The following is a 42,267-nucleotide window of genomic DNA, read 5'->3' as shown; positions in this document are numbered from 1 at the left end:
ACATTGTATATATATAATTTTATATAACATTTTAAATTGTATTACGTTTAAAATATTATTTTTATATAATTAAATTGTTAATTTTATTGTCTTTACACTAAATAAATTCTGTAAAGGAAAAAATGAAGTCTAAAAATAGAAATCATATAAATAATTCCTTTTTATATATGGTTTTTGGCGTAGTTATAGTTTTTATATTAATTACAAGCACACCACTTAAATCTTTAACTTATTATTTTACTTTACCATTTTACGAAACCGGTGGTATGGAACTTCAAATTACCATATGGAATGCTATTAATATCGTTTTATCTTTAATAGTAGGAATCATCGCTGGAAAAATTATAGGAAATAATATTAATAACAAAAAAATCCAAAAACAAAAAGCTTTTATGGAAATGGCACAACAATATAGCACTAAATCCAATACTTCAAATGTAAATTAAAAATATTCAAATAAATCTACAACAAATAAAACCTTTAGTATCAATACTCTTACAGGTAGAAATTTATCAATGGGTTTAAATAAAATTGTTATACCTGCAAACAGTAAAACCATAAAAAATTCAATGAATCATTTTTACCAAATTATTGATTCCATAGGAACAGAATATCAAATTACAGATGCCCATGTAAAAAATGTATTCTCAGAATTTCCTGAACTCATTATGGATGTAAAAATAACATTCATAAAAGGCGCAAGCAATTTGGGAAATTCAAATAATACATTTACAAGTAAAATGCATCAAAAATATAAAGATAATTTAAGCGAAGAAGAAATCAATATGATTAACCAAAACAAAGAATATCTTAAGGATAAGAGAAATCGTGAAATGCTTCAAATGGAAGCTATTGTATTATATGCAGAAGTTGAAAAAGGATATGAAGGATAAAAAAGACCATATATAAATGGTCTTTTTTTATAATTAACATCAAATTATTTTATTAAATAATTTCTTCTTTCTTTTTATTTTTTAAATATTGTTTTACAAGATATCTCTTAACCAAGAACTGCGTCATTACACTACGAGAAATTATTCCAACAATTTTATTATCCTTGATTACCGGTATTTTCTTTATACCTGTTTCACTAAGTAATTTTAAAGCTTCTTCCATTGATGCATTAATATCAATAGTAATAGGCTTATTTGTACCTATCTCAAGTACGTTTAAGTCCATAATAGAATTAAGTTTTTATTCAAATTCATTATCTGTATTCCAGAAATAATCCATAAACATTACAGAACTATCTATAGCCGTAGGATGATGCTCATCTACTTTCATATATCTCATAATATCTCCATCTGTAATATAACCCACTGGTTTCCCTGTTTCAGATATAATAGGAGCTCCACTAATATTTTTTTTCCGTAAAGAATGTTATGGCATCTCTAACCGTCTTATTTTCGTTAATAGTATATATTTCATGTTCCATATATTCTGCTAAGAAACCTTTGTGTTCTTTTTTTGAACATTCTTTGTTTTTTAATTTTTCATAGTATTTATCTACATATAACATATAAATAATGAAACCAACAACATAAGCTACTACGGTTAATGCAAAACCATTAGATAATCCTATACTTTCCTGCATAAACCCCATTAATAAAGAACCTATACCAATACCAATATCATATGATAATAGATATGTTATATTTGCTACTCCCCTCTTTGGTGCAGGTGTTGTACCTGTAACAAAAGACTGGAATAAAGGTTGTAGTATACCATAACCAAGACCAAAGAAAAATCCCGCTAAAAGTAAATGTATACCTGTATTTAAAAATTTATAACTAACCATTGTTAATATTAAAATTACTAAACTAATATACACTAATACTTTATGTTTTCCTGCATCAATCATTTTTTGTGTAGATAATTTTGATAAGAGCATTCCTACAACAAGGAAAATATAAAAATAAGGAAGAAATCCTGTTAAATTCTTTTCACCTGCTAAAATTGATGAATATGCTATAACTGCTCCGTATGGAACCATAAGAAACATCATATTGAACATAAATGTGAAAGCAGGTTTATAAATTGTATCTTTTAGCGCAAATTTCTTTCTTTCTACTTTAGGATATTTTATCTTACAGCATAACAAACATATTAATGCTACAACTGTTATTGCAAAAACCGTTAGAAAAGATGCTTTACTGCTTAAATAGTTCTGAACCTGAATACCTACAAAAGGTCCAACAGCCATACCAATTGATATCGTAAATGCAAATCTACTTATACCTTCCGTAATCTTTGAAGGAGGTAAAACATCACTTGCAAGAGTCATTGTTGCTGAACCACAAACAGAATAAACAGCCCCCATATATAAACGTATTACAATTAATGCGCCAAACATTGGAAATAAAATAAAACTTGGGAAAGATAGGCAAAATAGAGCCAAAAACAAAACATATACAAGATAACGGTTAAAATTATCAAGTAAATATCCGGCTATTGGACGAAATAAAATTGTCGCAACTGACATAGCAGTTAGTACTATACCAACTTTTGAACCGGTTATCCCTATTTGCTGACAGTATACCGGAATAATAGGTATGGAGGCATAAAATGCCGCTAAAACCAAAAGATTAGTAATAAATAAAAGAATAAAATTTTTATTCCATATTTTTGTAACTTTTTCCATATAATGCACTCCTTTTTTGTCAAAATATAATATAGTGGCAATTGCCACTATATTATAAAATATCACATAAAATATTCATGGTCAATAGTTTAGTGGCAATTGCCACTAAAAAATATTTGCAAATATTAAATTAACCAACTATAATATTTAATAAGTAAAAGGAGGATTTTTATGTTTGATATTATGGATAACCCTTTTAAATTTATATCTATTCTATATAGAAAATCTCATATGTTTCTTAACAAGAATTGCGCAAAATATGATTTAACAGCACCTCAAGCTGTTATTATATTAATCATTTGTGACTTTGAAAAAATAACTCAAGATGAAATAACAAAAAAAATAGGACTTGATAAGAGTGTAGTTGCTAAAACTTTAAATAAAATGGAAGAAAGAGCTTTTGTTAAAAGGACTACAAACATAAAAGATAAAAGAACATACGATATTAAACCAACAAATAAAGCTTTAGAAGTATACCCATTTGTAAAAGAACAGGTTAAAATATGTTTTGATAAAATGACAGATAAAATGACAAAAGAAGAAAAAAAAGAATTTAAAAGACTTTTACTTCTCGCTGCAAATTCAACAATATCCATGGACGAATAAAAACACTCTATATAAGAGTGTTTTTTAATTCATATTACTTATTATTTGTTTAAGAGTATCTTTAACATTATATAAATCTATAAATTCAACATTTATTCTTGCACCATCATTTGAATAAAATCGTATTTTTTTATTTTTATCTATATTTGGTGTAAGAGGATATAACAATGTTACATTCCTAGAATCATATTTTTTATTATAAGCATACATTTGATATATATCAGATTGAGATATACCATAATTATTATTTTTTTCTGATAAAAGTTTCCACTTTGTATCCATAACATAAATATAATTATTAATTTTATCTTTTAAAACAATATCAGGCTTAATTAAGAATTTCTTTTGAGGCTCTTCAAATAAATGATATCTGCCATCTTGAAAAGAGATAGAGTATTTATTATTACTAATTACTAATTTTAATTATTTTGCAATATATTTTTCAAATAATTTTTCCATTGGAAACAATAAAGCAAAAGATATTTTAGAACCTGAGAAAGAAGTAAAACTTTTACCAAACAGGAAAATTTCACTCCACATTATAGCTCTTTCATAATATTTTTTATTTCTGTCTATAACTAAATTATCAAAATCATCTTTTGAATATACTTTAAGTGCACTAACATTCTCAAAATTATTTAAAAGAATTTTTATATCTTTTTTGTTTTTTGATGAAGATGTAACTTTGTATAAGTATAATAATATTTCTTTTATAATTCTGTTTTCAATACAATTTGTATTATAATCATCATAACAAATAAAAAATCTTTCTTTATGTATTAAATTATATTTAATTTGTTTTGAGAAATCTATCTTTCCCTTTAATAATGGTTTATTTTCTGACACTCTTTGGTAATCACTTTTTATTCCTCTTTTTACAATATAAAAAACTTCATCAATAAACATTCTTATAAATATCTCAAATATATTCATTTTTGAAATATCCATATTTGCCATTTGGAAGTTTTTATATGGAAATTCTTTAAATGATTTCAGCATATCTATAAACAGCTTTTTTGTCTTTTGCTCATTTTCTTCTTCTTTTGAATAAACTTTTGGAAGTATCTCTATAATAGTTCCATCATTCATTGTAATCATGCCAACATAATTTTGGGCTGTAATGATTTTTCCTATTCCCCTTTGAACCGATAACTTCATAATATCAAGAGCAGAAGTTTCTTTAAAAGAATTTGAAAGTATAAAATTCTCCAATTCATCAAACGTATCATTAGGTAGAGAAATATATCCTTCAATCTGACTACCTTTTGTAAATGAACCATATTCTTTTATTTGATATATTTTTTTCATATAATATTACTTCTTTCAACTTATATCATCTTATATGCATTAATATTTTCAAATGCATCTTCATTGATTTCATATATATAAGGTATATCTATATCAATATCTACATTACTGCCAAACAACATATTATAATCACAATCTTTTTTTACAATAAATTTATCTTCATGGTTTTTATTGTTATCTCCAAGAATTAATCCAATCTTTTCGTAATCTTCATAAAAATACTCTTGTAACAACGGAATAATATTCTTTTTAAATATCATTGATAAAGTATTCAAATCAGGATTATTTATAAGTGGAATAAAATACGAATGACCAATCATATGTTCTCTGTCATATAATGCCGCTATTCTCATATTGATTTTTTTAAGCATATCTTTAATAGAAACACCTTCTACATATACATCATTTAAAATTTCTTCATTTGGTAAAACTTCAACAAAATCAAAACGACGTCTAAGAGCTGTATCAATAAGGGCAATAGAACGGTCGGCAGTATTCATTGTTCCAAGTATGTAAATATTATCCATAACTCCAAAAAGCTTCTTTGAATAAGGTAATCTTAATTTTAATTCTTCTTTTGCACCTATTCTTTTACTTTCTTCTATAAGAGTAATAAGTTCCCCAAATATGCTTGAAATATTTCCTCTATTTATTTCATCAATTATAAAAACAAAGTTACTTTTTCTTAGAATGTAATAACACACCTGAATATTTGGAAATAATATTTATTACATCTGACAATGAAATGTTTAATCTGTATACAGAAGATAATGTTAATGAACAGCCATTATTTATATCAACAATATTTTCTTTTATTCCTTTTACTATCCATTTTACTTTTCTTAAACGCTTATATTTTTCATACTCATCATGCCATTCATATTCACCGCTTACAATACCAATAGCATCAATCGTAGTAGAACTATAGCAAGATAAAACAATATCTCCTACTTTCATTTTGGGAATAAACGCATTTAAAATATTTTTACCCCCAAATTCAAATTTTGTTTCATCTTCTATATTTTCACCATAAGAATCATATCCAATTCTTATATGACCATTTTCCATACATTCGCTTCTTGTTCTGTTTTCACCTGTACCCTCTAAGGAAACTTTCCATATCTCAGGTGAATTATTTAATTCTAAATTAATATTTGAATTACTTAAAGAAAATGTTTCTGCTTTATCACAAAAAGCCTTAAAAACACCCGGTTCAATTTTATAATTTACATCACTGTTTTCATCTTCACTATTATCAATAATCGGTTTTATCCCCTCTATAAATTCTTCATATCCATAAGATTGATGAAATGTTGTAAATTCAATTAATCCATCTGATTTATACTGATTATATCTTTTTAATACCTCTTCATATTTTTCACTTTTTATATCAGCTAATTTTTTATTTTCTATTCTTGCAACTGCATATAATACCGTATTATATGTTTTTCCTGTACCAGGAGGGCCATATAAGATAGTATTTTTTCTTATATCTGTTACTTGTATATTATTTTCTTCTTTCATTCTACCTTTAGGTAAATTTTCATTTTCACAAAATGGTGAAATATCTGATAAATCTATTTCATTTAATGCTTCTCTTAATTCCTTCCTTATGGAGTAAACAAAACTTTCTGTATTATGTTCATTTGTTTTTTTACCTACAAAAGGAATTACATATATTCTTTCTTTACCATTCTCTATATAATTTTCTAAATTAAAGTATTTTTTTGCATTTTTACCAAGCCCTAATGTAGCTTTTACATAATAATCCAAATTTCCTCCATATTTTTCTATTAATACATCACAAGAAGACTCTCCACCTAATTCCATTATTGCTTTTAACATTTTTATTGATGTTAAATTTGATGGTTTTTCAATGTTTATAATAAATTTTTTCCATTGTTCTTTTGTAATATTGGGATTATATTCTTCAATATTTTGTGTAGAATTAATTTCGTTTTCTATATTATTTTTATTATTATTATAGTAATTCCATGCAGAAGAAGACAATTCAACAAAATTTGTAAATGGATATTTTCCACTTCTTAAATTAACAGAAATATTATCAATCAAATATAGATAATCTTGTCCTTTTGGAATATTTTCTAATCTTCTAGTTAAATAATTTATTCTACTGTTAATTAAATTATTTTTAATTATAAAATCTCTATTCGTTGCATCTAAATTTACATATGCGTTAGGGCGAATCCAGAATAATCCCATTGTAATATTCCAATTTACTCCATATTGTTTTATTACATTATTATAAGCAATAATAAAATCATTTCTTGTTTTATCATTTTTATTATATGCGTAATTGATTCCTGCTTCAAAAATATTCCAAAGCCCGTCTATATCGCCTTCTCCTCTTTTTTCCATAAATCCCAAAAAGATGATTTTAAGTTATTTAAAATAGGAATACCATCAAAACCTAAAGGAATATTACTTTTTAATCCAAATTCTTTTGATATACCCTCTAAAATTAGTTTCCTGTTACTAGCTTTTATTCCCTTATTAAAAATACCAAAAACTGAAAAAGGATCGATATCTATAATGTCTTTATCTTTTTCAAATGTTGGAAATTTAATATATTTATCATTTTCTCTATATATTCTTTTTAACTTATCTATAAGAACATTTCTATTATTTTTATAATTTAACAAAACTGAAGCAAATTCCATATAAAAAATTATCCATGGTAAACCGATTTTATTATCCATATCGTTTCTCCTTATGATAGTTTACCACCTGTTATAAAAAATTTTATCACAACAAAATATCAAACTCAATTATATATACTTACAAATAAAAACAAAAAAATAAAAAACTTCCTAAAATATTAAATTTTAAGAAGTTTTTTTATTATACTTCGACTAATACTTTGCTCCCGCCTGCTTTTTCTTTCTTAACTATAATCTGCTTGTCTATTTTTTCTCTAAGTTCGCTTACATGGGATATTATACCTACAAGCCTGTTACCTTCACATAGGGCTGAAAGTGTTCTTATAGCCTGAGATAAAGATTCTTCATCAAGAGAACCAAACCCCTCATCAACAAACATTGTATCCAGCTTAATTCCTCCTGCTGAAGCTTGAATTTCATCACACAGTCCAAGTGCAAGACATAGTGATGCCTTAAAAGATTCTCCTCCTGATAATGATTTAACATCTCTTTTTGAGCCGTTATAATGATCTATTACATCAAGTTCCAATCCACTTTGCTTTCTTTTATTATCGGCAGAAGTTTTTCTTATTAATTCATACTGTCCGGAAGTCATACTGATTAATCTACTATTTGCTCTGTTTATTATTCTGTCAAAATATGCCATTTGTATATAGGTTTCAAGCATTATCTTTTCTTTACCTGTTAAAGTTCCATTTGCAGTGCTGCTTAATGCATTTAGCCATTTATATTTTTCTTCTACCATTTCTTGTTCTTTAAGCTTTGATTGTATTTTTTCTAAATATGAAGAATTAATTTCTTTTGTTAGGTTAATATTTTTTTGCTTATTTTGTAAATTTTGTTTTTCTGTTTTTAAATATGTTTGTTTTTCTTCTTCTTTTGTTATATCAATATCTTCACTATTTTTTAAAATTTCTTTATTAGTAGCTATTTTTACATTTATCTCATCAATACTTTTTTTACAATCTTCAAAAGCTTCATTTGTTTTTTTATAATTTTCTTCAATAGATTTCTTTGTTTGTTCTAAACTTTTCTTTGTTTTTAAAGCAGCATTTTTATTCTCATATTTAAGATTACCCTTTAAAGTATCTATTCTTTGAGATATTGTTTTTAACATAGTTTCATCGGTAAGTTTTGAATTTATAATATTTTGAATTTCATCTTTTAACTTAGTTAAGGTATCTTTGTTTTTTTGAAGTGAATGATTAAGTTCTTCTTTTGTTGTTTTTTTATCTTCTATATCACTTATTTTATCTAATACTTCATTTAAAAGATTATCTACATCATCTTTCTTTTCTTCTAAAGACTTACCATTTAAAATGTCATTTGAAAGTTTATTTAATCTTTCTTCAATTCCTTTTAAGGAACCTTTTACCTCTCCTGCTTTTTCACTGACTTTTCTTTCTTCTTCTTGTGCTTTTTCAGATTCACTTTTTAGAGCTTCAAGCTCTTCTTTTGTAGGAGCATTAAACTCTTGTTTTGCAGGATTTGGATGAGAAGTTGAACCACATACAGGACAAGGCTCATTATCTATTAAGTTCTTAGCTAAAATACCTGCTTGCTCATCAAGGTAAGCTCTGTTTCCCTTATCGTACTTTTCCTTTGAAGCTTGTGCCTTTTCTGATTTTATTTTGTAATCATTAATCAAGTTTTCATATGCTTCTTTAGTTTTATCAAAAATTTCTTTATAACTTATAATAGTATCAATATCTTTTTTTTCTTTCTCTAAATTTGACTTCTCCTCAATATAATTACTTTTATTTTTTATTATTTCGTCTATACTTCTTATTTCTTCTTCTATATTCTTTATTTCTTCTTCCAACTTTTCTTTATTTAAAGATTTTTTCTTAAATGATTTATCATTATTTTCTATTTTATTCCTTATATTTTCTTCTTCATTTATATTTTTTTCAAGCTCATCATAATCATCAAGCTTGATTTCAATTTGTGTAATTTCGTTTAGAATATCATCTCTCTTATCGTATTCTTTCTTTGCATCTTCTACTTTTAAACTTAATTTATTTTTTTCTTCTTCTTTTTCAAATAGTTCATCTTCTAAATCTTTTATGCTTTCTTTAGCATTTATAAGTGTTTTTGCTTTTGTAAGAATTTTTGTAATTTCTTCTATTTCATCATCTAACTTATTTATTTCAATTTGACATTGTTTTTCTTCTTCAATACTGTCATTTATGCTATTTTCTATTAACAGAATAACATCTATAAAAGGAGTTTCTTCATTTTTTATCTTTTCTATTATTAAATAAAGATTCTCATCCTCTTCACATTTTATTCCATCAATATACTGCATAAGAGTACTTTTCAAGCTGTTATATTTTTTATTTATTTCTAAAAAATCCTCTTTTATTTTTTCTTGAAGTAAATTATATTTTTGTGTCTTAAATAATTTTTGAAAAATCTGTTTTCTTTCATCGGTAGAAGAATTTAATAATTTTAAGAAATCACCTTGTGCTATCATAACAATTTGAGTAAATTGATGATAATCAACACCTAAAATATCTATAACAGCATCATTTACTTCTTTTGGTTTATCTATTGTTTTACCGTTTGGCAAATAAAGTTCTACACTTGCCTTTTGAGTTGTAAATCCATCTCCTCTGCTTTTAGGTCTAACATATTCTGGATTTCTTTTTATATAATATTCTTTACCGGAGTATGTAAAATTTAGTTCAACACTTGTTGGAGTGCTTTCAAGTGCATATTTTGAACGAAACATGCTTGCATCCCTGTTTTCTCCACTGGCTCTTCCATATAATGCATATGTTATTGCATCAAAAATAGTTGTTTTGCCTGCACCGGTATCACCAGTTATTAAATATAGTCCGTTTTCCCCAAGTTTATCAAAATCAATTTCAACTTTATTTGAATATGGACCAAAAGCTGACATTATAAGTTTTGTTGGTCTCATTAATTATTCCCCCATATTTCTTCAATCGTATTTTTAATATAATTATTTTGTTCTTCATTCATGCTTTGATTATTCTGCTGTTTATAAAAATCTGAGAATAATTCAAAAGGAGAAAAACTTTCTATATTTTCAATTTCTTTAATCTGATTTGAAGTTCTCGTTCTAATGTTATCATAGTCAACTTTCATAATATTATGATAAACTGCTTTAAGCTTTGTTATAACATCAGGTATATCCTCTTCATCTGTAAGAATAATATGTATATAATCTTCCCTATAAGATATATCTTTATAAAAATCAAGTCGCATAATATCATTATATTTTCCCTTTATTTCTACCATATCTCTTAAAGGTTTAAAAGGAACTGTTTTAATATTTATATTATTCTTTTCCTTAATATCTATAATAGTTGCACTTTTTTTATCCTTAGCTTCCGAAAATGAATATTTAAGTGGTGTTCCAGAATATCTAACTCTTTCTGCTTTACAATTTTGAGGACGATGTATATGCCCTAAAGCTGTATAATCAAACTTATCAAAATTCGATACATCTATATTATCGCTCCCACCTACGGATATCTCTTCTGAATCTGTTCTTTCTGCTCCCGTTACAAATTGATGTGTAATCATTATATTTCTTTCGTTTGTATCTATTTTAAGATTATCTATTACTGTTTTTACAGCATCATTATATGTATTTATTACCTTATCTTCATAAACCTTACGAACATTTAACGGTTTTATAAAAGGTAACAACCATATATTTATTTTCCCGTATTCATCATTTAATTCTATTTCATTAATTTCTCCGTTATATACAGGGGAAAAAAATATTTTACTTTTACGCATAAATGAATTACCAAAGGCAATACGCTCCGGAGAATCGTGATTCCCGCTTATTATAAATACATAAAGATTTCTATTTTCAAGTTCTTCAAGAAAATCATTAAATAACTCAACCGCATCTACAGGAGGTACACTCTTATCATAAACATCTCCTGCAATTATTACACTTTCAATATTTTCATTATCTATAATTTCTAATATGTTATTTATAATATATTTTTGATCTTCAATCATTGAATACCCATTTACTTTTTTCCCTAAATGAAGATCCGATAAATGCATAAATTTCATTTCTTACTCCCAAATAAAAATTATTTTAAACCTTAATCATTTTTATACTATAAATTTTATAATAACATAAAAATAAATTGTTACTAAATAAAAATATCAAGTAACAACTTAAAATTATTTTATGTTTTTATTAAAAAATTATAGGCACTCCTTTTGTAAGCAAAACATCATTAACCAACAAAAAAGCTTTTACTTTATATTACACATTTTTCCAATTTATACAATATAAATACAGTTCTGCAATGTCTTTGTTAAATTTTATATCTTAAAAAAATTTTAATTCATTTAATTACTATATATTTGTAATTTCTATCTTATCCTATACTTTAAATATATTATAAAATAAAAAATAGTTCTTATCTTCTTTTTACATGAAATATTAAAAAAGGATATCTTTAAGATATCCTTTTTTAATTATCATATAAATACTATTTACCTGATGGATTTAAGAAAGGTGCAAGAGCAGCTGCAACTCCTGAAATTGGCATAGTTTGAAGAGTAACTTTTCCAGGGCCTGTAACTACAGTATTAAAAAGTCCTTCACCACCAAACAATGCATTTTTAACTCCTTTAACAGTTTGAACATCAATTGTGCAAGTTGCATCTACCATAGCAAGATTACCACTATCAACAATTATCTTTTGTCCTGGGTTTAAATCATATTCTACAACTGAACCATCAAATTCAACAAACGCTGTTCCATTGCCAGATAATCTTTGCATAATAAATCCTTCACCACTAAAAATCCCACTCATTGCTTTTTGTTGAAAATGAACTGATAATTCAACACCAGACTCAGCTGCTAAAAACCCCTTTTTTTGAACAATAACAGGATGGCTAGGATCAATTTCTACTGCTCTTATTGAACCTGGAAAGCTTGAAGCAAATGCAATCATACCTGCACCAGCCTTTGCTGTATATTTATTTTGAAATATATTTTCTCCTGAAAACATTCTTCCGAAAGCCTTTCCAATTCCCCCGGAACGTGTTTCCATTAACATATTTTCAGACATCCAAACCATTGAACCACTTTCTGTAATCATTGATTCTTCTGCATCCAAATGACAAATTACAACCGGCATAGGTTCGCCTTTTATTTCGTATTTCATATCTAATCTCCTTATAAACATTTTTCTAAAGCAATAATAATTTTATTACTTATTTTTTACTTTTATTCCTTCTAAAATTGCTTTAAAATCCGCATCATTTAAGTCTATTTTCATATCACCATTTTCCATTGTAACAGACACTTGTATCTGTTCATTACCAAATTCTGTAAATAGTACTGCAATAGGATATCCCATACTTATTGCGGTATATCCTTTCCATGTATATTGATCTGTTTTTATATCTTTAATATCTTTACTATTCTCATACAATTCTTTAGGTGGCATATTTAATGTTCCATCTTTTCCGGAATAGGTAATATGTACCATTGGTTTACTGAAAAGTTCAAATTCATCTTCTACACCTTTACCAATACTTACAACATTAGGATTATACCCTTCTTCATAATCACCAAACACATCTGCACCATGAAATGCTTTCCATCCTTCAGGAACAAAAACTTCAATATTTCCACCATCAAATACTTCTCCTTTTACAGGGGCTCCACAGCTTGAAAATGCAAATATCATAAAAAACAAAGAAACGAAAATAACAACTAATTTTAATTTATTTTTCATATTTTACTCCTTTGCTTATTGAAAAAATATTATAATCTACATAATCTAAACTATTTTATTATATTATTGTAAGTATATAATCTTTTATTAATCACCCATCAATGCACCAGATGCACTCATACTAGAAGGTGTCATTTTACCGTCTCCTTCTTTATCTTTAAACAGTACACGAAGATAAGATTTTTCATCCGGACCTGGGAAATCAACTACTAAATAACCTTCTCCCCAATCTTTTGTAGATTCTTCATTTTCTACATATCTTACCCCTAAGAAACGTTCCATTTCTTCCGGAGTTAAATCAGACCAATTACTTTCTTTCAGTTTAATATACTGCTCTTTTGTAACCGTTGCATTTGGATCAATATCATCATTTTTTCTATTATCTCCATTTCCTCCACATGCTACTAATGTAAAACATAATGCTATTGCCATAACAAACATTAATACGTTCTTTTTCATTTTTTCTCCTTTCTCAAATTTTTTATTTTTCTAAGTGTACATTAAAGTCATAAAGTGAACATCTAAAAAATTTATAATTAACAAATATAGTTCATTCTTAAAATAATTCTATACAACATTGAATGCTTAATCGTCAGTATATAATCTAAAATAAAATCATATACAACATTCTATTCTCTTATTATTTTCTTGTTTACCAAATCGTATATCTTGCAAAAAACATTATCCTATTCTTATTTTGACAAGCCATAAATCGTCTAGATGACGATTTATAGCTTGTGAAAAGTTTATATTATTTTATTGTTTTTCTATGGTTAGAGTTGCACCATCATAATCTGCAGTTCCAGTGTTACCTTCAACTTTAAAATCCATTTCACCTTCTATACTAAAGCCATCTTCAGTTTCAGTCCAATTACCTGAACCTTTATCACCTGCAAAGTCTACACTACAAGTACCATCATCTTTTAATTCTATTATTATTTCAGCGCCAAACAATTCTTCTATTGACATTTCCACACCACCATATCCTACTTTAACACCTTTCCATGTTCCAACATATGGACTTTCAGAATTTTTTCCACAAGCAACTAAACTAAAGCATACTAACAAAATCATTGCAACGATCATAAATTTTTTCTTCATAATAATTTCCTCCTCAAATTATTCATACAAATTTATCTTGTTAAATCGATTACCATCAAATCTGTGAATATATTTTTAAAAATTTTAAAATATTCTAAATTGTTTAGATTGCTTATAATTTATAAGTCACAAAGTTACCCTTAAAAACTAATTACCTTATTTTAATTTTTTTATTAAAATTATTGAAATAATTTTAATAAAATACTTTGAATTACCTTCTGTTGATTATAACGTATCTAACATATCAACAAGATACTCTCCCGTTACGGAACTATAAAAGAATGTATCTATACCACCATCTTTATTTAGTTCTTTCACTCTTTTGGCGGTTTCCGGATCCGCGTTTTCATCACAAATAAATGCAATCCTACACAATGGCAAATATTTTCTAATTTGAGATGCAGCCTTCTTACGTTGAAAAAAAGTATAAGGAGAAATTTGGGCCACTTCCATGAGAAGAACATCTGCATTTACTGACTTGCAAGTTTTTAGAGGTTCATCATTGTTATCTTCTAAGATACGTATAGGTTTCAATTCACTTCGTTCTTGCATGTATTTGATGATTGCTCCTGACAGTAGGCGATTCTGTGTGCTTATTACTACGGTCCGCAAAATATCACCTCCCTGATTTCTTTGTTCATCGATTCAAGATTTATTTGTTTTTCTTGAGTATATTTTAACATCTCTATATTTGTAACACATCACCCAAAAGAGTACTTCTTCTAATTTATATATAAAAAAAGATATCTTTCGATTTATTAATCAAATAGACATCTTTTTTATTTTATTAAAACCCACGGATTACAAGTCCACTTTCTCTTGCCATTACAGCTAGCTGCGTTCTTGACGTAAATCCAGTTTTTTGAAACATATTTTTTATATGTTTTTTTACAGTATGTACTGAAAGATGAAGCCTTTGTGCAATGATTTCATCTGTATCACCACTTGTAAGCTCTCTCAAAACTTCAAGTTCTCTAGGAGTAAATTCTACACTATTTGCCATTCCTAGCTTTAATGTAGGTGTTGTATCAGGATAAATAGACTCTCCATTCATCGTTCTATCCATAATCTCAAGTAATATTTCTTCAGAAGGCTCCTTGTACCAAAAACTATCTATATTACCTTGTCTTGCCCTGTCAATAAAATTACATTCCGGCTGACTAGTTACTATAATAATCTTAATACGTGGATACTTTTTCTTTATCATTGTCGCAGCATCGATACCACTGGAATGAAGTGCCGTACATACATCCATTAAAATTAAATCAATATTATTAGTCATACAATAAAATTCTGCCATCGATGCACTTTCAATAGAGGCTTTAAGATGATAACGCTCACTGTTTTTTAGTATAATTTCAAAAAGTTTCCTTGCCATAGGATCGTCTTCAACAATAAGTACATTTTTTTTCATATTATATTTTCCTTTCCTACATTTGGAATAGTAACCTCCAAAGAAAAATCCGGATTGGCACTAACTGTCATAGTACCTCCTTCACTTTCAATGCGTTTTCGTAACCCTGTAAGACCTCCTCCTTCCTTTAAAGGAATATTAGGAAGCCTCCCATCATTGGTAAAAACAGCACAATATACAAGTCCAGTTTGAGAAAATTGTATTTTAAGCTCCTTAGCACCTGCATGACGAACTGCGTTAGTCAAAGCCTCTGCCCCCGCATTTATTATAAGTTCAACTATTCTCTCTTCTTTTGGTATTTCTCCTTGTAGAATTACTTTTACGCCTGCTGACTCTGCTGCATCAATAAGATGTTTAAAAACTTTCTTCGGTTCATCGTACTCTAACTCACGACGAAGTAAAGAGATAGTTTTTTTCCATTTCTGTAAAATAAGAGATATATCTTGTTCGGTACTTTCTTGTGCTTCGTTTGCTAAATAATAACGTGTCATCATAAGATTTTGTCCAATAGAATCATGAATTTGCATTTTCATTGCAAGTCTTTGCTGTGTTCTAGTAAGATTTTCAACATTTCTTCTATATGACTTAAGTCTTACATTCATATCACGTAGCATTGTATTATTCTTTTTTAATTTATTTGCCAAATTATAAAGTTCTGTTACATCCATTGCCGTTACTTGTACAATTTCCTCATCATTCAAATATAAAATTTGCCTATCAAATATCCATGCACTTTCATCAGGAAGTATAACCGCAGGAATACTCAAAAGTTCCCCTCTACGCGCTCCTGATTTAAGATCTCCTTTAGATATGCACTGCCAAAATCGTTCTCCGTTTTGTAAAGACTCTCCACATAATATATGACTAAGTTTTTCCATTTGCAAATTCACTAAAATCAATAATCCTGATTTTTTAAAAAAGCAAAGCCCTGTACTAATTAAATCTGCACCTTCCTTAACAGATTCTTTCGTAATAGATGATTTTTTATATTTCCAATATATACCCATAATCCAATATGAATATACTACAGTCATAATAATATATAAATATATTACCAAAACAGGAATATTCATTATATTCCGTGTAATTACCAACATTGATTCTCCAAGAAACTTTGAATAAGTACCTGAAGATAAAAAACTTAGCAACAAAAGAGATATAACTGTAATTAAAAATAATACTTTACAATGAAATAATTTTAACTTATAAAAGTATTCCATACAACAAACATAAAGCTGAAAGCATAAAACAACAAATAAAATAACTAAAAGTATAGAATGTTGACTATAGGGAAGAGAAAATATTGTTCTCATTTTATTGTACCTCTTTCGGTAAAAGGAATGTAATATATATATCATTTTCTTGTCTTGAAATGAATGCAGTAGCATTATGTTTTAGTAGAAACGCCTTATCTAATTTAATAGATTCACTTTCACATGATATAGCAATGGTCATTTTAACAGACTCTGATTTCACTTCAAGATTAACCAATATTGCATTTATTGTCGTTAATGTAGATTCTATTATCATTTCAAAAAAAGCATATGTTGCAAGAGCAGAATCCTTAGATAAAAAACCTTCACATTTACATAAACAAGAAGCTGATACTCCAGAAACTCGAAGATTTTCAATTGATTCACGGATACAATATTCTAATTCTTGTGAAAGCAGAAAATTCGATTCTTCGCTAAGAAGAATTAAATTACCGTATCTTTTTATATAAGAGCTAATAATGCATATTCTTTCTAAATTTTCTCTTATTTTCTCATTATTATTTGATAAATATAGTAATGATTCTAAATACTTTAGTTGAGGTTTTACTTCTTCTGTTATTTTATCGTAAATTCGTTTTTGTTCATCTGCTATAGCCTGTTTTTTTTTCAATTCTAATTCAGCTTCCAATAATTTATTATTTTCAGAAAGACGCAAACTAATTCGTTCCAATTTTTTTAATAGATTCTTAACCATAGATATATCTTCAACCCACAGAATATATCCACCGCTAATATGAGCTCCAGATAACCTTTCATTTTCAATTTCTACAAAACCATTCTCAGTACGACGCATAATTTCTTTTGCAAAAATCCTTGAATTATTTGATGCAAAACAGATATTATAATTTTCATCTACAATCTGAGCTCCTATCGTTGATACATTAAACAGATCATTATATCTTATATTAGATGGAATCAATCGGCACTGTATACAAGCCTCACATACCCCTATCACTACAAGCGATAAAAATGCTGTTATATCTCCTGCAATTAAGAAAAGAATAGGATTTCCTATAATATATAATACAACATATAAAAATCCAACTGCTACAGGTATCATAGGCGCCCAAATTCTCTTCCTTTTATGCGGTACACGACTATGAGCAAAAAGAAGAATAAGAAAACTAATTGTTTCAATAAGTATCCAGCCTATACAAACATAATAAAGTGGTTTATATATATAAAATAGATCTTCTCCAACTATCCCAAATGGAAATGCAAATATCAGTTGATGAAAATTATTCGTTAAAATTAACAAAACAAAAATAACTCCAGGAATCATAAGAGCTTTTAGTGGTTTTGATAAAGTATGATTTTCACCTTTCCCAAGAAAAGAAGAAATGTAAATTCCAATCAAAGGAATAAATAACATTGGTATATAATAACCATACCAACAGTAAGTCTGCAGCAAAGGAAAAGTTCTTAAAAAATGGAATTTACATGTTCTTATAATAAACCAATATAATAATAAAAATACTACTGCCAACATATATTTACGAACAGAACGATTAATCACACGGTTTTGTACAGAAATTCCCCATGTAGCGATAATACCAATATAAATCAATGAACGAAGCAATGAAGATAGATAATTAAATCCATCAATTACAATATCAAATCTGGAGATTAAACGACAAATTACTGCAATTAACACAAGAGTAAAAACAACCAATAAAATTTTATATTCTCTTCTAAATTTATTTATGTTCTTTGTCATGTATAATCTCCTCCTTGATTAAGATAACAACAACTTTTATAAATAATGAATTTATTTTAAAGATTCAGATAAAATTAAATAAAATTTAGTTTCTATTTTATACTTTCATTTATATAATATATAAATTTTTCTTTATTTATCTAACCAACTCAACCACCGTCTCAACATGGGACGATGTTCAAGAGAAAACATACTCACCCCCTATTGTACAAGGGAATGGTGGAACGCACCTTTTCCCTTAAAATCTAGTGGTTCGAGCCTGTGAGAACCTTGAATTATCCTATAATTTGTATAGGCAAACAGGGTAAAGCTCTGTTCCTTAAGCTTCATTTTTCATGTCACCCCTACAAACTGGAAGTTGTAAGTTTCTTTACTATCATATCTTTAAAACTTGTTTTGCTTTCGCATTAACAAATTGGATAATTGGGCCTGAAATGATAACTGTAATAAGCGTGCATACACCAAACTTTCCGCCAAACAAAACACCTGTAACAACAACCAAAATATCCAATGCCATTCGGACAAATTTAATCTGCCAGTGATTTTTTTCTGCTAAAGCAAAAGTGACTGCCTCATAGGAGCCTCTACCAAGGGATGCCGATGCATATAGTCCTGTTCCGACAGCAAACAAAACCACTCCTAACAACATAATTAAAAAATTGATCCACTTATATGTACTGTAAATATGGCAGTTAGCAAACAAATCTACACAGGTACTGTATACAATCTGGTACAACACAGTTCCTATATGAATCTGACTTTTATCGTAAATGAGCGCAAACAAAATCATTCCCAATGCTACAACAAAAGATGCTGTGCCAATGCTTATGTGAAATGTTCTTGCAATCCCCTGCCACAGCACCGCAAGCGTAGCTCCGCCAAATCCAGCATACAGCGCAAGTGTAATTCCATAAGCCGCAATTATAGAACCTATTACAAGGATTGCCAATTTCTTTAGTGTTTTTTTATTGTTATTTTTCATTGACTTTTAATTCAAGCACATCCGGACGAGCATAATGCCCGATTGCATCATGCTCCATTTTGCAGGCGGCAGGCAAATTCATATCAAGTTCTGCGTAAATTATAGTTTCTTTATCCCAGACAGGTTTTGTCAAATAATGCCCACATGGATCAATAATGCAGCTTCCTCCTCTGCACACAAGTCCTGGAAGTTCAGATACGATATTATACTCCTGCAGATCAGAAGGGTATGAACTGCGTCTGATAATCATATCAGCGTTGATAAAGAAACATTTTCCTTCGATTGCAATATGCTGAATGGTGGCTTGCCACTCCGGATTGTCATTGGTATTAGGTGAAATATAAATAGTGATTCCTTTTTGATAAAGTGCCACACGGGCAAGTGGCATATAGCTTTCCCAACAGATCATGCTACCAATCGGTCCCCATGGTGTTTCAGTAACAGGAAAATACTCTTTATTCGCATCTCCCCATACAACACGCTCAGAGCCTGTCGGCTTCAATTTTCTGTGCACCTTATATGACCCATCCGGTTCAAAAATAACATTACTGTTATAAAGTGTTCCACTAACGGCATCTCTCTCAGAAAAGCCAAGGCTGATGTATGCTCCTGTTTCCCTGGCTACTTCTGCAAGCTGCTGGAATTCCGTCTCTCCAGCAACAACAGAAGCATCATAATATCGTTTCCAATCTTTTCGTCCATACTCACTTCGTTTTCCTACACTAAACCCAAAATTCATTCCAACAGGATATCCCGGAATAAAAAGTTCTGGAAAAACAATTAAGTCCGGCTTTTTAGTTGCGGCCTCATTAATATATCGAAGTGCCTTTTTCAGCGATGCACTTTTATCAAACATTACCGGTTCTGCCTGCACCAATGCGATTTTACAAATATTATCAATATCTTTCATGCTAATAATTCACTCCTCGTATGATTTTCTTTGGGTTTAAAGCATCTGAAATCTATATCACTGTATATCCGGCATTTAATAATACAGCTAATGATTTTTCAAAATCCGCATCTTTCACTAAAATATAATCTGTGTTGAATGTAGATACCGCAAAAATTCCAATTTTATTATCTGCAAGTATTCCAGACAACTTTGAAAGAATGCCAATAAGTGAAAAATCCAAAATTCCTTGAATACGGAAACCACGCCACCCATCTTCACGTTCTATTGTGTTTTCAGGAACGTCATTTGTTTCACACACAAGAGAAATTTCTTCATCTGTTTTACCAATGAAGTAGAATTCCTTGCTTAAATCTATATCATCAATGTTTTTGACTTTACATACCGTTAGCAACCGCTCTAATTTATTTAATACCAGCAAATTGCTCTCCTCCACAAATTCCGATTTGTCAATTTCATTAAATATGAATTTTATCTTTCTCCAGTGGATACAGATATGTAATCGGATTGTGTGCCGACTGATTTAACTTCGGTCGGGCAATCTACTTTACATATCTTTTCTCTACAATATTAGTTTTTATTTATGTGCTTTAGTCAACAGAACAACACTCTCGACATGGGACGATTGAGTAGAATTGATGTCAAATTTTTATGCCTGTCCATGGGAACATATCTACTGCAAAAATGGTGACATCTTTTTCAGTGTCTAAACCTTGTACGTTCGTGGGAACAATTCGACAATTGAAATGCATCTTCTAGTTAATTATACTATTTAAGCCATATTATCGAAATATCCCTAATTCTCGCTGCAACTTGTAATAATTATTTTTCATACTATTTTCTTTGGAAATATATTCGAAACTAGATTCAGCCGGATAGTATTCTTCTGAAAACTTTCGCGCAAATTCCAAAACATGACCGCGTTCACACACATAATCTAGCCAATTGATGCCTGCCGACAGAGTGATATTTGACAAATACTCTGCACTCCGTTTGTCTTGTTCACTTGCCAAAAAGCAAGTGTAGTGTTGTGGATCGCTATTAGGATGATTATGGAATCGCATTATTGTTTGATATCCGTTTACTGTGCAAAAAGTTACTAATTCAGATATATCCACATTAAAAGAAACACTTTGGTTATCATCCCCTTTATTTGCATAAAAACACTTTACTTTATTATTTTTCAAGCATCCCAAAACAACCCACTCGTGTTTTTTTCCTTTAAGTAAATTCGCCACATAACTTGGAAACATTTCACAATCAATGTCAGAAGTATAGAATTTTCCTGATGGTCTTAATTTTGACTTAAAATCTTTATCTGGATATGAGTTTGTTTCTCGCAATGTAAAGTGAATTTTTATATATTTATTGCGGCGCTTTTCCATTAGTTTTTTTACTTCTGTTTCTGATAGTGGTCTTCTATGCGAAATCCAAAAGACTAATTCCGTAAATAACCATAATGTTATACAAGATAGAAATATTATTAGAATCATCATATACACTTCTTACAGGTCAATTCACCCTAGACATCAATACCACCGTCTCGACTGTGTTTTCGAAATTCGGAATAAACATATCGGCTTCGTTCCCTTGATAATATACCGGAAAACGAAATTGTATGCTCTTTAATATCTGACCGTTTTCCAACGGTTCGGGATATATCTCGATTTTCTTTATAAAGCTGTGAAGAAATTCTTTCTTCTCAAATTCGGTAAATTCATTATATATTATATCAAATAACTCTAAAAATTCAAATATTCGTTTCTGAGAGATTTTTTGTTCCTTTATAGCCTTGATTTGTGTTTGTACGGTTTCAAGATTTTCGGTTGCCTCTGCAATCTCATCATATAGTGAATTTATACGATTTTGCATATCGGTATATTTTTGCTCGTAATGCCTGTCGGAACAGTCGAGCCTGTCAATTTGAGAGCCAAGTCGTTCCTTTGCGGCAGTAAGCTGTCTTATCTGTGTCATTAAATATGCTTCTTCTTTTTCATACTTGGATAAATCTACACTTGCATCTAATTTTTCTTTTATTGCAGAATCGAACTTTGAATTTTTAACGATATTTCTTATTACTTCCACAACCGCTTCATTTATCTTTTCCTGATGAATTTGCTTTTTGAAAGTACATTTGTGTCCGTCATATTCCAATCTGTGTTTGCAGGCGTAATACCAATAATCTCTGTAAAAGCTTCCGTCTTTTTTGCGTTTGCGGTTGACACTGCCATACAACCCGGCACCGCATATAGGACATTTAATTATACCGGTCAATAAATGCTGATGTTCTGTACTGTATATTTTTTCATTCTTTATACCGGTCTTTTTTCTCTTATCTTGAGCTAAAAGCCAATCCTCTTCGCTGATAATCGCATCGTGAATACCGTCATAGACAGGATATTCTTCTTGCTTTACCACGTGATATTCATTACGGCTACCCTGTATTTTTTCTGTTTTTCTTCGACCAAAGGCAATTTTTCCGCAATAAATAGGGTTATCCAACACGAGCTTTACAAAATGGGCCGTAAATGCATCCAAAGTTCCGTTTTGGCGTTTCTTTTTGATATAGCCTTGGTGATTCAGATATTTTGCAACAGTGCCGGCACCCATTGTGGTATGAATGAATTTATCGTAGATAATGCGAATAATTTCTGCCTCATCTTCGGCTATTTTTAACTCGCCGTCAATAAGTTCATAACCGTATGGTGCAAACCCTCCGTTCCATTTGCCTTCACGAGCCTTCTGTTTTCTGCCTTCCATTGTTTGAACAAGAATATTTTCTCGTTCAATTTCCGCAACGGCAGACAGCACCGAAATCATAAGTTTGCCGCTGTCCTTTGAACTGTCAATACCGTCCTCAACGCAGATAAGATTAACCCCGTAATCCTGCATCAGTTGTAAAGAATTAAGAACATCGGCTGCATTCCTGCCAAATCGGGACAATTTGAACACCAGCACATATTGTACATTATCTTTTCCTTCGGATATGTCGTTAAGCATAGTTTGGAATTCAGGCCTGCCTTCAATATTTTTACCGGACTTACCTTCATCGGAATATTCTCCGGCAATCATAAAGTCCTGAAATTCGGCATACCTTCTTAACTTTTCTTTCTGTGCATCAAGGCTGAACCCGTCGACCTGCATAGATGTTGATACACGGGTGTATATATAGCAATTTTTCCTTTTCATACGATAACTCCTTTCTGATTTGCTTACATTATATTGCTGTCTAAATAAAGACTCCAATGTACGGCAGAAGGGGGCTAAGCCCCTTTCTGCGGACTGTTACGATTTTTTGCATTGGCGGTTTGGAAATTGTCTCAAAATATCTTCCGTTGTTACCAAACGATATTTATCTCCGTATTTTAAGTACATCTTTGCCATTAAGTCTAAAAACCTATCGTATTCGGCTTGCCCGGTTTTATCGCTTTTTAGTGTCATCATCTTGCTTCACCTCTGTTTCTTTCTCGCTGTCTCTGCCATTTTTCAAGCAGTGTTATGATTGTTTTTTGCATATCCAGGCTTGTATAACTTTTGGGGAAATATTTGCGGATATCTTCGGTTTTGAATTTGACCTGTTCTTTCTGATTTGGCTTTTCTTCACTTAACACGGCAAATATCGTGTCTATGGACAATCCGCCTTGCTCGCTGAATTTTCGCAGTCGCTGTGCTTGTGAAAGTGAAGGCGTGGCGTCTGTGTATTCTATTTCTTCGGCTAATATTTTCTGCTCGTTATCGGGCAGATACGAAAGCTCAACAGCCGGAGTAAAGGCTATCCTTTCTTCATCAACGAGTTTTAACAGTTCGGGTATTAGGTGTGTTAGACGGATATATCTTTGGACTTGTCTTGCACTGTCATTTACTGTTTCGGCGATTTGTTCATCTGTTCTTGACTTTGTGCCAACTTGGCACGAAGTTTTTCCCTGATGTCTCATCGCTTCCAATTTCATCTTGTAAGCAAAGGCTTTTTCGCTTGGCAGTAGGTGTTCTCTTTGAAAATTTGAATCCACCATTGCTATTACAGCTTCGTCTTTTGTCATATCTCTGACTATTGCCGGAACGGTATGTATCCCCAATTCCTTGCAAGCCTCAACTCTCCTGTGACCGCTGATAATCTCGAAAGTACCGGCGGAAAAAGAACGAACGATTATCGGCTGGAGCAAACCGTTTTCTTTTACGCTATCTTTCAGTTCTTCGTTTTCAATTCCGTCTCTTTTCTTGAACGGATGATTTTCAAAGGGAATGAGTAAATCTATGTTGATGTTCTTTATGGTTTCCTGCATTTCAAATCCTCCTTGTCCAATATTTCTATTTTTTTAAGAGCGATACCTTTGCCGTTTTTCTCATAAATCAATCTCAGATTTGTACCGTTATCTATCTCATGAAAGCCGAGATAACTCTGCCACCAAAACACAGGCGTGATAATCTTTCTTCCGTCGCTTAACTGAAAGAACAGACGCATCATGTTTTTGCTTGCCTCTGCTCTCATTATCAGTTTTGCGAAGTATTCGCCCTCTTTGTCTATGAAGTGATAATCGGTAGTTATGATGTGTTCTTCTCTCATTTCGTCTCTTGTGTATACTTTGTTTGCTATCATATTTAAGTCCTTTCTTTTACGGCAGGTAAGAATTATATATTTATTTATATATTTATACGGTTACCTGCTATTTGAATTGTTTTGAACGGCGAGTGAGAATAATAACCGGACAGTCATTTTTTTTGTATCGAAAAGGTGCCGAAATCATCAAAACTTTTCTCTGTAAGCCGTTTAATTTTGAATTGAATATCCGTTATCCTTTTATCCCGAATCGTTGAAATCGTTGCTGTTCGTTGTCGATTTGACACTTCTTTTAGAGCAATATATTGAACAACTTACAACGATTGCTCTGAAACTCTGTTTGCAGTCATTCCGGCATTTGCGGCACAAATCGTTGTATGTTCTTCTGCCTGTTTTGGGACTGATAAAAAAGTCCCATTCCTGTTTTAATTTCTTTGATAATCTTGCCATAGAAAAAACTCCTTTCACTAATTTGGACAAGGGGTGTAAAAATGCACACCCAAATTGACCGATTTTTCAAATATTTCTTTGAGAAAATTTATCCCCTCACTTGTTTGAACCGGGAATCGAAAAAATGGGGGTTATTTTGAAAAGAAAATTAAAAATCCCCTCACTTGTTTGAAATGGGAAACGATTCTTGGGGGGTGTTTTTGAAAAAACAAAAATCTCCTCCCGATTCATCGAACCGAGAGGAGAAAGTGTTTGAAATACTATTAAATTGTAAAGTATCGTACAGAAACAGAAGCGTTACAAATCAACTTCCCAAATTTGAAAATTTGTTGATTTTGGGAAACAAAACGGCAAAAATGGGTTTAAGCCATTTTGTTTCACTACTATGCTTTTTGTCTGTAAGTTTTTCGGACTGTAAATACAAAATATTGGTGTTTGCAAACTTATTGTATTGAAAATTGCTCTGCTTGATGTTATAATAGATTCATATCGGCAAGGAGGTCAGTTATGAAAGTAAGTTACGATAAACTATGGAAAATATTGATTGATAAAAAGATGAAAAAATATCAATTAAGAGAACAGGCCCATATAAGCAGTAATTCCGTTGCAAAACTCAGTAAGGACGAACTTGTCAGTATGGAAGTTCTGATGAAAATATGCGAGACACTCGAATGTGATATAGGTGATATATGCGGCTTTTATAACGACAGCGAGGAAAAAACCGATGCATAAAACAAAAGAGCAAATCACTTACAATATGCAACAGGTTAAATCCAAAGATACAAAAATTGAGGTAATGTTAAGAAAAGAACTTTGGTCAAGGGGCTTGCGCTATCAGAAGAATTGCAAGAAGGTGTTTGGAAATCCAGATATTGTTTTTATCGGTAAAAAAGTTGCGGTCTTTTGTGACAGCGAGTTTTGGCACGGTTACGATTGGAACAACAAGAAAAATGAATTCAAATCAAATCAAGAATTTTGGATTCCCAAAATCGAAAGAAATATCGCCCGAGATAACGAGGTTAATGAAACACTCAAAAATTCAGGCTGGACGGTGTTGAGATTTTGGGGTAATGACATCAAAAAGAACTTACAGGCGTGTGCCGATGAAATTGAAAGGACGGTAAAAAGTAATAATGGCTAAATATAAATCTATTGATTTATTTGCGGGAATCGGCGGCATTCGCCTTGGATTTGACAGAGCATTCGGGGATGAAATCAGTACTGTTTTTGTAAGTGAATGGGATGAATATGCACAGAAAACATACAAAGCCAATTTTTACGATAACTTTGAGATTGCCGGAGATATAACAAAAATAAATGAAAAAGATATACCGCAATTCGATATTTGTCTTGCCGGATTTCCCTGCCAAGCATTCAGTCTTGCGGGAAAAAGACAAGGTTTTGACGATAATTACAAAGGACTTTGCAGAGGTACTTTGTTTATGGATGTTGCAAGAATCTGCGAGTATCATAAACCGAGAGTAATTTTTTGTGAAAATGTTAAAGGGCTTAAAATTCACGACAGGGGCAGAACATTTGAAATAATCAGAAAAACATTTGAAGATTTGGGATATAAAGTATTCAGCGAAGTTTTGAACAGTAAGGACTTCGGTGTTCCTCAAAACAGAGAAAGAATATATATTGTTGCTTTCAGAAACGATATAGCGCCGGAAGAATTTGAATTTCCAAAGGCAACCGACGATACAAAACGAATTAAAGATATTGTTGAGGAAAAACCGGTACCCGCAAAATACTATTTGAGTGATGTTTATGTAGAAACCTTACGAAGACATAAAGCTCGTCACGAAGCGAAGGGAAACGGTTTCGGATATGAAATCCGAGAGTGGGACGGTATAGCAGGTGCAATAGTATGCGGCGGAATGGGCAGAGAGCGAAATCTGCTTATAGATAAGCGTCAAAAGGATTTAACACCTACAACACATATCAAAGGTGAAATTAATAAAGAAGGCATCCGAAAAATGACTCCGCGTGAGTGGGCTCGTTTACAAGGATTTCCCGATACATTCAATCTTCCGCTTGCAGATGTTCATCTGTATAAACAATTCGGAAACAGTGTTACGGTAAATGTTATTGAAGCCATTGCAAAGCAAATTAAGGAGGTACTTGAAAATGCCTAAATTATCTGGTAACAAAGGCGAATGGAGTGAAATTTATGCTTTTCTTCGTTTGCTTGAAGTGAAAAAATTATATGCGGCGGATGCCGAACTTAATAAAAAAGACGATATGTTTTATAACATTATAAACATAATTCGTTCCGAACCGATAGGCAATCTTGAGTTTAGAATAAACAGGGTTGACGATACAATTTCTGTTGTAAAAACCGATGATAATAACATATTGCTCACATTGCCTTGCAGTGAATTCAAAAATGCCGCCGATGTTCTTTATCAAGAAATAATATGTACGACTGCTTCTGCCTTTGAACTGCCCGATACAGAAGAATTTCTTGATATTCTTAAAATCGGTGTTCTTAAAGCAAAATCAACCGATAAAGCCGATATTCGAATAAAAATTCACGATATAAATACAGGCTATGAAACCGTTCAAGGATTCAGTATAAAATCAAGATTGGGCAGTCCTTCTACTCTTGTTAATGCCGGTAAAACAACAAACTTTATTTTTGAAGTAACGGGTAATATCAATGATGATGTAATGAATGAGTTTAATACCTGCTCAAAGAAATTCAAGAATAAGTTTGATGTACTAAACAGTAATTACTGTGACATTAAATACAACTCAATGGAAAACGGCATTTTTGAAAGCAATTTGCAACTTATTGACGGAGACCTACCGAAAATTTGTGCTTATATGCTTAAAGAGTATTATTCATCCGGGGTCAATACCGTAAAGAATTCTCTTGAATCATTAGGTTTACATAATCCTATCGGATATGATTTATCAAAGGGTCATCCGTTTTACGAATATAAATTCAAAAAATTCCTTGCCGAATGCGCTCTTGGTATGCTTCCGTCAAAAGTTTGGGACGGTACCGCAGATGCAACGGGAGGATATATTATAGTAAGAGAAGACGGAGAGGTGTTGTGTTACCATCTGTTTAACAGAAACGAATTTGAAACATATTTGATAAATAATACAAAATTCGAAACCGCAAGCACATCACGTCACGAATTCGGTTCTATTTACAAAGATAACGGAAGGTATTATCTTAAGCTGAACTTACAGGTAAGATTCATAAAATGACAGTTGCTAAACCCAAAGTATGTAGTTTATTTGCAGGTATTGGAGGAATAGATTTAGCGTTTGCACAAGCGGGATTTGAAATTGTTTGGGCAAATGAAATAGATAAAGATGCCTGTAAAACATATCAACATAATTTCCCCGACACGATACTGTCCGAATACGATATAAGAAAAATCAAGGCTTCGTCTATCCCCGATTTCAACATTTTGACTGCTGGCTTTCCGTGTCAATCCTTTTCGGTGTGCGGAAATAAGAAAGGCTTTGAAGATGAGCGAGGCAATCTGTTCTTTGAAATAATGAGATTTGCGGACGAAAAGAAACCGGAAGTAATTTTTCTTGAGAATGTTGCAAACCTTACGGAACACGACAACGGAAAAACATTTAACCGTATTCACAACGAACTGTCCGAGAGAAATTATTACATAAGATACATTATTGCAGACGCCTGTAATTACGGAATACCGCAGCACAGAACAAGAACATATATCGTTGCTTTCAAGGATTTTGATATGTGCAACAAATTCAAATTTCCCGAAGAACAGCCTTTGAAAAAGCATATATTTGATGTTATTGACCGTTCTATTCGTGCAGACGATAAATACTATCTTGATGAAAAGTCGGTACAATATCAAAAAATGAAAGCCGCAATTACCGATAAAAATCAAATATACAGATTTTCCGATTACGGCATTCAAAAAAGTAATGACGGCATATCTTTTACGCTTAAAGCAAATATGGGAACGTGGTATAACCGTGTACCTATTATCAAAGACAACTTCGGGATAAGAACAATAACACCGAAAGAGTGTCTTGCTTTACAGGGGTTTCCGGCAACATTTGATTTTCCGGATATACCGATAAAAAGTATATATAAGCAGTCAGGAAACACGGTAGTGGTGCCGGTAATAAAAAGTATTGCAAAAAATATAAGGAGCAATTATGAATAATTTAAAAGAATTTATTGACAAAATTAAATCTAATCAGCCAAGAAATGTAGTTAAAATCTATTTTTCTCGCAAATCTAACAGTAGCATATCAAAGTATATTACACATAATCCGTCGATATCAGGAGCAGTTCAAACCGAACTATTTAACACTATCTTTCCATATGTGGACAAACAACTTGATTCGCTCAAATTAGTTGATTATAATCCTTTAGGCGTTTTAGATGGCGAATTAGAAAGCATAAGTACCGAAGAAATTCCGCTATTCCAAGATTTCTTAAATAGTATAACAGAAGAAAATATTAACAAAGAAATGAATTCTCTAAGAATTGAAAAAATCGATTTTTATTGTATTGAAATTTCATACGATGGAAAAACGGTGTATATGTTTAGACAGTTTCAGAAATTAAAAAAATTGAGACAAGGGTTTTTAACTAGAATTATCGACAACGAGTTAAATGTAATAGATAATGATTTCCTAGGCATAGATGAACTTATCGACATGATAGTATTTGAAGGCAAGATATACTTATTTAATCATATTTCGCTTGAAAGGGTATTCAGTTACAGAGATGAGTTTTTAAAGAAAACAAATGAAGCCCTTGGAGAGATTCTCACAAAAAATGTTATTAGTAATATTGAACAGTTTGCAGATGATTGTAGGAATGACATACGTATTATGAAAAGATTTACTAATATAATGACTAAAGAACGCTTACCTTTATTCTTTGATAACTATGATAAGGTTCCGGAAATTGTTGCTGAGCTGGAATTAGACTTGGATTTTGATGAAGAAGGGAAAATAATTTATAAAGAGCGTTCTCAACTTTTTCACATCATTAACTTACTTTCGGATGCATATTTTAAATCTCTATTAGCACAGAGAACTGGTGTTGCAAAAATAGAGGGTGAAATATAATGCTTACCAATTTTTCTAAATGGATGATATATACAGCTTCATATATAGTATTGTATCCGATTTTAATAATAAAAATTCTATTCAAGGCAAGAGAAGAAGATGTGACTTTTATAGAAAAAATACAATTGAATTTTTCAGAATCAAGAGAAATCATACTTGTATTATTTGGATTCATTTTTATCTCTACTCTGGTTATTTTAATTCTGAAAAAAGTCAGACCGAATACACGCTGTAAGGCGACATTGAAAAATAATGTAACATACGAAGTAGCATCATTTCTTGTTCCATATATTGTTTCAGTTTTGACCATTGATTTAAATTGGTATGGCTGGTTAATCAATATTATTATTTATGTATTCTTTGGTATAGTGATGATGTATGCTGATATAGTTCACCTATGCCCTATATTTTTATTATTGGGTTTTAAACTATATAAAGACTCTAACGAGAATTATGTGTATTCAAAGCTCTCAAAGGAGCAATATAATCAATTGTGTATTGAACAAATGGATGGTATTGAAGCCAAAACGTTAACAGGAAATTTGGCATTATCAACTGTTAAAAAATTTTAATCTATAAATACAAATATAAATCTACAGGTCTTAGGGTGTCCCTAACGATGTATTTGGGAGTGGGCTGCCCAAATACACTGCTCACTGCTCGCTGAAAGCACGAGCGACAGCACCGTTTTGGACAACCTGTCCATAAATGGTCTGCTCGCTCAGTATGTGCAGAAAGCGGGCAGATTACCGTTTGGTTATCCAACCGGTCTGCTCGCTCAGTATGTGCAGAAAGCGGGCAGATTACCGTTTGGTTATCCAACCGGTCTGCTCGCTAAGATTGAACGCACATTTTTATCTGTGGCAATTTTACATTCAAAATTAAATATCAAACAAAAAATAAGCACGGACAACAGAGTATTTCTGCAATCCGTGCTCAATTTTTTATGCATATCCGATATAGAGTTCATACTGTGTATCGGATATTTTTTCTGCCCATATCCACACAAAAGTAAAGCCTTCAATATTCTTGTATCTATTCAATCTGCCTTCAATATCTGAGCCGATATTTTTGTTGTTTGCATTAGCAGATATGGGGTTGTCCCAACATTCGGTGGCTGTTTCATCAAGAGTTAACCCAATACTTTGAGCATAATTCTGAGCATAAAAAATCCAATAGTTGATATCAAATTCTTCACTTTGTTCATCTGCTGTCGTGACTTCCGAAACAGTATTTGTTGTGATTTCAGGCTCAGATTTTTCGCTTTTGGGCGGTTCTGTTTGCGTATGAGTATCTTGCTTCGGCTCGTTATTCGCTGTTGTGGCTTGAGAAAAAATCGGCTCATTTGGCACCTTTTCTGTACCGGTTTCAGCGGCAGTCGTCTGTGTTGTTTCTTCCGCAAAGGTACTTTTATCAACGGTTTCGTTTATGGTTTTCTCGGACAATTCTTCCGCTTGCGCTATGTCAAATACGGGATTACTCGATGAACTTTCAACAGCTTTTTTGCCCGGCTCGCTATGGACAGTGCAACCAACCGTACTAAAAATGAGAGTCAATATCATTGTGAATATTACGGTTTTTCTCATACAAAAATCACCTCGCTATCCACTATTTCCATTGCACGATTACGAATGTTATTCATCTTCTGTACCCATAGCATCGGGTTATCCACTTTCAGTTTTTCTGTAACATTTTCCTTTTCGGCAAGTGATTTGACAAGCTGTGAAAACATTGCTTCTGCTTGTTCCTCAATGTCGGCAAGATAAGGGTACAACTTTTCCGATGTGAGCAGATTATAGTATCTGATACGATGATGTTGTTTAAGATACTGTCTGTGTCGGTTTGCCCACACGCCGATATGCAGTTCATTTTGCTCTTTCGTTCTAATGCAAGGCAAGCAATAATCGCCCTGTGTTACATAATTTAATTTTTGATTTTCAAGTTCTTTGCTCATAAGAAAACCTCCTTGTATTTGGTAACACCATTTTACAAGGAGGTCTTTATTTTGTCGAATGTGTGGATTAATCCGCAGTCCAACGTGCTTCAAAATTATCTTTATCCATACTTAATCCATTGTTCAAGTTTTCAAGGATTTGTTTGCCGTTCGGCATCATTTTGAGTGTTGTTAAATAATTGCGGATTGCACCTCTTATGTCTTTTAAAGAAGCTTTTGATTTAATCCAGTTTTGAGGAACGAACATCTTTCCGTTGTCCATTGCTTCTGCCGATGCGTTTTCAATAGCCATATTTAAACAGTTACCAGCCATATCTATAACGTTATCTAATAGATTTTCAGAGGTAAGCTTTTTCAAAGCAACAGAAGGCGACGGAACGGAATCATTCATCTTGTTAATCTCACATAAAATAACAGAAATTGAATAAAGATGGTGATATGGGGCATAGGCTTTCATTGCTAAAAGCGTTTCATTTAATCCCATTGGGTTATCTTTATTCCACTTTTCATAAAGTTTATTAAACATCACATTCAAAGCCTGAACATTTTCCGGGGAGTATTCTCTGTGAAATAGTTGGTCAAAATACTTGTCGAATATTTTTGTTTCACTATATGAGATTGTAGGCCTTTGTGAATGCCAAGCAATAAGCTGTTTTCCTAAGTCCGTCAAATTAACAATGTGAGAAGTATTAAACTTGACCGAATCTACTTTTTCGCCACGTTTAGTAACAAAGTATCCGTCAGTATAGAATTGTTCATAAGCTTTTTTCAACGCAAGAACCGATTTATCATTACTACGAAGGTCTCTTGCTTTAACAGCGCTCTGACTGTTAGTTGAAGTGCTGATATTATCTGCTCTATCCGGATCGCTGATTTCATAAAATCTAAACATTACATAAGCGTCATCTGCCTTTTTCGCCGATTCACTGCAGCTAAACATTGTGTTAAGCGATTGACAACCGTTTACAACATTCAGCTCTTTCACCGATAATATTTTATCGTGAATTGTCATCTGCGAACAGATTGCCGTTATACCATTATGTAAGAAGAAAAAATCACTTGCATTCTTTTTTATAGTTTGAGCAATGCCTTTATTTACTTTATTGCTTGTACCTAATGATTGACGAACATTTTTACGAAACAAGCTCCCATCTTTAATTCCCGGAATTTTAATGCATTCTTTAAGAGGTAAAGCCACTATAACAGCTTTTGTATCTCCGATAGCAAGTTCCATATATTTTCCGTTTTCAAGCACAAATTCGTGATTAATATATGGTCTGTTCTTATTTAATGCTTCATCATATTTAAATTTTAGAGTATCATTATCGATTACATTGAGGTTAGCTTGTAGCACTTCACTCTCAGCGAGTTCTCTTTGAAAAGCAGCGAGGTCTGCTTTTGCCGATTCTGTAAGTTCTGATGTAGTAATAAGTTCAAAGCAAATTTCGTAATCATCTTCAATAGCATTTGCCATTTCATTAATTTTAACTTGCAGTTTGTGGTTTGCTCCATCCTGTAGATGAATTAAATCTTTTACTTGAATCCAGGAAGAAAGTACTTCTCGTAAAGGTGCAGAATCCACAGAATCACCGCTATAAAACTTGCCCTGAATTATGTAAATAGTGGACGATTGATTATCGATATATACAGCGTCAATTTGCTTATCGCCAGCACCGTCGGTAATGCAGTCTTTTGTTTCATATGTATCGAGGTTATGTATGTTGCGAAGATACCAAGCAACAAATCTCTGTCCGTCATTTGGATAATTTTGTTGGTAGTATTCTTGGGATATTTCTGACAGGATTTTATTATACATAGTGATTACCTCCAAAATTATATCATCTTGAAATGCCTTAAAGCACTCATAATAGCTTCTTCTTTATCTTTTGTGCATTGTGGCTGTTTAACGTTTTCGGATTTCGGCTTGTTATAATTCTCTCGCTCAATAATCCCACACTTGGTTTTAACTTGTGCTATGTTGAGCGATGAAACTTTTAAACCAAATCCTTCAAACACATAATCTTTGATTTCTTCATAAGTTGCCTTTGCTTCGGATGATGTTAAATCCAGTTCGTCCATATCAACGGTAATGTCGATATATGTATCCGGCTTTTTTCTAACCAACTGAACAACCGTCTCAACGTGACCTGTCTGAGGGAACATATCAACAGCTCTAACCTTCTTAACTTCATACCCTGCTTCAATAAAGAAAGGTAAATCCCTAATTAGAGAAGTTGCTTTACAGCTTACATAAACAAACTTCTTAGGTTTAAAAGAGATTATTTTGTCTATTGCTTTTGGATGAATTCCCGCACGTGGTGGGTCAAGAATTATAAGATCTGATTCTACATCAATTTTATCAACTTCCTCCAAAACATCACCACATATAAATTTACAATTATCTATTCCGTTTAATTTTGCATTTACCTTTGCTACTTCAATCGCTTCAGAAACAATTTCAATACCGTAAACTTCTTTTCCTTTATCGCTTAAAATTTGAGTTATTGTACCTGTACCGCAGTAAAGGTCAAGTATTACATCGCTTTTATCTTCACCGATAAAGTCTTTTACAACACTATATAATTTTTCGCTGCCAAGAGTATTTGTTTGGAAGAATGAAAATGCAGAAATTTTAAAATCAAGTCCCAAGCATTTTTCCATTATATAATCTCTGCCATAAACAATATTTATTTCATCAGCTAAAACAGCATCTGAAAAAGAATCGTTTATAGTATGCATTATTCCTACAATCTCTCCCTTTAAATCTAAGTTTAAAAGAATATCTTTATATTCATTTGTATCGATTTTATCCTGTGATGTAGTAACTAAATTTACAAGTATTTCTCCAGTATATAATGCTTTTCTTATTACTAAATGTCTTAAAGCTCCTTTTTTAGAAAATTTATTGTAATGTTTTATATTTTTTTGAGTAAAATAATTTAAAGTATTAAATAATATTTTTCTGTAATCTTCATCAACAATAAGACAATTTTCTGTTGAAACTATATTATGATGTTTCCCTTTTTCATGCATTCCAAGACATAACGGTCCATCCTTTTCCATATCACCAAAAGAAAACTCCATTTTATTTCTGTATTCTGCCTCTTTTGGAGATGCAATAATAGGAAGAAACTCTTCGTATTCTATACCTGCCTTATCAAAAAGTCCTCTTACATAATTTTCTTTTAATTCAAGTTGCTTTTCATAAGAAATATTTTGGAAAGAACATCCTCCGCATATTCCAAACTTTTCGCACATAGGCTCAATTTCATAATCAGCCTTCTTAATTATTTTGTTAATATTTCCTTCGGCTCTGTTTTTTCTTACTTTCTTTATGAATACTTTCGCAACCTGTCCGGCAAGTCCTCCTTTAACAAGAACTTTTTTATCTTCATAATACCCCATGGATTTTTCCATTGATACATTTTCTGTTATGTTAAGTTTAATTATATCTTTCTTTTTCATATATACCTCTTTTATTTCAATTTAACATCTTTATTTTACATTATAAGACGTAAAATGTAAAATAAAAAACACAGGTTATTTACCCCTGTGTTTTTCTTTCTTCTTTCTTTGTTTCATAGAGAAAAGTTCCTTTTGTCTTTGTCTTGCTTCTAACTTTATATTTTTCTTTACATTAGTTTTTCTTGATTCATATTGCATCTTTAGAAGCTCTTGTGATTTTGTGGAAATACTTCTCCCATTCATTTCCTTACTAATCATTCTTTTAATTCTTTTAGGATTAGTTACTTTTTTAATGTTACTTTCAAAATTGTAAGCACGATAAAATTTTAATCTAGAATAATGATTGTTATAAAACTCATAAATTTCATTATCCGTAGGCTCTTTTCCAAATGTAGTTTTACAAATTTCAAAAGTCTTATTAAAACGTCTTTCCACTACTCCCACATAAAATGGACTTTCAAAATATACCGTAAGTTTTACCCTTACTTCATCCAAAGAAATCCCTCCTTTTGTTTATTAAACAAAGAACGGACAACCAAGGAGGCAGGTTACTTATAACTATAGTTATGCCCGGACTACCAACCGCGCTGTGTTTTTATCTTTGCAAATTTTATATTATACTTATATATTTTACTTGTCAACAAAAAAAGAGGTGTTTTATCACCTCTTTAAATTATTCAGCTTTCAATTTACCAAGAAAAGCTTTCATTCTTTTATTTTCAGAGCTAAATACTTCTTCAGGAGTCCCCTGTTCTTCAATATAACCATTATCCATAAATATTATGTAATCAGCAACTTTCCTTGCAAAATCCATTTCGTGAGTTACAATGACCATTGTCATATGTTCACTTGCAAGGTCTTTTATTACCTTAAGTATTTCTCCTGTAAGTTCAGGATCAAGTGCAGAAGTAGGTTCATCAAAGAATAATATGTCAGGATTCATTGCAAGAGCTCTTGCAATTGAAACTCTTTGTTGCTGTCCACCGGATAGTTCGCAAGGATATGCATTTTCTTTATCCTCAAGCCCCATCTTCTTTAAAAGCTCTCTTGCTTCTTTATAAACTTCTTGTTTATTTCTTTTTTGTACTTTAATAGGTGCGTTTGTTATGTTTTTCATAACTGAGTGATGAGGGAATAAATTAAAACTTTGAAATACAAGTCCAAATGTCCCATCATATGAAATTGTACCGCTGTCTTCTTTTTCAAGATTTGTGGCACATCTAAGTAATGTGGATTTACCAGACCCCGAAGGTCCAATTATACAAAGAACTTCTCCTTTATCAACACTTAGAGAAATATCTTTTAAAACTTCAACACCATTAAAACTCTTCTTTAAATTTTTAATTTCAAGTAAACTCATGATATTTCTCCTTATCTATAATAGCTTAATTTCTTTTCAATATATTCCATTACAAAAGCAACAACAAAGTTAAATATATAATAGAAAATTCCTGCTGCTATAAATGCCGCAACTGAAGATTGAGCTGCTGCAATTTGTTTTGCAACTGTAAACATTTCTGGTATTGCTATTACAAATGATAGTGAAGTATCTTTTACAAGAGTAATAACTTCATTCGTTGTTGCAGGAAGAATTCTTTTTATTACCTGAGGGAAAATAATAATAAAGAAAGTTTGAACTTTATTATATCCTAGAAGTTTAGCAGCTTCATATTGTCCGTCAGGCATAGATTCTATACCACCTCTATAAATTTCCGCAAAATATGCGGCGTAATTTATTGCAAAACCTATTAGTACCGCAACCATTCTATAACTGCTGGAAATCTGCATACCAAATATATAATAAGGTCCCCAAAATACAACCATTAATTGAAGCATTAAAGGTGTTCCTCTCATTATTGATATGTATATTTTAAATAACCATCTAATTGGTGTTATTTTTGACATTCGTCCAAAAGCTATAATTAAACCCAAAGGAAGAGAAAAAATCAAAGTTAGGACAAATATCTCAATAGAGGTTATCATCCCACTGCTTAATTCACTAAACATTGTTCCTAAATCCATACAGTCATACTCCTAATAATTTTAATCTATGTTATTTACCGATACAAAGTGAACCAGGTACACCGAAATCAGCATATTTTTCTGCTATTTTATCTATAGTACCATTTTTTGCCATTTCATCTAATGTTGCTTGAACTTTATCTCTAAGTTCTGTATTACCTTTTTTAAATCCAACTGCGTATTGTTCAGAAGAAATAATTTCATCTAAAATAATAAATTCAGATGCTTTTCCTCTTGAGTTAATTTGATAATTTGCTACGCCAATATCCATTGCTATTGCATCACAAGCGCCTGCTTCTAAATCCATAAAAGCAGAATTATAGTCTGCAACTTCTGTAAGTGTTGCAAAAGTTGCTGCTAAATCTTTTTGATCTCCTTGTAATGCTGCTAAAGCTGAAGAATCTTTTTGTGTTTCAACTGTTTTACCTTTTAGTCCAGCAAAATCAGTAATTCCTGAGCTTTTTGAAACAACAACTACTTGTTTATTATCTATATAAGGTTCAGTCCAAGTATAATCATCTTCACGACCATTCATTGTAAAACCATTCCAAATACAATCTATTGTTCCAGAATCAATTTCCATATCTTTTGAATCCCAATCAACAGGTTGTTTTACAAGTGTCCAACCATTTCTATCACAAACTTCTTGTGCTAAATCCAAGTCAAAACCTACATAATTTCCATCAGAATCTTTATATCCATAAGGTGGAAATTCTGCATCAAAACCTACAACAAAAGTATTTTCATCATTTTTTACTTCTGATTCCTTGCTTCCACAACCTGTTAAAGTCATGCCCGCAATTAAAATCAAAGCAAGTAATACTACAAATTTTTTCTTCATAATAAGTACCCCTTTAAATTTTTATTACTATATAAAAATAGTTATTTTATTCTACCATAATTTCAGATTATTTGCAATATTCAAACAATTTATATTGCAATATAAAAAAGAACAAGAAGGATTAATCCAACTTGTTCTTTTATTTTTTTTACTTTTTTCATTTATTTCTTATTAGTTTAATTTATTCTTCTTAATTAATACAAAACTTATTGTTATAGAAGCAATAGCTGAAAGAACAAATAATGAAGTCCATAAAGCTATATTATTTTCATCAGCTGTATTAACTGTTTCAACACTTCTGCTTTGAGCATTATTATCACTACTTTGACTTTGTGAGTTTGCAACAGAATCTTCTGATTTACCTACTTCTACATTACTTTTATCACCTGATGAACCGTTATTATCATTATTATTTGTTATAGCATTATCACCCTTATTGTCGTTATCGTTTGTATTGTTAGCATCATCTTTTGGATCATCTGTTGTAGACATACTATTGTTATTATTATTTGCATCGTTTAATGCAATAACATAAGGAGAGAATCCATCAACATCTATTTTTACTTGACCATCTTCTACTTTAGCTTTAAATGTTTCTGTAAATACTACGCCATCAACTTCAGCAAAATGAAGTACTACAACCTCTTCATTATTGTATTTTTCATCTACATTAAAACCAAGTGAAACACTTTGTCCTTCTTCTAATTCATTACTTAAAGAAATATCATATACACCTAAAATTGTGTTACTTTCTACTCCTGCAGTTAATTGATCATAATGACTATCTTGTTCGTTAATTTCTTCAACTAATAATTTTGTATCTGTAGGTAAAACACCATTAACAAATATACCTGTATTTTTATCTTCAAGTTGTTGTTCTATAACTTCAACTTTATTATCTTCATTACCATTATTAGATGAACCGTCTGTATTTCCTTGATTATCACCTTCTTCAGGTTTTGTAACATCTCCGCCATCACCTGATTGATCTCCATTGTCAGGATCAGTCACAGATGAACCAGAATCACCACCGCCTTGAGAAGTGTTGTCATCTTTATCAGGATTAGTAACTTCACTATTATCATTATCTTCTTTCACAACAACATTAACTGTTGCAGTAGCACTCTTTGTAGAATCAAGAGTTGAAACTGCTTTAACTGTTATTGTTTTAGCTGTTTCATTTGAAGCAATTTTTAATAAACCTGTAGAACTAATTGTTGTATCAGAACTTTTTTGTCCACTTATACTCCATTTTAAAGTTTGTGCAGGACTTCCTGTGCCTGTTACAGAAACACCAAAAGTTTTACTACTTCCTTGTTCTAAATCAATAGTTTCTGGATTTATCACAACTTTACTTACAGTTACAGGATCTTTTACTGTTATACTTTGATTAACACTCTTTATAACTCCGTCATATGTATAGCTAATTGCTATACTTGTTGTTCCTGTTTTTAAAGCAGATGTTGAATATTTTACATTTTTTGTAACATCACTTGTACTTCCATCACTGAATTTTGCCTTTACAACCATTCCTGTTGCATCAAAAGTTTCTCCAGCTGTGTATGTTGTTTTATTTGGTGCAGTTGAAATTGAAATTGATGACAATGTTTTACTTACAGTCGCACTTCCATTATTTACAATAGTAACATAATCAGAAGAAATATAAGCATACATATTATCAAAATCATATTTACCACTACTGCTTATTGCTGTCTTAGAAGAATTTAGTACTGGTTCACTTTGAATTTTATAGAATGAATTTGTAGCTTTTGAATTTAAAATTAAAACAGCATAATTTGAATATGTATCAGTATTGTATAATACTTTACCTGATGTACTTGCACTATTTCTTACATTAACACTATTATGAACTGTATTAATTGTATCTTTTATACCAATAGTATATTTACCTTCGTCTTTTTTTCCACCATTTTTATCTAAAGAATATGCCATATTTGCAGCTTTTTCTCCCCAATATGGGTCTGATGCATAACTTACATTGATACCGCTTCCTTTATTACCTAAAAATCCACCTTTCATTCTCCAGTCATTTGGATTTAGATAACCTTTTGACATATAAGATTCAGTAAATTGTTTTATACATTCATCAATACTTGCATATGTACTAGCACTTGTTCCAGGAGAACTATCAACAGCATTTAAACCGAATAAGTTATTTTTATTTTTGCAAATAGAGCTTGTTCCCCATGCACTTTCATTACCGGCTACACCAATAGATAAAAGAGCATTTACACCATATGTATTTTGATATTTTAAGAATGTACTTGCAGTATTTTTCATCTTTGAAGAAAATGATGTATAATCACTTATTCTTTTATTTAATAATGTATTTAATGAACTTGAACTATATGATGTTTCACTTCTTAAAGGAAGGTATTGAAAATAATTATAGTATGGATTACTTTTATTTACAGAATTTGTACGTACACCTTTAGTATAATCATTAAGCATAGTACTATAACTTGTATAGAAATAATGTCCATCATAACTATAATAAGTCGTTCCGCTCTTCAAATATGATGGAGCTTTGCCATTATCCAAAGATGTAGCATGTCCAGGTGTAGTCATATCACATGTAATATAATGAATAAGCCTTCCAGCTGATACTTTATAACAACTTGAAGATTTTGCACTAGAAAAATCAATAACTTGTACATCATCGGCATCTACCCAACCAACAACACCTGAAAGCATGAATTTAACTTTTCCGTTACTTGTTCCTAAATAAGCCGCATCTGCACCATAAGCACCATTAGTATATCCAGAAACGCCAGTTGAAACTTCTGTATAATTAGTTACTGCATTACCTTTTGTTCTAAAGTTTACAATTTTTACAGAAGAACTTCTTGAACTAAAAGTTGAAACTCCGTTACTTTCAACTTTTCCAATATCATCGTCTTCTACATTAAAAACGTCCCCATCAGTATCTACACCAGTAGCCTGATCAAGTTTTGTTTGGTTTTCGTCTTCTAATCCCGAAGCAGCATTTACAACACTGAAATTTTGAAAACTAAAAACCATTAATAAACATAAAATTGTTAAAATAAAAGTTCCTAAATTTTTTCTTATTTTTGTCACGGTCGCACCCCCTTTAAAGCTTAATCCTCTTTAGACAATAATCTACAATAAATATATCATTATTTCCATTTTTTTTCAATTAAAAGTTACATAATACACACAAATTTCACATAAAAAAATAACTATATACTATATATTGTACATATATTACATATAAACACAACCATAAATATAGTTATTACATTTTTACATATTGTTTGTAACATTATTTTTATATAAAAATAATGCAAAAATCTCCTTACTTTTTAGTCATTTTAAAATATATATAACTTTATATTCCGTAAAATTTTTATTGCATTAAAACTTACTATTCGTTAAATATTAATATATGTATACTATCACCTACACTATCTTACTATCTGAAATATCATATAAACGCTGTCTCTTATACACATCTGACGCTGCCGACGAT

Annotated in this window: 42 protein-coding genes and 1 pseudogene; 10 read left to right on the top strand and 33 right to left on the bottom strand. The window is 31.0% G+C overall.

The features are described 5' to 3' along the window. Window positions 1-122: 122 nt before the first annotated feature. Both ACTQYZ_RS08655 and ACTQYZ_RS08650 read left to right on the top strand, forming a co-directional pair. Window positions 123-446, top strand: coding sequence for a hypothetical protein (locus ACTQYZ_RS08655; protein WP_441416415.1), 324 nt, complete (start codon window positions 123-125; stop codon window positions 444-446). 69 nt (window positions 447-515) lie between these two features. Next, window positions 516-893, top strand: a complete 378-nt coding sequence (locus ACTQYZ_RS08650) for a hypothetical protein (RefSeq protein ID WP_441021692.1) — start codon at window positions 516-518, stop codon at window positions 891-893. 52 nt (window positions 894-945) lie between these two features. Here the strand turns inward: ACTQYZ_RS08650 and ACTQYZ_RS08645 are convergent, their stop codons facing one another. Next, window positions 946-1,179, bottom strand: coding sequence for a CBS domain-containing protein (locus tag ACTQYZ_RS08645; RefSeq protein ID WP_441021694.1), 234 nt, complete (start codon window positions 1,177-1,179; stop codon window positions 946-948). 175 nt (window positions 1,180-1,354) lie between these two features. Beyond that, window positions 1,355-2,641, bottom strand: coding sequence for an MFS transporter (locus ACTQYZ_RS08640; protein WP_441416414.1), 1,287 nt, complete (start codon window positions 2,639-2,641; stop codon window positions 1,355-1,357). A 171-nt stretch (window positions 2,642-2,812) separates the two neighbouring features. Here ACTQYZ_RS08640 and ACTQYZ_RS08635 point away from each other — a divergent pair, with 171 nt between their 5' ends. Further along, a complete protein-coding gene (locus ACTQYZ_RS08635; RefSeq protein WP_441416413.1) occupies window positions 2,813-3,247 on the top strand; it encodes a MarR family winged helix-turn-helix transcriptional regulator in 435 nt (144 codons plus the stop codon). Window positions 3,248-3,271: 24 nt separating this feature from the next. Here ACTQYZ_RS08635 and ACTQYZ_RS08630 read toward each other — a convergent pair. The 22 genes and pseudogenes from ACTQYZ_RS08630 to ACTQYZ_RS08525 all read right to left on the bottom strand — a co-directional run bounded on the left by ACTQYZ_RS08630 (window position 3,272) and on the right by ACTQYZ_RS08525 (window position 25,389). Continuing rightward, a pseudogene (locus tag ACTQYZ_RS08630) lies at window positions 3,272-4,405 on the bottom strand (McrC family protein). 170 nt (window positions 4,406-4,575) lie between these two features. Beyond that, a complete protein-coding gene (locus tag ACTQYZ_RS08625) occupies window positions 4,576-5,259 on the bottom strand; it encodes an AAA family ATPase (protein ID WP_441416412.1) in 684 nt (227 codons plus the stop codon). Then, entirely contained in the window at window positions 5,231-6,934 is a 1,704-nt protein-coding gene (locus tag ACTQYZ_RS08620; RefSeq protein WP_441416411.1) for a hypothetical protein, read from the bottom strand. The genes ACTQYZ_RS08625 and ACTQYZ_RS08620 overlap by 29 nt, the downstream gene beginning before the upstream one ends. Beyond that, a complete protein-coding gene (locus ACTQYZ_RS08615; RefSeq protein WP_441416410.1) occupies window positions 6,907-7,275 on the bottom strand; it encodes a hypothetical protein in 369 nt (122 codons plus the stop codon). Before ACTQYZ_RS08615 ends, ACTQYZ_RS08620 begins: the two co-directional genes overlap by 28 nt. Window positions 7,276-7,417: 142 nt before the next feature. Continuing rightward, window positions 7,418-10,162 (bottom strand): AAA family ATPase, encoded by a 2,745-nt coding sequence (locus ACTQYZ_RS08610; protein WP_441416409.1) that lies wholly within the window; start codon window positions 10,160-10,162, stop codon window positions 7,418-7,420. Beyond that, window positions 10,162-11,298, bottom strand: coding sequence for an exonuclease SbcCD subunit D (locus ACTQYZ_RS08605; RefSeq protein ID WP_441416408.1), 1,137 nt, complete (start codon window positions 11,296-11,298; stop codon window positions 10,162-10,164). Before ACTQYZ_RS08605 ends, ACTQYZ_RS08610 begins: the two co-directional genes overlap by 1 nt. A gap of 428 nt (window positions 11,299-11,726) precedes the next feature. After that, complete coding sequence (locus ACTQYZ_RS08600; RefSeq protein WP_441416407.1) at window positions 11,727-12,407, bottom strand: TIGR00266 family protein; 681 nt, start codon at window positions 12,405-12,407, stop codon at window positions 11,727-11,729. A 45-nt stretch (window positions 12,408-12,452) separates the two neighbouring features. Continuing rightward, window positions 12,453-12,983, bottom strand: a complete 531-nt coding sequence (locus ACTQYZ_RS08595) for a hypothetical protein (protein WP_441416406.1) — start codon at window positions 12,981-12,983, stop codon at window positions 12,453-12,455. Window positions 12,984-13,070: 87 nt separating this feature from the next. Then, window positions 13,071-13,442 (bottom strand): hypothetical protein, encoded by a 372-nt coding sequence (locus ACTQYZ_RS08590; protein ID WP_441021714.1) that lies wholly within the window; start codon window positions 13,440-13,442, stop codon window positions 13,071-13,073. Window positions 13,443-13,739: 297 nt separating this feature from the next. After that, a complete protein-coding gene (locus tag ACTQYZ_RS08585) occupies window positions 13,740-14,084 on the bottom strand; it encodes a hypothetical protein (RefSeq protein WP_441021716.1) in 345 nt (114 codons plus the stop codon). A 225-nt stretch (window positions 14,085-14,309) separates the two neighbouring features. Beyond that, window positions 14,310-14,636: a hypothetical protein gene (locus ACTQYZ_RS08580; RefSeq protein WP_441021718.1), complete on the bottom strand. Its 327-nt coding sequence runs from the start codon at window positions 14,634-14,636 to the stop codon at window positions 14,310-14,312. A gap of 235 nt (window positions 14,637-14,871) precedes the next feature. Further along, complete coding sequence (locus ACTQYZ_RS08575) at window positions 14,872-15,498, bottom strand: response regulator transcription factor (RefSeq protein ID WP_441021720.1); 627 nt, start codon at window positions 15,496-15,498, stop codon at window positions 14,872-14,874. Next, a complete protein-coding gene (locus ACTQYZ_RS08570; protein ID WP_441416405.1) occupies window positions 15,495-16,595 on the bottom strand; it encodes a sensor histidine kinase in 1,101 nt (366 codons plus the stop codon). Before ACTQYZ_RS08570 ends, ACTQYZ_RS08575 begins: the two co-directional genes overlap by 4 nt. 217 nt (window positions 16,596-16,812) lie before the next feature. Beyond that, window positions 16,813-18,489 (bottom strand): hypothetical protein, encoded by a 1,677-nt coding sequence (locus tag ACTQYZ_RS08565; protein ID WP_441416404.1) that lies wholly within the window; start codon window positions 18,487-18,489, stop codon window positions 16,813-16,815. 376 nt (window positions 18,490-18,865) lie between these two features. Next, the gene (locus ACTQYZ_RS08560) at window positions 18,866-19,471 is read right to left on the bottom strand and encodes a YczE/YyaS/YitT family protein (RefSeq protein WP_021885137.1); all 606 of its coding nucleotides are present in this window, start codon (window positions 19,469-19,471) and stop codon (window positions 18,866-18,868) included. After that, window positions 19,461-20,381 (bottom strand): carbon-nitrogen hydrolase family protein, encoded by a 921-nt coding sequence (locus ACTQYZ_RS08555; RefSeq protein WP_441416403.1) that lies wholly within the window; start codon window positions 20,379-20,381, stop codon window positions 19,461-19,463. The genes ACTQYZ_RS08560 and ACTQYZ_RS08555 overlap by 11 nt, the downstream gene beginning before the upstream one ends. A gap of 52 nt (window positions 20,382-20,433) precedes the next feature. Beyond that, window positions 20,434-20,799 carry an ACT domain-containing protein gene (locus ACTQYZ_RS08550; protein ID WP_055298413.1) on the bottom strand — a complete coding sequence of 122 codons (366 nt, stop codon included), beginning with the start codon at window positions 20,797-20,799 and terminating at the stop codon, window positions 20,434-20,436. A 364-nt stretch (window positions 20,800-21,163) separates the two neighbouring features. Then, on the bottom strand, window positions 21,164-21,766 hold the full coding sequence (locus ACTQYZ_RS08545) for a hypothetical protein (RefSeq protein WP_441416402.1): 603 nt from the start codon (window positions 21,764-21,766) through the stop codon (window positions 21,164-21,166). A 127-nt stretch (window positions 21,767-21,893) separates the two neighbouring features. Beyond that, window positions 21,894-23,570, bottom strand: a complete 1,677-nt coding sequence (locus ACTQYZ_RS08540; RefSeq protein WP_441416401.1) for a recombinase family protein — start codon at window positions 23,568-23,570, stop codon at window positions 21,894-21,896. Between the two features lie 251 nt (window positions 23,571-23,821). Next, window positions 23,822-24,664, bottom strand: coding sequence for a ParB/RepB/Spo0J family partition protein (locus tag ACTQYZ_RS08535; RefSeq protein WP_441416400.1), 843 nt, complete (start codon window positions 24,662-24,664; stop codon window positions 23,822-23,824). Continuing rightward, window positions 24,649-24,978 (bottom strand): hypothetical protein, encoded by a 330-nt coding sequence (locus ACTQYZ_RS08530; protein ID WP_441416399.1) that lies wholly within the window; start codon window positions 24,976-24,978, stop codon window positions 24,649-24,651. Before ACTQYZ_RS08530 ends, ACTQYZ_RS08535 begins: the two co-directional genes overlap by 16 nt. A gap of 201 nt (window positions 24,979-25,179) precedes the next feature. Further along, on the bottom strand, window positions 25,180-25,389 hold the full coding sequence (locus ACTQYZ_RS08525) for a hypothetical protein (protein WP_441416416.1): 210 nt from the start codon (window positions 25,387-25,389) through the stop codon (window positions 25,180-25,182). A gap of 507 nt (window positions 25,390-25,896) precedes the next feature. Between ACTQYZ_RS08525 and ACTQYZ_RS08520 the strand changes: the two genes are divergently transcribed. Genes ACTQYZ_RS08520 through ACTQYZ_RS08490 form a run of 7 tightly spaced genes read left to right on the top strand, consistent with a single transcriptional unit; the run spans window position 25,897 to window position 31,046 of the window. Next, the gene (locus ACTQYZ_RS08520) at window positions 25,897-26,121 is read left to right on the top strand and encodes a helix-turn-helix domain-containing protein (protein ID WP_441416398.1); all 225 of its coding nucleotides are present in this window, start codon (window positions 25,897-25,899) and stop codon (window positions 26,119-26,121) included. Beyond that, entirely contained in the window at window positions 26,114-26,530 is a 417-nt protein-coding gene (locus ACTQYZ_RS08515; protein ID WP_441416397.1) for a very short patch repair endonuclease, read from the top strand. Before ACTQYZ_RS08520 ends, ACTQYZ_RS08515 begins: the two co-directional genes overlap by 8 nt. Beyond that, window positions 26,523-27,527, top strand: coding sequence for a DNA cytosine methyltransferase (locus tag ACTQYZ_RS08510; RefSeq protein WP_441015467.1), 1,005 nt, complete (start codon window positions 26,523-26,525; stop codon window positions 27,525-27,527). Before ACTQYZ_RS08515 ends, ACTQYZ_RS08510 begins: the two co-directional genes overlap by 8 nt. After that, window positions 27,520-28,611 carry an HpaII family restriction endonuclease gene (locus ACTQYZ_RS08505; RefSeq protein ID WP_441416396.1) on the top strand — a complete coding sequence of 364 codons (1,092 nt, stop codon included), beginning with the start codon at window positions 27,520-27,522 and terminating at the stop codon, window positions 28,609-28,611. Before ACTQYZ_RS08510 ends, ACTQYZ_RS08505 begins: the two co-directional genes overlap by 8 nt. Continuing rightward, window positions 28,608-29,558, top strand: a complete 951-nt coding sequence (gene dcm, locus ACTQYZ_RS08500) for a DNA (cytosine-5-)-methyltransferase (RefSeq protein ID WP_441416395.1) — start codon at window positions 28,608-28,610, stop codon at window positions 29,556-29,558. The genes ACTQYZ_RS08505 and dcm overlap by 4 nt, the downstream gene beginning before the upstream one ends. Next, the gene (locus tag ACTQYZ_RS08495) at window positions 29,551-30,474 is read left to right on the top strand and encodes a Kiwa anti-phage protein KwaB-like domain-containing protein (protein WP_441416394.1); all 924 of its coding nucleotides are present in this window, start codon (window positions 29,551-29,553) and stop codon (window positions 30,472-30,474) included. The genes dcm and ACTQYZ_RS08495 overlap by 8 nt, the downstream gene beginning before the upstream one ends. Continuing rightward, complete coding sequence (locus ACTQYZ_RS08490; protein WP_441416393.1) at window positions 30,474-31,046, top strand: hypothetical protein; 573 nt, start codon at window positions 30,474-30,476, stop codon at window positions 31,044-31,046. Before ACTQYZ_RS08495 ends, ACTQYZ_RS08490 begins: the two co-directional genes overlap by 1 nt. 372 nt (window positions 31,047-31,418) lie before the next feature. Here the strand turns inward: ACTQYZ_RS08490 and ACTQYZ_RS08485 are convergent, their stop codons facing one another. The 9 genes from ACTQYZ_RS08485 to ACTQYZ_RS08445 form a co-directional block, all read right to left on the bottom strand. Further along, window positions 31,419-32,060: a hypothetical protein gene (locus ACTQYZ_RS08485; RefSeq protein WP_441416392.1), complete on the bottom strand. Its 642-nt coding sequence runs from the start codon at window positions 32,058-32,060 to the stop codon at window positions 31,419-31,421. Next, window positions 32,057-32,428, bottom strand: coding sequence for a TnpV protein (locus ACTQYZ_RS08480; RefSeq protein ID WP_441416391.1), 372 nt, complete (start codon window positions 32,426-32,428; stop codon window positions 32,057-32,059). Before ACTQYZ_RS08480 ends, ACTQYZ_RS08485 begins: the two co-directional genes overlap by 4 nt. Before the next feature lie 67 nt (window positions 32,429-32,495). Beyond that, the gene (locus ACTQYZ_RS08475; protein WP_441416390.1) at window positions 32,496-33,902 is read right to left on the bottom strand and encodes an AIPR family protein; all 1,407 of its coding nucleotides are present in this window, start codon (window positions 33,900-33,902) and stop codon (window positions 32,496-32,498) included. A 359-nt stretch (window positions 33,903-34,261) separates the two neighbouring features. Further along, on the bottom strand, window positions 34,262-35,893 hold the full coding sequence (rlmD, locus tag ACTQYZ_RS08470; protein ID WP_441416389.1) for a 23S rRNA (uracil(1939)-C(5))-methyltransferase RlmD: 1,632 nt from the start codon (window positions 35,891-35,893) through the stop codon (window positions 34,262-34,264). Between the two features lie 75 nt (window positions 35,894-35,968). After that, window positions 35,969-36,388 carry a YjdF family protein gene (locus ACTQYZ_RS08465; RefSeq protein ID WP_441416388.1) on the bottom strand — a complete coding sequence of 140 codons (420 nt, stop codon included), beginning with the start codon at window positions 36,386-36,388 and terminating at the stop codon, window positions 35,969-35,971. Window positions 36,389-36,566: 178 nt separating this feature from the next. After that, window positions 36,567-37,253 carry an amino acid ABC transporter ATP-binding protein gene (locus tag ACTQYZ_RS08460; RefSeq protein ID WP_138269189.1) on the bottom strand — a complete coding sequence of 229 codons (687 nt, stop codon included), beginning with the start codon at window positions 37,251-37,253 and terminating at the stop codon, window positions 36,567-36,569. Between the two features lie 11 nt (window positions 37,254-37,264). Further along, entirely contained in the window at window positions 37,265-37,915 is a 651-nt protein-coding gene (locus tag ACTQYZ_RS08455; RefSeq protein WP_138269190.1) for an amino acid ABC transporter permease, read from the bottom strand. 31 nt (window positions 37,916-37,946) lie between these two features. Continuing rightward, window positions 37,947-38,756, bottom strand: a complete 810-nt coding sequence (locus tag ACTQYZ_RS08450) for a transporter substrate-binding domain-containing protein (protein ID WP_441416387.1) — start codon at window positions 38,754-38,756, stop codon at window positions 37,947-37,949. 171 nt (window positions 38,757-38,927) lie between these two features. Next, window positions 38,928-41,855: a glucosaminidase domain-containing protein gene (locus ACTQYZ_RS08445; RefSeq protein ID WP_441416386.1), complete on the bottom strand. Its 2,928-nt coding sequence runs from the start codon at window positions 41,853-41,855 to the stop codon at window positions 38,928-38,930. Window positions 41,856-42,267: the final 412 nt, after the last annotated feature.

Origin of the sequence: Anaerofustis sp. LCP19S3_F7, assembly GCF_052119445.1 — a bacterium.
GTDB lineage: Bacteria > Bacillota > Clostridia > Eubacteriales > Anaerofustaceae > Anaerofustis > Anaerofustis butyriciformans.
This window is presented reverse-complemented; position numbering and strand designations above follow the sequence as displayed.

What these genes read in the sequence shown, in the direction of transcription:
- ACTQYZ_RS08655 (WP_441416415.1), top strand. Translation starts at nt 123, where the DNA reads ATGAAGTCTAAAAATAGAAATCATATAAATAATTCCTTTTTATATATG.
- ACTQYZ_RS08650 (WP_441021692.1), top strand. Translation starts at nt 516, where the DNA reads ATGGGTTTAAATAAAATTGTTATACCTGCAAACAGTAAAACCATAAAA.
- ACTQYZ_RS08645 (WP_441021694.1), bottom strand. Translation starts at nt 1,179, where the DNA reads ATGGACTTAAACGTACTTGAGATAGGTACAAATAAGCCTATTACTATT.
- ACTQYZ_RS08640 (WP_441416414.1), bottom strand. Translation starts at nt 2,641, where the DNA reads ATGGAAAAAGTTACAAAAATATGGAATAAAAATTTTATTCTTTTATTT.
- ACTQYZ_RS08635 (WP_441416413.1), top strand. Translation starts at nt 2,813, where the DNA reads ATGTTTGATATTATGGATAACCCTTTTAAATTTATATCTATTCTATAT.
- ACTQYZ_RS08620 (WP_441416411.1), bottom strand. Translation starts at nt 6,934, where the DNA reads ATGGAAAAAAGAGGAGAAGGCGATATAGACGGGCTTTGGAATATTTTT.
- ACTQYZ_RS08615 (WP_441416410.1), bottom strand. Translation starts at nt 7,275, where the DNA reads ATGGATAATAAAATCGGTTTACCATGGATAATTTTTTATATGGAATTT.
- ACTQYZ_RS08610 (WP_441416409.1), bottom strand. Translation starts at nt 10,162, where the DNA reads ATGAGACCAACAAAACTTATAATGTCAGCTTTTGGTCCATATTCAAAT.
- ACTQYZ_RS08605 (WP_441416408.1), bottom strand. Translation starts at nt 11,298, where the DNA reads ATGAAATTTATGCATTTATCGGATCTTCATTTAGGGAAAAAAGTAAAT.
- ACTQYZ_RS08600 (WP_441416407.1), bottom strand. Translation starts at nt 12,407, where the DNA reads ATGAAATACGAAATAAAAGGCGAACCTATGCCGGTTGTAATTTGTCAT.
- ACTQYZ_RS08595 (WP_441416406.1), bottom strand. Translation starts at nt 12,983, where the DNA reads ATGAAAAATAAATTAAAATTAGTTGTTATTTTCGTTTCTTTGTTTTTT.
- ACTQYZ_RS08590 (WP_441021714.1), bottom strand. Translation starts at nt 13,442, where the DNA reads ATGAAAAAGAACGTATTAATGTTTGTTATGGCAATAGCATTATGTTTT.
- ACTQYZ_RS08585 (WP_441021716.1), bottom strand. Translation starts at nt 14,084, where the DNA reads ATGAAGAAAAAATTTATGATCGTTGCAATGATTTTGTTAGTATGCTTT.
- ACTQYZ_RS08580 (WP_441021718.1), bottom strand. Translation starts at nt 14,636, where the DNA reads ATGCAAGAACGAAGTGAATTGAAACCTATACGTATCTTAGAAGATAAC.
- ACTQYZ_RS08575 (WP_441021720.1), bottom strand. Translation starts at nt 15,498, where the DNA reads ATGAAAAAAAATGTACTTATTGTTGAAGACGATCCTATGGCAAGGAAA.
- ACTQYZ_RS08570 (WP_441416405.1), bottom strand. Translation starts at nt 16,595, where the DNA reads ATGTTGGTAATTACACGGAATATAATGAATATTCCTGTTTTGGTAATA.
- ACTQYZ_RS08565 (WP_441416404.1), bottom strand. Translation starts at nt 18,489, where the DNA reads ATGACAAAGAACATAAATAAATTTAGAAGAGAATATAAAATTTTATTG.
- ACTQYZ_RS08560 (WP_021885137.1), bottom strand. Translation starts at nt 19,471, where the DNA reads ATGAAAAATAACAATAAAAAAACACTAAAGAAATTGGCAATCCTTGTA.
- ACTQYZ_RS08555 (WP_441416403.1), bottom strand. Translation starts at nt 20,381, where the DNA reads ATGAAAGATATTGATAATATTTGTAAAATCGCATTGGTGCAGGCAGAA.
- ACTQYZ_RS08545 (WP_441416402.1), bottom strand. Translation starts at nt 21,766, where the DNA reads ATGGAAAAGCGCCGCAATAAATATATAAAAATTCACTTTACATTGCGA.
- ACTQYZ_RS08540 (WP_441416401.1), bottom strand. Translation starts at nt 23,570, where the DNA reads ATGAAAAGGAAAAATTGCTATATATACACCCGTGTATCAACATCTATG.
- ACTQYZ_RS08535 (WP_441416400.1), bottom strand. Translation starts at nt 24,664, where the DNA reads ATGCAGGAAACCATAAAGAACATCAACATAGATTTACTCATTCCCTTT.
- ACTQYZ_RS08530 (WP_441416399.1), bottom strand. Translation starts at nt 24,978, where the DNA reads ATGATAGCAAACAAAGTATACACAAGAGACGAAATGAGAGAAGAACAC.
- ACTQYZ_RS08525 (WP_441416416.1), bottom strand. Translation starts at nt 25,389, where the DNA reads ATGGCAAGATTATCAAAGAAATTAAAACAGGAATGGGACTTTTTTATC.
- ACTQYZ_RS08520 (WP_441416398.1), top strand. Translation starts at nt 25,897, where the DNA reads ATGAAAGTAAGTTACGATAAACTATGGAAAATATTGATTGATAAAAAG.
- ACTQYZ_RS08515 (WP_441416397.1), top strand. Translation starts at nt 26,114, where the DNA reads ATGCATAAAACAAAAGAGCAAATCACTTACAATATGCAACAGGTTAAA.
- ACTQYZ_RS08510 (WP_441015467.1), top strand. Translation starts at nt 26,523, where the DNA reads ATGGCTAAATATAAATCTATTGATTTATTTGCGGGAATCGGCGGCATT.
- ACTQYZ_RS08505 (WP_441416396.1), top strand. Translation starts at nt 27,520, where the DNA reads ATGCCTAAATTATCTGGTAACAAAGGCGAATGGAGTGAAATTTATGCT.
- dcm (WP_441416395.1), top strand. Translation starts at nt 28,608, where the DNA reads ATGACAGTTGCTAAACCCAAAGTATGTAGTTTATTTGCAGGTATTGGA.
- ACTQYZ_RS08495 (WP_441416394.1), top strand. Translation starts at nt 29,551, where the DNA reads ATGAATAATTTAAAAGAATTTATTGACAAAATTAAATCTAATCAGCCA.
- ACTQYZ_RS08490 (WP_441416393.1), top strand. Translation starts at nt 30,474, where the DNA reads ATGCTTACCAATTTTTCTAAATGGATGATATATACAGCTTCATATATA.
- ACTQYZ_RS08485 (WP_441416392.1), bottom strand. Translation starts at nt 32,060, where the DNA reads ATGAGAAAAACCGTAATATTCACAATGATATTGACTCTCATTTTTAGT.
- ACTQYZ_RS08480 (WP_441416391.1), bottom strand. Translation starts at nt 32,428, where the DNA reads ATGAGCAAAGAACTTGAAAATCAAAAATTAAATTATGTAACACAGGGC.
- ACTQYZ_RS08475 (WP_441416390.1), bottom strand. Translation starts at nt 33,902, where the DNA reads ATGGCAAATGCTATTGAAGATGATTACGAAATTTGCTTTGAACTTATT.
- rlmD (WP_441416389.1), bottom strand. Translation starts at nt 35,893, where the DNA reads ATGAAAAAGAAAGATATAATTAAACTTAACATAACAGAAAATGTATCA.
- ACTQYZ_RS08460 (WP_138269189.1), bottom strand. Translation starts at nt 37,253, where the DNA reads ATGAGTTTACTTGAAATTAAAAATTTAAAGAAGAGTTTTAATGGTGTT.
- ACTQYZ_RS08455 (WP_138269190.1), bottom strand. Translation starts at nt 37,915, where the DNA reads ATGGATTTAGGAACAATGTTTAGTGAATTAAGCAGTGGGATGATAACC.
- ACTQYZ_RS08450 (WP_441416387.1), bottom strand. Translation starts at nt 38,756, where the DNA reads ATGAAGAAAAAATTTGTAGTATTACTTGCTTTGATTTTAATTGCGGGC.